This is a genomic window from Serratia sp. CoH_122_TC_1, assembly GCF_058191755.1.
The window spans coordinates 403,701-461,371 of the sequence record NZ_JBXWLA010000001.1; the positions used below are offsets into that span (position 1 = coordinate 403,701).

General features: G+C 55.6%; 47 protein-coding genes (2 of these 47 cut by a window edge). 19 read left to right on the forward strand and 28 right to left on the reverse strand.

What is annotated here, in order from left to right:
- On the forward strand, positions 1–1,080 hold the 3' portion of the coding sequence (locus AC2FC2_RS01830; RefSeq protein WP_209632313.1) for an amidohydrolase. The gene continues 792 nt to the left of window position 1, outside the view; only the last 1,080 of its 1,872 coding nucleotides appear in the window; its start codon lies off the left edge, out of view; it ends in the stop codon at positions 1,078–1,080.
- A gap of 104 nt (positions 1,081–1,184) precedes the next feature.
- On the opposite strand, the gene AC2FC2_RS01835 is transcribed toward AC2FC2_RS01830, so the two are convergent.
- The 3 genes from AC2FC2_RS01835 to AC2FC2_RS01845 form a co-directional block, all read right to left on the reverse strand.
- Positions 1,185–2,315, reverse strand: coding sequence for a Gfo/Idh/MocA family protein (locus AC2FC2_RS01835; protein WP_404760069.1), 1,131 nt, complete (start codon positions 2,313–2,315; stop codon positions 1,185–1,187).
- Between the two features lie 224 nt (positions 2,316–2,539).
- Positions 2,540–3,163 (reverse strand): glutathione S-transferase family protein, encoded by a 624-nt coding sequence (locus AC2FC2_RS01840; protein WP_209632311.1) that lies wholly within the window; start codon positions 3,161–3,163, stop codon positions 2,540–2,542.
- Positions 3,164–3,352 carry a DUF1127 domain-containing protein gene (locus AC2FC2_RS01845; RefSeq protein ID WP_490658619.1) on the reverse strand — a complete coding sequence of 63 codons (189 nt, stop codon included), beginning with the start codon at positions 3,350–3,352 and terminating at the stop codon, positions 3,164–3,166.
- Positions 3,353–3,526: 174 nt separating this feature from the next.
- Here AC2FC2_RS01845 and AC2FC2_RS01850 point away from each other — a divergent pair, with 174 nt between their 5' ends.
- The 3 genes from AC2FC2_RS01850 (at position 3,527) to AC2FC2_RS01860 (ending at position 6,750) form a co-directional block, all read left to right on the forward strand.
- On the forward strand, positions 3,527–4,981 hold the full coding sequence (locus AC2FC2_RS01850; RefSeq protein ID WP_209632309.1) for an aminotransferase-like domain-containing protein: 1,455 nt from the start codon (positions 3,527–3,529) through the stop codon (positions 4,979–4,981).
- 80 nt (positions 4,982–5,061) lie between these two features.
- A complete protein-coding gene (locus AC2FC2_RS01855) occupies positions 5,062–6,087 on the forward strand; it encodes an AraC family transcriptional regulator (protein WP_490658620.1) in 1,026 nt (341 codons plus the stop codon).
- Positions 6,088–6,249: 162 nt separating this feature from the next.
- Entirely contained in the window at positions 6,250–6,750 is a 501-nt protein-coding gene (locus AC2FC2_RS01860) for a 2-thiouracil desulfurase family protein (RefSeq protein ID WP_209632307.1), read from the forward strand.
- On the opposite strand, the gene AC2FC2_RS01865 is transcribed toward AC2FC2_RS01860, so the two are convergent.
- Positions 6,747–7,175, reverse strand: a complete 429-nt coding sequence (locus tag AC2FC2_RS01865) for an NUDIX hydrolase (protein ID WP_490658621.1) — start codon at positions 7,173–7,175, stop codon at positions 6,747–6,749. The genes AC2FC2_RS01860 and AC2FC2_RS01865 overlap by 4 nt on opposite strands.
- 264 nt (positions 7,176–7,439) lie before the next feature.
- Between AC2FC2_RS01865 and AC2FC2_RS01870 the strand changes: the two genes are divergently transcribed.
- The 4 genes from AC2FC2_RS01870 (at position 7,440) to sseA (ending at position 14,815) form a co-directional block, all read left to right on the forward strand.
- Positions 7,440–8,660, forward strand: coding sequence for an SrfA family protein (locus AC2FC2_RS01870; RefSeq protein ID WP_404760073.1), 1,221 nt, complete (start codon positions 7,440–7,442; stop codon positions 8,658–8,660).
- Positions 8,660–11,605 carry a virulence factor SrfB gene (locus AC2FC2_RS01875; RefSeq protein WP_490658669.1) on the forward strand — a complete coding sequence of 982 codons (2,946 nt, stop codon included), beginning with the start codon at positions 8,660–8,662 and terminating at the stop codon, positions 11,603–11,605. The genes AC2FC2_RS01870 and AC2FC2_RS01875 overlap by 1 nt, the downstream gene beginning before the upstream one ends.
- Positions 11,602–13,824, forward strand: a complete 2,223-nt coding sequence (locus tag AC2FC2_RS01880) for a virulence factor SrfC family protein (protein WP_209632304.1) — start codon at positions 11,602–11,604, stop codon at positions 13,822–13,824. The genes AC2FC2_RS01875 and AC2FC2_RS01880 overlap by 4 nt, the downstream gene beginning before the upstream one ends.
- A 145-nt stretch (positions 13,825–13,969) precedes the next feature.
- On the forward strand, positions 13,970–14,815 hold the full coding sequence (gene sseA / locus AC2FC2_RS01885) for a 3-mercaptopyruvate sulfurtransferase (protein WP_265556307.1): 846 nt from the start codon (positions 13,970–13,972) through the stop codon (positions 14,813–14,815).
- Here the strand turns inward: sseA and AC2FC2_RS01890 are convergent.
- Positions 14,812–15,681 carry a LysR substrate-binding domain-containing protein gene (locus tag AC2FC2_RS01890; protein WP_490308602.1) on the reverse strand — a complete coding sequence of 290 codons (870 nt, stop codon included), beginning with the start codon at positions 15,679–15,681 and terminating at the stop codon, positions 14,812–14,814. The two genes, sseA and AC2FC2_RS01890, sit on opposite strands and share 4 nt — an antisense overlap.
- A gap of 230 nt (positions 15,682–15,911) precedes the next feature.
- On the opposite strand from AC2FC2_RS01890, the gene AC2FC2_RS01895 reads away from it, so the two are divergent.
- Both AC2FC2_RS01895 and AC2FC2_RS01900 read left to right on the forward strand, forming a co-directional pair.
- Positions 15,912–17,129 (forward strand): FAD-dependent oxidoreductase, encoded by a 1,218-nt coding sequence (locus AC2FC2_RS01895; protein WP_265556306.1) that lies wholly within the window; start codon positions 15,912–15,914, stop codon positions 17,127–17,129.
- A 216-nt stretch (positions 17,130–17,345) separates the two neighbouring features.
- On the forward strand, positions 17,346–17,858 hold the full coding sequence (locus AC2FC2_RS01900; RefSeq protein ID WP_265556305.1) for a GNAT family N-acetyltransferase: 513 nt from the start codon (positions 17,346–17,348) through the stop codon (positions 17,856–17,858).
- A 3-nt stretch (positions 17,859–17,861) separates the two neighbouring features.
- Here the strand turns inward: AC2FC2_RS01900 and acpA are convergent, their stop codons facing one another.
- Both acpA and AC2FC2_RS01910 read right to left on the reverse strand, forming a co-directional pair.
- Entirely contained in the window at positions 17,862–19,574 is a 1,713-nt protein-coding gene (acpA, locus tag AC2FC2_RS01905; protein WP_404760076.1) for an acid phosphatase, read from the reverse strand.
- A gap of 158 nt (positions 19,575–19,732) precedes the next feature.
- On the reverse strand, positions 19,733–20,245 hold the full coding sequence (locus tag AC2FC2_RS01910) for a DUF2165 family protein (protein ID WP_490658622.1): 513 nt from the start codon (positions 20,243–20,245) through the stop codon (positions 19,733–19,735).
- Between the two features lie 131 nt (positions 20,246–20,376).
- Here AC2FC2_RS01910 and AC2FC2_RS01915 point away from each other — a divergent pair, with 131 nt between their 5' ends.
- Positions 20,377–20,640, forward strand: coding sequence for a type II toxin-antitoxin system ParD family antitoxin (locus tag AC2FC2_RS01915; protein ID WP_490658623.1), 264 nt, complete (start codon positions 20,377–20,379; stop codon positions 20,638–20,640).
- A gap of 269 nt (positions 20,641–20,909) precedes the next feature.
- Here the strand turns inward: AC2FC2_RS01915 and urtE are convergent, their stop codons facing one another.
- From urtE to atzF, 8 genes are all read right to left on the reverse strand, one after another.
- On the reverse strand, positions 20,910–21,608 hold the full coding sequence (urtE, locus tag AC2FC2_RS01920) for an urea ABC transporter ATP-binding subunit UrtE (RefSeq protein ID WP_265556301.1): 699 nt from the start codon (positions 21,606–21,608) through the stop codon (positions 20,910–20,912).
- 8 nt (positions 21,609–21,616) lie between these two features.
- Complete coding sequence (gene urtD / locus AC2FC2_RS01925; RefSeq protein WP_265556300.1) at positions 21,617–22,423, reverse strand: urea ABC transporter ATP-binding protein UrtD; 807 nt, start codon at positions 22,421–22,423, stop codon at positions 21,617–21,619.
- Entirely contained in the window at positions 22,420–23,496 is a 1,077-nt protein-coding gene (urtC, locus tag AC2FC2_RS01930) for an urea ABC transporter permease subunit UrtC (protein ID WP_209632295.1), read from the reverse strand. Before urtC ends, urtD begins: the two co-directional genes overlap by 4 nt.
- Positions 23,496–25,076 (reverse strand): urea ABC transporter permease subunit UrtB, encoded by a 1,581-nt coding sequence (urtB, locus tag AC2FC2_RS01935; protein WP_209632294.1) that lies wholly within the window; start codon positions 25,074–25,076, stop codon positions 23,496–23,498. The genes urtC and urtB overlap by 1 nt, the downstream gene beginning before the upstream one ends.
- A 63-nt stretch (positions 25,077–25,139) precedes the next feature.
- A complete protein-coding gene (gene urtA, locus AC2FC2_RS01940) occupies positions 25,140–26,408 on the reverse strand; it encodes an urea ABC transporter substrate-binding protein (RefSeq protein ID WP_209632293.1) in 1,269 nt (422 codons plus the stop codon).
- A 105-nt stretch (positions 26,409–26,513) separates the two neighbouring features.
- Positions 26,514–27,209: a GntR family transcriptional regulator gene (locus AC2FC2_RS01945; RefSeq protein WP_490658624.1), complete on the reverse strand. Its 696-nt coding sequence runs from the start codon at positions 27,207–27,209 to the stop codon at positions 26,514–26,516.
- 53 nt (positions 27,210–27,262) lie between these two features.
- Entirely contained in the window at positions 27,263–30,886 is a 3,624-nt protein-coding gene (gene uca, locus AC2FC2_RS01950; RefSeq protein ID WP_490658625.1) for an urea carboxylase, read from the reverse strand.
- Between the two features lie 87 nt (positions 30,887–30,973).
- Complete coding sequence (atzF, locus tag AC2FC2_RS01955) at positions 30,974–32,842, reverse strand: allophanate hydrolase (RefSeq protein WP_490658626.1); 1,869 nt, start codon at positions 32,840–32,842, stop codon at positions 30,974–30,976.
- Positions 32,843–33,175: 333 nt separating this feature from the next.
- Between atzF and AC2FC2_RS01960 the strand changes: the two genes are divergently transcribed.
- On the forward strand, positions 33,176–33,373 hold the full coding sequence (locus AC2FC2_RS01960) for a hypothetical protein (protein ID WP_209632289.1): 198 nt from the start codon (positions 33,176–33,178) through the stop codon (positions 33,371–33,373).
- Positions 33,374–33,414: 41 nt separating this feature from the next.
- Here AC2FC2_RS01960 and AC2FC2_RS01965 read toward each other — a convergent pair whose 3' ends face one another.
- Both AC2FC2_RS01965 and AC2FC2_RS01970 read right to left on the reverse strand, forming a co-directional pair.
- Positions 33,415–35,982 (reverse strand): putative mucin/carbohydrate-binding domain-containing protein, encoded by a 2,568-nt coding sequence (locus AC2FC2_RS01965; RefSeq protein ID WP_490658627.1) that lies wholly within the window; start codon positions 35,980–35,982, stop codon positions 33,415–33,417.
- Between the two features lie 241 nt (positions 35,983–36,223).
- Positions 36,224–38,110, reverse strand: a complete 1,887-nt coding sequence (locus AC2FC2_RS01970; RefSeq protein WP_490658628.1) for a sigma-54-dependent Fis family transcriptional regulator — start codon at positions 38,108–38,110, stop codon at positions 36,224–36,226.
- Between the two features lie 273 nt (positions 38,111–38,383).
- On the opposite strand from AC2FC2_RS01970, the gene ssuD reads away from it, so the two are divergent.
- From ssuD to AC2FC2_RS01990, 4 genes are all read left to right on the forward strand, one after another.
- On the forward strand, positions 38,384–39,544 hold the full coding sequence (ssuD, locus tag AC2FC2_RS01975; protein WP_490658629.1) for an FMNH2-dependent alkanesulfonate monooxygenase: 1,161 nt from the start codon (positions 38,384–38,386) through the stop codon (positions 39,542–39,544).
- 16 nt (positions 39,545–39,560) lie between these two features.
- Positions 39,561–40,652, forward strand: coding sequence for a dimethylsulfone monooxygenase SfnG (gene sfnG, locus AC2FC2_RS01980; protein WP_209632285.1), 1,092 nt, complete (start codon positions 39,561–39,563; stop codon positions 40,650–40,652).
- Positions 40,645–42,045 carry an FAD/NAD(P)-binding protein gene (locus AC2FC2_RS01985; RefSeq protein WP_490658630.1) on the forward strand — a complete coding sequence of 467 codons (1,401 nt, stop codon included), beginning with the start codon at positions 40,645–40,647 and terminating at the stop codon, positions 42,043–42,045. The genes sfnG and AC2FC2_RS01985 overlap by 8 nt, the downstream gene beginning before the upstream one ends.
- Before the next feature lie 352 nt (positions 42,046–42,397).
- Complete coding sequence (locus tag AC2FC2_RS01990; protein ID WP_404760088.1) at positions 42,398–44,044, forward strand: methyl-accepting chemotaxis protein; 1,647 nt, start codon at positions 42,398–42,400, stop codon at positions 44,042–44,044.
- 122 nt (positions 44,045–44,166) lie between these two features.
- Here AC2FC2_RS01990 and AC2FC2_RS01995 read toward each other — a convergent pair whose 3' ends face one another.
- From AC2FC2_RS01995 to AC2FC2_RS02020, 6 genes are all read right to left on the reverse strand, one after another.
- The gene (locus AC2FC2_RS01995; protein WP_209632282.1) at positions 44,167–44,631 is read right to left on the reverse strand and encodes a YehS family protein; all 465 of its coding nucleotides are present in this window, start codon (positions 44,629–44,631) and stop codon (positions 44,167–44,169) included.
- 236 nt (positions 44,632–44,867) lie between these two features.
- A complete protein-coding gene (phnE, locus tag AC2FC2_RS02000) occupies positions 44,868–45,767 on the reverse strand; it encodes a phosphonate ABC transporter, permease protein PhnE (protein ID WP_209632281.1) in 900 nt (299 codons plus the stop codon).
- Positions 45,764–46,627 carry a phosphonate ABC transporter, permease protein PhnE gene (gene phnE / locus AC2FC2_RS02005; protein WP_209634123.1) on the reverse strand — a complete coding sequence of 288 codons (864 nt, stop codon included), beginning with the start codon at positions 46,625–46,627 and terminating at the stop codon, positions 45,764–45,766. The genes phnE (AC2FC2_RS02000) and phnE (AC2FC2_RS02005) overlap by 4 nt, the downstream gene beginning before the upstream one ends.
- Before the next feature lie 184 nt (positions 46,628–46,811).
- Complete coding sequence (phnD, locus tag AC2FC2_RS02010) at positions 46,812–47,744, reverse strand: phosphonate ABC transporter substrate-binding protein (protein WP_490658631.1); 933 nt, start codon at positions 47,742–47,744, stop codon at positions 46,812–46,814.
- A gap of 47 nt (positions 47,745–47,791) precedes the next feature.
- Positions 47,792–48,625 carry a phosphonate ABC transporter ATP-binding protein gene (gene phnC, locus AC2FC2_RS02015; RefSeq protein WP_209632279.1) on the reverse strand — a complete coding sequence of 278 codons (834 nt, stop codon included), beginning with the start codon at positions 48,623–48,625 and terminating at the stop codon, positions 47,792–47,794.
- 122 nt (positions 48,626–48,747) lie between these two features.
- Positions 48,748–49,770 (reverse strand): zinc-binding alcohol dehydrogenase family protein, encoded by a 1,023-nt coding sequence (locus AC2FC2_RS02020; RefSeq protein WP_490658632.1) that lies wholly within the window; start codon positions 49,768–49,770, stop codon positions 48,748–48,750.
- A 139-nt stretch (positions 49,771–49,909) separates the two neighbouring features.
- Between AC2FC2_RS02020 and AC2FC2_RS02025 the strand changes: the two genes are divergently transcribed.
- Positions 49,910–50,815, forward strand: a complete 906-nt coding sequence (locus tag AC2FC2_RS02025; protein WP_404760090.1) for a GntR family transcriptional regulator — start codon at positions 49,910–49,912, stop codon at positions 50,813–50,815.
- A 225-nt stretch (positions 50,816–51,040) separates the two neighbouring features.
- On the forward strand, positions 51,041–52,399 hold the full coding sequence (locus tag AC2FC2_RS02030) for an MFS transporter (RefSeq protein WP_404760091.1): 1,359 nt from the start codon (positions 51,041–51,043) through the stop codon (positions 52,397–52,399).
- A gap of 34 nt (positions 52,400–52,433) precedes the next feature.
- Here AC2FC2_RS02030 and trpS read toward each other — a convergent pair whose 3' ends face one another.
- The 5 genes from trpS to AC2FC2_RS02055 form a co-directional block, all read right to left on the reverse strand.
- Positions 52,434–53,441, reverse strand: a complete 1,008-nt coding sequence (trpS, locus tag AC2FC2_RS02035) for a tryptophan--tRNA ligase (protein ID WP_209632275.1) — start codon at positions 53,439–53,441, stop codon at positions 52,434–52,436.
- Between the two features lie 220 nt (positions 53,442–53,661).
- Entirely contained in the window at positions 53,662–54,189 is a 528-nt protein-coding gene (locus AC2FC2_RS02040) for a cysteine hydrolase family protein (RefSeq protein WP_490658633.1), read from the reverse strand.
- A gap of 27 nt (positions 54,190–54,216) precedes the next feature.
- Complete coding sequence (locus AC2FC2_RS02045; RefSeq protein ID WP_404760094.1) at positions 54,217–55,320, reverse strand: suppressor of fused domain protein; 1,104 nt, start codon at positions 55,318–55,320, stop codon at positions 54,217–54,219.
- Positions 55,321–55,485: 165 nt separating this feature from the next.
- A complete protein-coding gene (locus AC2FC2_RS02050) occupies positions 55,486–56,358 on the reverse strand; it encodes an oxygenase MpaB family protein (protein WP_490658634.1) in 873 nt (290 codons plus the stop codon).
- 57 nt (positions 56,359–56,415) lie between these two features.
- Entirely contained in the window at positions 56,416–57,396 is a 981-nt protein-coding gene (locus tag AC2FC2_RS02055) for a quinone oxidoreductase family protein (RefSeq protein ID WP_490658635.1), read from the reverse strand.
- A 120-nt stretch (positions 57,397–57,516) separates the two neighbouring features.
- Between AC2FC2_RS02055 and AC2FC2_RS02060 the strand changes: the two genes are divergently transcribed.
- Positions 57,517–57,671: the 5' end (the start) of a LysR family transcriptional regulator gene (locus AC2FC2_RS02060; RefSeq protein WP_209632270.1), read on the forward strand. 736 nt of this gene lie beyond the right edge of the window; only the first 155 of its 891 coding nucleotides appear in the window; its start codon is at positions 57,517–57,519; its stop codon lies beyond the right edge, outside the window.

Genomic DNA, 57,671 nt, shown 5'->3' on the forward strand with positions numbered 1-57,671 from the left:
TTCACCCAACGGCCAAAACAGGAGCTGGAAGACTTTGAGCTGTGGACCGACATGCTGAAACCGGGCCAGGGCACTGACTTTTACCGCCATAACGGTGCCGGGGAGATGCTGGTGTTTTCCGCTGCCGACTTCGAAGACTTCTTGCAGCCGCGCCCCGATCTGCCGGAAGGCACCGAAGATGAACTGGAGCGCGTAGTGCGGCACCTGGCGGAACACCGCTGGCCGTTCCGCCTGCACGCCACTTATGACGAGTCCATCAGCCGCATGCTGGATGTGTTCGAAAAAGTGAACCGCGATATTCCGTTCAACGGTCTGCACTGGTTCTTCGACCACGCGGAAACCATCTCCGAACGCAACATTGAGCGGGTCAAAGCGCTGGGTGGCGGCATCGCCGTGCAGCATCGCATGGCGTTCCAGGGGGAATATTTTGCCGAACGTTACGGCAAAGAGGCGACCAAACAGACGCCCCCCGTAGCGAAAATGCTGGCAGCCGAGCTGCCAGTAGGGCTGGGCACCGACGCCACCCGCGTAGCCAGCTATAACCCGTGGACCGCACTGTACTGGTTGGTATCTGGCCGTACTGTCGGCGGTATGGCGATGTACGACGACAACGCACGACTGGATCGCGAGACGGCACTGATGCTGTGGACTCAAGGCAGCGCCTGGTTCTCGACTGAACAGGGTAAAAAAGGCCAGATTAAGGTGGGTCAATTGGCGGACTTGGCCGTGCTGTCACAAGACTATTTCAGCGTGCCGGAAGAGCTGATCAAAGGGATTGAATCGGTCATGACCGTGGTAGACGGCAAAGTGGTTTATGCCGCCGGGAGCTTCTCGCCGTTAGCGCCACCGGCAATACCGGTATTGCCGGACTGGTCACCGGTAACGCAGGTGCCAGGGCATTATCGTTCTGCGCCACCGTCCGCTGCAAGCCGAGTCGGCGTGTTGAGCCAGGCGCACCAATGCTGTGGCCCATGCGGTGTGCACGCACATCAGCATGACGTGGCTCGCCGTTCCAGCATTCCAATTTCAGACGAGAATGCCTTCTGGGGGGCGCTTGGCTGCTCATGCTTTGCTTTCTAAGCCAATAAGCTATCAACTTAATAGCTTATTAAGTTGATAGCAAATTAACTGAGTAACCTCATAAACTCTGACGCTCTCAACCTGTGAGCGTCAGAGCCTGGCAATCAGTCGCGGTTAATGTCCAGCCAACGGCGCTGTTCCGCAGAAGCGGCTATCGCATCTAAAACGCAGGAGACTTTCCAGCCCTCTTCAAAGTCTGGCCACATAGGATCACCCGCAGCAATGCCATTAACCAAATCGCGGATCTCTACCGTTTTTTGATCGTTAAACCCAATGCCGTGTCCGGCACTAATACAGAAGGCGGCATAATCCGGGTGCTTGGGCCCGACCAGCAATGTTTTAAACCCCTGGCGTTCTGCTGGTTCATCGTGACGATACAGCTTTAATTCCGCCATGCGTTCCTGAGTGTAACTCAGCGTCCCCTGGGTGCCGGTAACCACATAGGTCAGCCCCATCTTACGCCCGCAGGCTATACGTGAGGTTTCGATCGTGCCCATGGCACCACTGGCAAAACGCACCAACGCACTGGCCTGATCCTCATTTTCTACCGCATGCATCAGAGAAGGGTCTTTCGCATCCGGACGCTGCCTGATAATGGTTTGCATATCACCGGAAACCGCCACAATGTCGCCCACCAGATAATGCGCCATATTGACGATATGTGCGGCCAAATCCCCCAACGCCCCTAACCCGGCAGTGGCCTTGCGGCAATGCCAGTCGATCGGCGTACGCGGATCGGCCAGATAATCTTCGTTGTGGGTGCCATAAAAATGCACCACTTCACCGATTTCACCGCTGGCGATAATTTCCCGTGCCAGTTGGCTGGTCGGGTTCTTCATGTAGTTAAAGCCCACTAACGTTTTTACGCCTTTGGCGCGGGCAGCCTGCACCATTTCGGCGGCATCATCGGCATCCAGTGCCAGCGGCTTTTCAGAATAGACGTGCTTGCCATGGCGGATGGCCTCCAGCGCCATCTCTTTGTGCAGGAAGTTAGGGGCGCAAATATCCACCACATCAATCGACGGATCAGCCACCAGTTGCCGCCAGTCGCCGGTCGAACGCGAGAAACCAAACTCCGCAGCGCGCTGCTGCGCCAGCGCCGGCGTGACCTCAGCCAGCATTTCCAGCACCAATTCGCCTTTCAGTGGAAATACCGTCGCAGCCTGCGCATAAGCAATAGCGTGACAGCGGCCAATGTAGCCGGTGCCAATTAACCCAACGCGTACCTGTTTCATCGCCCTCTCCCATGATCCATAGCCATAATATGACGGCGCACACAATGAAATACACCATCTGATAATCGTTTATATGGAATATAAATTTCAATCACAAGCGAGAGGTAAAATAAAAATGATAATCGTGATGTCGTTCATAAAACGCTGCAGACTGGGATGAAACAACGAAAAGCCGGGTGAGCATAAACTCACCCGGCCGATTGAAATGAACTTTTCATTCCGAATCAGGGCAGCCCGTTGGCCCCGTGCAGCAGAAAACCAGGCCGCTGCTGCAAACGTTGAAAATAGCGATTCAACGCCGGGTAGCTCGGCCGTGAAAACGGCGTCATTAACCACCGGTTCAAAGAGAGCCCCAGCACAATGTCCGCCAGGGTGAAAACGTCTCCGGCGGCATAAAGGCGGCCACGTGACAGGTGCTGATCCAGCAGGCCCATCAGCCGGTTCCATTCCCGTTCGGCGGCGGCAAGGCTACCCGCATCCTGATACCCGGGATCTTGGCGCACCCGTGACATAAACACATAACGCCATGCATTGTTGAGATCCGTCGCCTGCCAATCCATCCACATTTCGACAGCCGCACGCGCACCAGGAGCCTCTGGCAGCAAATCCTGACGCCCTTCGCGCCCCACCAGATAACGGCAAACCGTGTTGGACTCCCATAACACCTGTTCACCGTCGATCAGCACGGGCACCAGCCCATTAGGGTTTAGTGCGAGAAATTCCGGTTCCTGAGTGGAGCGAAAACCACTTCCCCACTCTTCCCGGGTTAAAGGTAACGCCAGTTCATGGCAGGTCCACAGCACCTTGCGAACGTTAATCGATGAGGCCTTACCGAGCAGTTTCAGCACTTAACGCCGCCAGAAAGGCTTGCTGCCTTCTCGCCATGCCGCAGCACGTGTCAGGCCGATGTCCGCCAGCTGCACGTCGTCCAACAGCAATAGCGCCTGACGTGTGCGATAGCGTTGCAGATACAGACGCCAGCGGGAAAAAGGGGGCTGGGAGTGGGCTGGCATACTGTCAACAGACAAGCTCGTCATCATATTCTCCTTCGTGTTTGCTCTGGAGTCATGATGCTGGGCATGGAGAAAACAATACAGATTCAAGTCCGCGGTATTTTTTCCATACAAAAGCTGTCTCTGTCTGTCTGAATGGTCTAATTTAACGTCATCTGTACCGGTTTTTTCTCATCCATTCTTATTTTAGGCATCTGTATGACACGCTACGCCACACTGGCTGCGATCCTTAGCCAACGCATTGAACAGGGTCTTTATCCGGCGGGCGACCGCTTGCCCTCTGTCCGCACGCTGAGCCAGGAACACGGCGTCAGCATCAGTACAGTGCAACAGGCCTACCGCCTGTTGGAAGAGAGCCAACTGGTGGAGGCGCGGCCCAAGTCGGGCTATTTTGTACGCCGGCGCCGCACATTAGCTGAATTGCCCGCCGTCACTCGCCCGGTGCAACGCCCCGTGGATATTTCGCAATGGGAGCAGGTGCTGGAAATGATCCGTCACAAGCCCCGCGAAGATTTGATACAACTCGGACGCGGCATGCCGGATATCAGTGAGCCGACACTGAAGCCGCTGATGAAAGCCTTGGGGCACATGGGCCGCCACGGCGATTTGCGCAGCCTGCTCTACGACAGCATTCAGGGTGTGCTGGAGCTGCGCGAACAAATTGCCCGCCTGCTACTGGATTCCGGCTGTCAGATCAGCCCCGATCAATTGGTCATCACCACCGGTTGCCATGAGGCCCTTTCCACCGGTTTACGCGCCGTGTGTCAGCCAGGTGAGATTGTGGCGGTGGATTCCCCCTGCTTCCATGGCACCATGCAAACGCTGAAAGGGTTAGGCATGAAGGCGCTGGAAATCCCTACCGACCCCCTCACCGGCATCAGTCTGGAGGCGTTGGAATTGGCGCTGGAACAATGGCCGGTGAAAGCCATTCTATTAACACCGAACTGCAATAACCCGTTGGGCTACATCATGCCTGAGGCACGCAAGCAACGTTTACTGACGTTAGCGCAGCGTTATGACGTGACGATTATTGAAGACGACGTATACGGCGATCTCGCCTATCAGTACCCGCGCCCGCCGTCTCTGAAATCCTTCGATGAAGACGAGCGGGTGCTACTGTGCAGCTCGTTCTCAAAAACCTTGGCTCCGGGTTTGCGCATTGGCTGGATTGCCCCCGGACGCTACCTGGAACGCGTGCTGCACTTGAAATACATCGGCACCGGCTCCACCGCCACTCAGCCCCAGTTGGCGATTGCCGACTTTATCCGTCATGGACACTACTTGCAGCACATGCGGCGTATGCGCGTGCGTTATCAGCAAAACCGCGACGTAATGACCGCGTGGATTATGGCGTATTTCCCCCCCGGTACCCGCGTCAGCCAACCGCGCGGTGGCTTTATGTTGTGGATCGAATTGGATGAAGACTTTGATACCCTGCGCCTGAACCGCTATCTGGAGCAACAGGGCGTGCAGATCGCCGTCGGCAGTATTTTTTCTGCCTCCGGCAAATACCGTAACTGTCTACGTCTCAACTATGCGCCCAAGCTGACGGCAGAAATTGAGCAGGCCGTACAACGGGTAGGGGCCACCATCCAAAAACTGATGCTGGCACCTTCTCCAATGCTTGAAACTGCATTGGCGCGATCGGATTAAACCATGTCGTCATCGGATTATCGCCCGGTGCCACCCTATTCTAAAGTGGCACCATCCAAAACAAAAAGGCATCCGCAACGATGAGTAGCGATCAGATCCCCCTATCCAGCGTGCTATTCGCCCGTCTGGCGGTTCTTGGCGTCGATATCGAAAGGGTGTGCCAACTGGCTCGCCTGCCGGTTGGGCTGCTCAACGCACGACGTGACAAGGTAAAGCTGTCCACCCGACAGTTCTTTGATATTTGGCGCACCCTCGCTCAGTTGGCCGATGACAACACATTCGGCCTGCGCCTCGGCGGCGACGTAGCGCCAGAGCATTATGATATTGCTTCTGCCGCTGCACTGCACTCCGCCACGCTGGGGGAAGCATTACAAAAAATCGCCCGTTACAAGCGACTCCTGTGCCCGGAGGAACTGACGCTGACGGAAGATGGCGACGGTGTGCGTATGCACATCCGCTGGATCATGGCCGAAGGTCACGCACCGGCGCTGTTGATTGACGCCATCTTTGCCTCCATCATCACCCTATGCCGCCGCGGTACCGGCCTGCTGATACGCCCGCGATCCATCGAGCTGACGCGGCGACACAACGCGGCCTCACCGCTGCCGCGTTACTTTGGCTGCCCCATTCACTTCGACGCGCCGCGGGATGTGTTGGTGTTTGATCGTGCACTCATGCAGCAGCCGTTCATCACCTATAACCAGGACATGCTGGCGACATTGCTGCCCGGACTCGAGGCCGAACTGAGCCAGGCACAGCAAGCGCAGGATTTGCCGACACAGGTGATGGCGATACTCGGCCGCAGCATGCGTGGCCAGCGCCCCAGCGTCAACAGTGTGGCGGCGGAGCTCTATGTCAGCGCGCGCACGCTACAGCGCCGCTTGCAACAGCAGGGTTACAGCTACCAACAGCTGCTGGACAAAACCCGCCACCGTACCGCCTGCCAACTGCTGGCGGAGACCAATCTGGAGCCGGGTGAAATCGCCTTTGTGCTGGGGTTTGAAGAATTGAATTCGTTCAGCCGCGCTTTTATGCAGTGGGAAGAGCAAACGCCCAACCGCTGGCGCACTCGACGGGTTGCCGACGCCAAAGAGAACAGGCAATGAGCCTGAACATCGTGGACGCCAGCGGCACGATCGGCCAGCGTCAAAAGCGCAACCGAGAACGTCTTGTTGGCGCTGCCATCGGAGAGAAGATTCTGCTATGTTAAAGCCGCGCGCGTGGGCCGCCAGTGCCGCGCTTTCGCCCCTGTGACAGAGACAAATCGCATGCCGTCAAAGATTTTATTCAGCGCCTGCCTGGCCGGTTTTCACGTTCGCTACAACGGTTCCAATAAACCCTTATTCGACTCCACGCTGCAACGCTGGCAGCGCGAAGGGCGCTTGGTAGTTTGCTGCCCAGAGCTGGCCGCGGGATTTTCGACCCCGCGCCCCTCGGCAGAAATTACGGCGGCTGCCGAAGGTGCCACGGTGCTGGCTCAGCAAGCACGGGTCATGGAAGTCAGCGGCGGGGACGTCACCGACAGCTATCTGCTTGGCGCGCATCTGGCGTTGGAAACGGCGCGGCGACACGGCTGTCGTTTTGCCTTACTCACGGACGGCAGCCCATCCTGCGGCAGTCAGTTTATCTACGACGGCTCTTTCAGCGGGCAAACCAAACCCGGTAGCGGCGTCACCGCCGAGTTGCTACGCCAACATGGCATCGAGGTGTTTTCCGAGCATCAGCTCGACGCATTGATCGCCCGCGTTGAGGCGGTGGAACAGGTTTAACGCCGAAGATGCCGCGCTAATCGCTGCTGCAAATGCGAAATGCCCTGCGGGTGATGGATGAAGGTGTCGATACACATCATCTGCCAACGTTGCCCTTCATCGCCAAAACGAATGGCGGCAATGTCTTCTGGGGTAATTTCGCCCAACATAAACCAGGTCGGAGGGTAGCCAGCCAAAATGCCGTCGTAATACTGCTGGCATTTCACCTGTCGCGCATCAATCTGTAGGCCAAATTCCTCCTGAGTTTCCCGCTGCACGCATTGCAATGGCGTTTCATCGCCTTCACGCCCACCCCCGGGCAAATCCCAACAGCCAGGCCAGGGAATATTCGCATTGTTATCACGTTGGTAAGTGAGCAACTTATCACCGCATAGCAGCGCGATTTTGGCGCCGCCAAAGTCGTGGTTGTCGGTAGTCAGTAACATTATTTCTCCCTCTGTCTGGATAAGCCTCAGCGCGGTCTCCCCCGGGGTCAGTGGTGAATCAAGGCAAAACCACGATCCGTGCCATCATCGTCGACGTGACAGATCCGCAGAAAAAAGGGGCCACCACTGTAAATACCGGCGAACTCGCGCGATAGAGGAAAAAGAAACGTAGTTTTACGCCTGTCCTCAGCCGTTTGACCGCTCACGCCGCGGGTTACCATGCCTGTTTGCACGTTTTAGCAGAACAGGACAAGGTTTTTTGCCGTGGTGAAACCCTTTTTACGCAGTGGCAGTTTAGATGATGTGCTTGCATTGGGCGAGAATGGGCAACCGGTTTATGCCTGCGCATTGCAGTTGCGAGAAACATTGCGCATTCGCCAACAGCAGCAAGCAGCCGATTGCCTGGCAATCCCGCAGCCGAACGAAACGGGCACCCGCATTGACTGGTATTCTCCTTTTCCGGGGAAAGTGACGTCTTGGCTGGCCGCGAGTGATGCCCAACGTACGCAGGCCGTGCGTCTACTGGAACAGAGCCTGGAAGCATTCCGTACCTTGATCGCCCAGACACAGGCCACCGAGCACCCAAGCCACCGTTTGTTTGGCGCATTGCTGACCAAAGCAATGCAAATCCCCGACTCACAGCATGTCTATCTGGTAGAGGGTAAACCGGTGCTGACCTTTTGGGGGTTTATCAAGCCGCACGCGCAGTGTCAGGACGATCCTCTGGCGTGCTTACGCCCGGTTGACGTGACAGAAGAAAAACCGACGCCAATCGCCCCCACACCGCGGCCCACAGTGATACCTCTAACCAAACCTACGCCGGTGCCTGCACCAGAAGTCGTGCCATCGGTGGCCGTCACACCCGCACAGCCACGCCGCCAGTGGCGCCGCTATGGGTGGATTTTACCTGTGCTGATGCTGGTTGCCCTGCTGGCCCATCGGATGACCTCACCGAGCGCCCTACCCGGCCCCATTCCCGTGGCGCAGCAACCGGCATCGCCGGTCCGCGCTGCCGTCCCGGCGTTCAAACTGCAACTCCCATTAGCCCATGCAACGCTGATGCCGCCACCGCCTGCCCCGGTAGCCCTGCCGCCGGCAGACAAGAATTCGTTAGTGCTGCCCGCTGACGCCGTCAAAGCCGGATCGACGCGTTTTCTCAATGGCCAGTGGCGCGCCACCGTGGCATTGAAAGATCCCCTCACAGGCAAACGCCCTAGCCTGCAATACCGTCTGAACGGTGGCAAAGGGACAGCGAGAATTACCTACGGTGATGCCATCACCTGCCGAACACCGGTGGAAGCCGGGCTAATGCAGTCTGGCAATCTGGTAATCAATAGCCGCACCAAAGCGCGCTGCAGCGACGGCAGCCGCTACCAAATACCGGAAATCGTCTGCAAGCAAAACGAAACCGGGCCTGCAGAGTGCACCGGCCGCTACGATGCGGACACGGTCTATCCCATGACGTTAAAGCGCGAGAGTAAATGATGTTGGCACCCCTGGTGGATTACAAACAAGCCATTACGCTGATTCAGGACAGTGGCATCCAATTTATGGATTTTGCCCTGACGCCGGTATTGGATGCCGATTTTCCGGGCAAATTTGTCCGTCAGACGGCAAGCGGCCCGCTTCTGCGCCTGCAATGGGATGCCGACACGGGCAAATACCTGTTACCTGCCCAGCCAGGGCAGGCCCCCGAGGTGGTACGTCCAGAGTTCAGTTTTTCCCTGCAGCAATCGCTGCAACTGCTGAATAACACCTGGCTGCCGCTGCCTTTCTCTCGTTGCACGTCATCCGGTGCATTTCTATCCGGGCCGGATAATTGGGCGCGGATGCAGATCGTCTTGCTGGATGCGCCCGATCAGGACGGCAATCTGCTGCGGGTCGTGTTTGCCTTTGATACCCGACTGGTCCCGGCGGGACAGGAGGCTCTTGGCCCAAGCGAAAGCGATCTCAATACGGGGCTCTGCTTCTCACTGGCCCACCGTAACCATGAGTTAGGCGAGTTTCTCGATCTGACCTGGGTAGACAGTTGGTTGCGCGAGGTCTTTACGCAATGCGCGTCCAGCCTGGAGGCGCGCACCGAAACAGAGATATACGCCGGGCTGAAAACCTTCGAATACCAGGCGCATTATCTCAACGTGTTGAATATGCTGGGCAACCAGCTAACGGTTCCACGGATAAAAATCATCGGGGAAACGCCACAGCAGCCCGCGATTAACGTGGACGTGATTTTAGATGTCGGGAACTCCCACACCTGCGGGGTGCTGGTCGAAGAACATCCACAAGAAAATAACGGTTTGAAGCAGACCAATGAATTGCAATTGCGCTCATTGTCCATGCCGCATTGCGTTTACAGCGCGTTGTTTGAAAGCCGGGTCGAGTTTGCCCAAGCCTCATTTGGCAAACAGCATCTCTCGTTCCAAAGCGGACGCGATGATGCCTTTATCTGGCCTTCGATTACCCGTGTCGGCCACGAAGCCATGCAACTGGCGCAGCAACGGGAAGGTACCGAAGGCACCACCGGAATATCCAGCCCGCGCCGTTATCTGTGGGACGAAGAACGCTATGCGCCCGGCTGGCGTTTTAACGGCAAACAAGAGCCCATGGCCGCCGCAGCGCCATTGACGTCACTGATCAACGACGAAGGTTTGCCGCTGTCCGGGTTGCCCGTAGAGGCACGGCTGCCGGTATTTGCCGCCCATTATAGCCGCAGTGCAGTCATGACCCTGATGCTGACCGAACTGCTGGCGCAGGTGCTGATGCAAATCAACAGCGTCGCTCAGCGGCTTAAAATGCCGAACACCTCTGCACCGCGTCGGTTGCGTAGCATCATCCTGACATTGCCTTCGGCGATGCCCAAACCAGAGCGTGAAATTTTCCGTCGCCGCATGCAGGAAGCCATTGGTCTGGTATGGAAAGCCATGGGTTGGCACCCGTTGGATGCGCCATTCGACGGTGGCAACACCCGTGTCCCCGTGCCTCAGGTGCACATGGAATGGGATGAGGCGACCTGTGGCCAGATGGTTTATCTGTATAACGAAACCCAGGTGAATTTTGCCGGCCGTACTGACGCCTTTTTTGCCGCAATGGCCAGGCCTGACCGGCCAACAGAACCCGGAACACAACCGGGAAAAATGCTGCGTATCGCCTCCATTGATATCGGTGGCGGCACGACCGATTTGGCCATCACCCAATACGCGCTGGATGATGGCGTTGGCAACAACATTAAAATCAATCCGCGTTTGTTGTTCCGCGAAGGATTTAAAATCGCCGGTGACGATATTTTGCTGGATATCATTCAGCTGTTTATTTTGCCTGCTGTACAGCAGGCCGTCGAAAATGCCGGCGTCGTCGCAACACCGGCAATAATGGACAAGCTGTTTGGCAATGAAGGCCGTATAGATGGGTTTTCCACGCTGCGTCAGCAGGCCACGCTACAAATTTTCATGCCTGCCGGGCGTGCATTGCTTAGTGCGTACGAGGATTACGATCCCCTGGATGCCCATGCGGAAATCGCCACCAGTTTGGGTGAGTTGCTGCCACAGATGCCGACGCCACAGGTGCTGGCCTTTATCAACGGTGAGATTCAGCGCGAGTCCTCGGCCACTGACTTCGATATTCTGCACACCCCACTGGTCATTCGTCTGGGAGCCCTGCACGCGGCCTTCCTGTCTGACAGGATCGGCATAAATCACTGCCTGCGCCTGCTTGCCGAAGTTGTGGCGTTATACACCTGCGATGTGTTGCTGCTGACCGGCCGGCCGGCGCGTTTCCCTGGGGTTCAGACATTATTGCGTCACCTGCAGCCGCTACCTGCCAGCCGAATCTTGCCGCTCGAGGGATATCACACACGCAGTTGGTACCCCTTTAATAAGGGTGGGCGTATCGATAACCCAAAATCAACCGCCGCCGTGGGGGCCATGCTGTGCCTGCTTGCGATCGATCTGCGTCTGGAGAGTTTTTATTTTAACGTCGGGGACTTCCAGCCCTATTCCACCATTCGCCATCTGGGCATGCTGGATAGCAATAACATGCTGGCGGACGATAACCTTTACTATCGCGATATCGATCTCGATTGCGCGGACTTTTCGCTGGATCCCGACACGTATTTCCAGCTTCGTGGCCCCCTGCGCCTGGGGTTCCGCCAGTTGGATAACGAACGCTGGCCCGCGTCGCCACTGTATACCCTCACCATCACCGACCCTCAGCTGGCGCGTAAACTGGCGGGCGATGCCGTCATCAGCCTACGCTTGGCGATTACCGGCAGCGATGAACAGGGCGCTGAAGGGGTCAGCATCGCCCAGGCGCATTTAGCCGATGGAACGCCTATTCCCGCTCATCATCTGCAATTAAAACTTAATACCTTGGCTGCCAGCGCCTCTGGCGCAACCCATTATTGGATCGACAGCGGGAGCATTTATCAACGATGAAACCTATCACCTCCGGCGCAGCAGAGCCGATAAACAGCCTGGGTAACAGCATCATTCAGGCGATTGACTGGGTTGCCAGCACGCGGCAGCAATCCACGCGGCTGAGCAGAGAAGCCGATAATCTGACGGTTCGTCTACGCCGCAGTTACAACCGGGCCAGACAACTGGACAGCGCTATGCATCATCGCGTTGCCATCGGCCTTTATGGCCACAACGCCGCAGCCAAAGCCCATTTATTGGCGGCGTTGGCTCCCGGCGCCAGTCCCTTGACCGACGCTGCTACGTTGACGGTGCGTTACAGCGCTTCCGGCACCCAGACGCCCCCTGCTTATCCTGTTGCCATCTCCTTACTTGATGAAGCGCAGTTGATTGCCATGATGATCGGCACCGCCGTGATGGGCGGTTTTCATGCAGACGGGGACACGCGTGCAATGGCCGCGCACCTTGCTGCATTGGAGCGCCACCGCCAGCCTATGGCTATCGACGGTCTGGACAGCAACGCGGTGGTTGCGCTGTGGGACAGCCTGCGTCACCAGGGTGGCAAAGCGCAACAGGCGCTGGAAAGACACTTCTGGCCACAGGCCATCTTGCTGGCGCCCTATCTGAGTGTGGATGAACGTGCCAGGCTGTTTGCGCCGCTTTGGGGTGAGGATCCGGTTCTGACTGCCAACTATCGGCAGTTGGCGCATGCGTTGCACGATCTGGGTCACTGTCAGCGAGTACAGGCATCTCGTCAGGTATTGGATCCAGACAGCGGCATTCTGCATGCCGGTATGATGACAGCCCCCACGGAGGACAAACTTACCGTACTGACGGAGAAGGGTGACACCGTGGGCATTGCACTCAAGAGTCTGGCCTGGTTGGCAGCAGAAGTGACAACAACATTACCGCTGAGGAAAGGCGCCGGGTTGCCAGACGACGTAGAACTGCTTGACCTGCCGACCAGCAGCCGATGCCCTGGTGCTGGGGTGACTGAACGCATGCAGCAGGCAAAGCGTGCCAGCCTGCTGATTCTCGCTGCCGATAGCCTGCACGCCAACCTGCTGCTGGTTACCGATGCCGCCAGCACGCCGCAAGATGCCAGCCGTGCGGGCAACGCGCTGGCCTACTGGGTCAGACAAACCCAGGGTGAAAACACAGAGGTCCGCACCCGCAGAAAGCCGGGCTTAATCTGGGCGATCACAGCCTTCGACTCACGCCAAGAGGGAAAACCACGCCCAGATGATGCCGTTCAACGCTATGTCGGTGAGCCGGGCGAAAGCTGGGCCACATTGCTGGCGGTGGATGAGAGCGACTGCCATCGCATGGTGGCCTATCTGGCCGCACAGGCACGTCCGACATTGAAGCATGACCGCGCCCTGGAACAACGGCAGGAGCTGCAACGCGAACTCACGGAAAGTTTGCTGGGCAACTGGCTGCGCAAGACAGACCCGCAGTTAACGCATCAGCGCGCCCAACACCTACTGCGTGCGCTACAGGCACAAGCCGGGGTTCACGGCGAGTTACTCGAATGGCTGCTGCCGCAGTCCAACACGCTGCGTCAGCTGTACGTGCAACAACAGCATATCTTACCTGCACCCGTGACCTCAGCTTCGCCGTTCGATGAGGAGATCGATCTGTTTGGCGACGGGAATATCCCCCCCGCCGCGCCAACAGAACTTAGCGGTTCCCCCTTTGCCCAACGGGTGTTTGCCGATTGGGTCAACCACCTGCGCACCCTGCCCGATAATCCTCAATTGCGGATATTGCTGGGCGTCGGGAAACAGCATCTGGAGATACTGGTTGATGCATTGATCACCGCCGCTTGTCGGCTGGGGATTGCTGAATCGCTGGAACGCGCGCTGTCTGCCGGGTCCCTACCCGAACAAGGCGAAGATCGGCAGGTGAGCCAGGCGTTAGCAATATTGGGGGATTTCGTCACCTGGTTGGGTTTCCAGCAGCGCGAGGCCGCTTTACGCCCTGTCAGCCGGATTAATCACGGCCAGCCGATCTTTTCCCCACCGCCGCAGCCGGCGGTTAACTGGGGTAGCCAACAGCGGCTAGCCAAGCTGGCGCCCACGCCGGCAAGAAATACGGCATTTTATATTTACGATTGGCTGATCGGCCTCCAGACGCTGCTGGCTGAGAATGGGGTTGCCGAAGCGAAGGGCCCACTCGGCGAGACTTCCCATGCAACGCTGGCCACCATTGTCGCCGCGTTACGCACTGAGGCAGCCTGATAATTTTTACTGATGGATCACATCGTCAAAGCGGCTGGTGTCTATCCCCGCAGCATGCTTGTTGGCTGCGTTTGTGCGCCGCAATGCAACGCCAATGATTTAGGGTATAGTGAAAAACCGTTTTCACCACAGGCGAACAATAACGATGAACTCTCCGTTTCTGGTTACTCCACAATGGCTTGCGCAGCACATCAACGATGAAAATCTGATCGTCGTTGATGTCAGAATGTCTCCTGTCGGTCTGGTGCCGAAAAAAGACATGCTCGCCGAGTTTGAACGCGGCCATATACCGGGCGCGGTGTATTTTGATATTGATAACGTCGCGGACAAACATACCGACTTACCGCATATGCTGCCGACAGCCGATGAATTCGGCGCTGCCGTCGGCAAGTTGGGCATCAACGAACAACAGACCATTGTGTTTTATGACGAGGGCAATCAATTTTCTGCTCCGCGCGGTTGGTGGACTTTCCGCAACTTTGGCGCACAACAGGTTTATGTGCTGGACGAAGGCTTAAACGGTTGGATAGCGCAAGGCCAGCCACTGGAAACCGGCGCTGCACAGCGTTCGCCGCACACGTTCAACGCCCGTTTTAATGCCGATGCGGTCGTCAATATGCAGCAGGTGGAGCAAGCGCTGAACACGGAAGTGCAAATCCTTGATGCACGCGCCGCCCCCCGTTTTTACGCCGAAGCGCCAGAACCCCGCCCAGGCCTGCACCGCGGTCATATTCCCGGCAGCATCAACATTCCTTACGGGGAACTGCTGGAAAATGGCCGTTTCAAATCGCTGGAAGCCCTCAACAAGACCTTCACCGACAAAGGGGTGAATATCAATGGCCCAATCATCACCAGCTGCGGTTCCGGCGTCACTGCGGCGGTGCTGGCTTTCGGCTTGTTATCGCTCAATGCACCGCAGGTGAAGCTGTATGACGGCGCCTGGAGTGAATGGGGCGCACTGAGCGGCAAACAGCCGATCGAACAGGACTAATTCTGGATCCGATCGGCCACGATCTGCGCCAAGCGCTGGATTGCCCCCGAGGGGTGATCTTCCGCACGGTGCAGTACCACACCTAGCGCGTTTAATGACGGTAACGTACCGGCTGGCAAACGGGATAAACCCGACGGCAGCCCGGCATCGGTGCGTACCGTCACCCCCAATCCTGCGCTGACTGCCGCCCAGATACCGTTCAGGCTACGGCTGGTAAAGACAATACGCCACGCAATGCCGGCGCGATCCAAGGCCTGCGTCGCCGCGCTGCGCAGCAGGCAAGGGGCATCAAACATCACCAACGGCAATGGCTCGTCTCCCTGACGCCAGGATGCCAGTTCGAAATGGGGCGACGTTATCCAATGCATCTGCCGCTGCCCCAGCATCTGATGGTACGGCGTGCTGATCCCCCCGTCCCAGGCCAGCGACAAATCTAACTGCCCTTTCAGCACCCAGTCGATCAGCTCGGCATTGCGGGCAATGCGCGCTTCGATACGCACTCGTGGATGCGCCCGGGCAAAACTGCCCAAAACCTGGGGCAAAAAGGTTTCGCCGAAGTCCTCCTGCAGCCCCAGGCGTACCGTCCCCTGCAGGTCCAGCCCGCGTACCGCAGCGGCGGCTTCATCGTTAAGCTCCAGCAATCGGCGGGCGTAGCCCAGTAATGTTTCACCGGCTTCCGTCATTACCATACCGCGCCCGGCCTTTGTCAGGATCGGCGTGCCGATCTGCTGCTCCAGCTTTTTCAGATGTGCGCTGACCGCAGAGGTTGAACGCCCCAGCCGCTCCGCCGCCTTAGCGAAACTGCCCAGCTCAATGCCCGTGACGTAACTGCGCAGATCGTCGAGATCGAAGGTGACTCGTCCCATCATGACCATCCCGTTTTTCAGAACCATGAATCAAAGTAATGCCGATTTCACTGATAAAGATGGCGTGGGATACTCGCCCGGTCAACCGCTTTGAGGAGAATCGTGATACTTGCCATGCCCTTTGACCACACTGTGCCACGGGTTGACAGCCAGATTTGATATTGATAATCATTATCAATGATAAGTTTTCAATGAGGGCCTGCCCGATGCCGCCCTTGAGGTCAGCCACTATGTCATCATCACTGATTACACCTTATGTCACTCGCTGCTGTATCGTTGGCGGCGGCCCCGCTGGGCTGATGCTTGGCTATCTGTTGGCACGGGCGGGGATAAACGTGATGGTGCTGGAAAAGCACCCCGACTTCTTGCGTGATTTTCGCGGTGACACCATTCACCCCTCAACGTTAGAAATCATGCACCAGCTCGGCCTGCTGGAAGAACTGCTGGCACTGCCTCACCAACGTGCAGAAACATTGCACGCCGAAATCGCCGGGCGCGATATTCGACTTGCCGACTTCACGCGCCTGCCGACGCGCTGCAAATTTATCGCCTTTATGCCGCAATGGGAGTTTCTCAACTTTCTGGCCGAAAAGGCCGCCGCGTTTCCGACGTTCACGCTGATCACATCGGCTCAGGTACACCAACTGTTGTACGACCGTGGCCAGGTCTGCGGCGTACTGGCAGAGACGCCGGATGGCCCGATCCGTGTGCGTTGCCAGTTAGTGGTAGGTACCGACGGGCGCAATTCAGTGGTGCGCGAACAGGCGGCTCTCAGCAGCCGTTCTTTTGGCTCGCCGCGCGACGTCTTGTGGATGAAGCTTGATAAAAAACCCGGTGACCCCGCCTGGTCGATGGGCCATACCGGGCCAAAACAAAACTTCATCATGATCGACCGAGGCGACTACTGGCAGTGCGGTTATTCAATCGACAAAGGCAGTTTTGAGACGATCCAGCAGGACGGACTGGACAAGTTTTTGCTGCATATCGCCGAAGTTGCCCCTTTCCAGGACCTTCGTTTGCAAGAGATCCTCAGTTGGGATCAGGTGAAACTCTTGAGCATCCGTATTGATCGGCTGGATCGGTGGGCCAAACCGGGCGTACTGTGTATTGGTGACGCCGCACATGCCATGTCCCCCATTGGCGGTGTCGGGGTGAATTTGGCGATTCAGGATGCGGTCGCTACCGCCAACGCCATTATTCCTCCGCTACGCAATCAGAACTTGCAGTTAAAACACCTGCTGCGTGTGCAACGCCGCCGCAATTTCCCCACCAAAGCCACACAGTTCCTGCAAATTAAAATGAGCCAGCGCAGACCCCAAAAACGCCGCGCGCAGGGTGGGAAAAACCTGATGATGCGCGTCGGTAACAGCCGCTGGTTGCCGCGGTTATTTGGGCGGATTATTGGTCTGGGGTTCAGGCGGGAAACACCGAAACATCTTGCTGAGTGATTGTCTTCCCATCGGGCGTGCTGCGGTTGGACATGGCGTCTGACGCTCGCAACGCCCGCTTAACCTTGAATAATTTTTGTTGTGTTTGACCTTTCACGTCATACTCGCTGCGGGATAAAAATATCTCCCGTGTTTTACGTTGGCAAAATATTCATCAGGAGCAGTCCGTTCCCTTCAGGGCAGCAACCGTTACTCATTTCCCCAAAAGAGGTCTACATGTTCAGCATCCGCCAGGCGTTGAGCGGTGATTTAGCACAGGTTCGCGACGTGGGTATCCGCACTTATCAGGCCCACTTTGGCGAACTTTGGCACCACAAAGAGGAGTTAGACGCTTTTCTGGCGCAAGATTTTGCGGTTGAAGCCCTCGAAAAAACGCTACAGGATCCGGATGTGTGCTGGCTGCTGGGGTATGAAGGCGAAAAACTGGTGGGCTATGCGCGGTTGAATTTCGACAGCCTGCTGACCCCTACCCAAGCCCTTGGCGCAGAGCTACAGAAGATCTATTTCTTGCCGGAATATGCCGGGCGGGGTTATGGCCAGCGTTTTTTTGAACAGGTTCAGCAACGGGCGCGAGAACGTAAGCAAGAAACGTTCTGGCTGGAAGTGCTAAAGCGCAATACCAGCGCCCAGCGTTTTTACCAACGCCAGGGGCTGAGCATTTGCGGCGAGACCTGTTACACCAGCGCCCAAGGTTCCATTGGCATCTGGTATATGTCGAAAGCGCTGTAACGACTAGCCAGGAAACGCCAGCGCGCCGGTCAGATCCCCCAAGGGTTTTTGGCTCCGCGCTGCCATCGCCTTATCGCGTTCGGTCAGCCCATCGAGCGACGGCAAATCGAACACCCGGCTGATTAAACGCAGGATAGAACCGGTATCGTACACCTCATGATCGACATACCCCTTGCGGGAAAACGGTGAGACCACCAATGCCGGGATACGTGATCCAGGCCCCCAGCGATCGCCCTGCGGCGGTGCCACATGATCCCACCAGCCACCATTCTCATCAAAGGTAATCACCACCACGCTGTTGTCCCACTGCGGGCCATTACGCAAGCTGTTGATGATATGGGCAATATGGCGATCGCCCGCTTCCACGTCAGAATAACCGGCGTGCATATTCAGGTTGCCCTGGGGCTTGTAGAACGCCACTGGCGGTAACGTACCCGCTTCCACCGCGGCTAAAAATTTATTGCTGGCAACAGAATCGCCAATACCACCGTCACGCAGGTGCGCTTCGCGAGCCTGCGGGTTAGCTGGCCCCAGGTTTTCAAAATAGTTGAACGGCTGATGGTGATACTGAAAATCCGGTGCGCCAGGGAAATCGCCCTGATCCTTGCGGTTATCCAACGCGTACTGCCAGCCGCCGGCATACCATGCCCAGTCGATCCCTTTTTGGCTCAGCAAGTCGCCAATATGGGGGTGTTTCTGCGGTGGCATGACGTTCGGCATCGTGGCATCCGCCAGCGTCGGGTCTTTCTCGTCTTGAGTCCAGGATGGCCAGTACGGCGGCGCCATGGTATTGACCGCATAACCGTCCGGCGTCAGCAGGCTCTTGCCAAACAGGGGGATACCAAACGAGGCGCTGACCGGTGAATCACTCAGCGGTTTCAGACGCGGGTCCGTCACATCATCACTTTCGAGCTGGGCAATCCCCCCTTTGGCTACCGAGTTTTGCACTTCGGGGTAAAACGGCGGGCGAGCGCAGATCAGATACTGATGATTAAGGAACGAGCCGCCAAACGCGCCCTGGAAAAAGTTATCACACAGGGTAAATTCCTGAGCCAAGGTCCACAGCCGCAGGTTGTATGCACCGTCTCCGTAATAGCCCATGGTTAAGGCGCCAGAATCGGCCCAAGCGACAAACTTGTCGTTTTTGCCCCCGTTGATTTGCATCTGGTTCTGATAAAACACATGCCACAGGTCGCGCGTCACCACACCGTGCGGCAGGTTTTCGCCCTGCGGCCCGATCAGCACAAACGGCTGATTCGGCAATTGCGTTGTAAATACCGCATTTTCGTCGATTTTGTAGTTAACATGCCCAACCTCCTGCGCTTTTGGCACCAATCCTTTCCAAATTGGCGGCAGCGAATCCAACAGGCGACCATCGCGATCACGCTGCTGGTAGTCTTCAGGCTTGAGCGCCGACAACGGTTTTTCTACCCCAGGAAAATTGGCGAACAGATTATTGAAGCTGCGGTTTTCGGCGTAGATCACCACCACATTTTTCACATGTCGTCGCAACAGCGCGTTTTGCGCATTGGTGGGTAGCGTGTTTAACAGCACGTTTTTGTTGCCGTCAGCCGCCGCTCTGGCGAGCGGCGCAATAGAAGCCCCCACCCCTAACGCCGTGGCGCCGGCAAGAAAACGGCGACGCGCCGGGTTGCTCGGTTGCTGCTCCTGCTCTTCTGCCGACGGCGGCAGATCGTTATGCGGTTTATCGCTCATGTGTAACCCCTTAAAAATTAACTTGTTGATTTATTATAAATTTATTTAAGGTTTATTATGCTAGGACAGAATTATGAACGAAATGTGACAACCTGCGGCAGGTTAGCATTTGGCAACACTTTCGCGCATTTCGCCGCAGTTTTAATCACCCCCGCCGGTTAACGCGCATCACGTTGCAGCATCAGCAGCATCAACGCCAACGTATTGGGCACCATATACAGCAAGGCACCCAGTTGCACCGCCAGCGGGCTGTCTTTAGCCTGCCAGGCCATAAACCAGTCGCCGGCGACCACCATAAAGCCGATCCCCCACACCGCAATGGCACACAACGCGCCCAGCATCGCCCAGGCTTTACCCTTGGCGAAAGCGGCATAAGAATGGCCCAGATGTTTCACCATCAACACAATGCCCAAGGTTGCCGCTATCCCGGCCAGGGATTCGAGCAACGTGATAAACACCAACCCGAGCATTCCGGCCCAGGGAGCAGTGACGGCACGCCACATCAGGCCGGGCACCTGGTAGGTATCCTGCATGGTAAGCAACGGCCCCACGGCATGGCGGGCCGTATCGGTGAAACCCGCAGTATTATTCAGCAGGCTGAAGATGCCCCACAGAGCCGGGAACAGTGACAGAAGGATGCAAGACAGGCGTGACACAGTGATTTCGTTCATCATTATCCTTAATTTCTGAGGTTATAAAACCAAGAGTTCCTTGTATTGCCGCAGTTTAGGCTCTCCAGGTTTAACGTGCATATTGTAAGAACTAATCTTGCAATGATTGAGAGAATAACGGAGGGAAAAACATGGGCAGAACATTAACAGTGGACCTGGGCGAAGAGCTGCGTAATTTTGTTGAAGCTCTGGTCGCTAGCGGCGACTACCGTACCCCCAGCAAAGTTATCCGTGAATCGGTACGCACCCTGCGTGAGCGTACCGCCGCCTCAACGCTGGAAGAGCTGCGTCGTTTAATCGCCGAAGGTGAAAACAGCGGGAACGCAGTGGAATGGGATCCTGATGTGTTCATGGAAAGAATACGAGGCAAAGCAAAAGGATGTGCAGAAAAATAACGATCAGGCCAAAAGCATTGGCCGATATGGAAGATATTCATGTGTATGGTTTGACCCGGTACGGGTTAGCCGCCGCCGAAGACGACCTAAGTCATATTCACGATGTATTCGATAACCTGAAATTGGCAGGCGCATAGAATCAATAGCGAGTGACCTCTGCGCTCTACCGACAGGAAAACATGTTATCTATTTCCGGGATAATGCTCAGTCGGTAAGGATTATCAGGGTATTGCATCATTCCCGTGACCCAACCCGAATAACCCCGACGTTCAGATCGCCACCAGCCCGCGTACGCCGTCATGTTCCATCGCGCTGCCTGCGCCACGTTGCACGATGCTGCCGCGTGACATCACCAAATAGCGGTCCGCCAGCTCGGCGGCAAAATCATAAAACTGTTCTACCAACAGGATCGCCATATCGCCCCGCGCCGCCAACTGTTTTATCACCGCGCCGATCTCTTTGATCACCGAAGGCTGGATCCCCTCCGTCGGTTCATCGAGGATCAATAGCTGTGGCCGACAGGCCAACGCGCGGCCAATCGCCAACTGCTGTTGTTGCCCACCAGAGAGATCGCCACCGCGCCGATCTTTCATCTGCAACAACACCGGAAACAGTTCATAGATGTGATCCGGCACCTTGCGCGCCTCAGCGCCAGAAAAACGCGCTAAGCCCATCAACAGATTTTCCTCCACCGTCAGACGGCCAAAGATCTCCCGCCCTTGCGGGACATAGGCGATGCCGGCCTGCACCCGTTGATGCGGCTTCTTGCCGTTGAGGTTCTCGCCCTGCCAGCTTATGCTGCCGTTCTTGGCTGGGATCAAGCCCATCAGGCACTTCAACAGCGTGGTTTTACCCACGCCATTACGCCCGAGTAAGCAGGTGACTTCGCCGACATGAGCGTCAAACGACAGGCCACGCAAAATGTGGCTGCCGCCGTAATATTGATTCAGTTCGTTTACTTGCAACATAGCTGCTCCTAGCGCCCCAAATAGACGTCGATCACTTGCTCGTCGGCCTGTACCTGCGCCAATGAACCTTCCGCCAAGACCCTGCCCTGATGCAACACCGTCACGTGGTCGGCAATGGTTTCGACAAACCCCATGTCGTGTTCCACCACCATCAGCGAATGCTTGCCCGCCAACGTGCGGAACAGTTCGGCGGTATACTCGGTTTCCGCATCGGTCATGCCCGCCGCCGGCTCGTCGAGCAGCAGCAGATGCGGCTCCTGTACCAACAACATGCCGATCTCGAGAAACTGCTTTTGCCCGTGGGACAAGAGCCCGGCGAGACGGTGCCGCTCGTGGCCCAGCCGCAGGGTTTTCAGCATGTCGTCGATACGATCGCGCTGTTCGCTGCTCAGTCTGGCACGCAGACAGGCCCATACCGACTTTTGGGTTTTCTGCGCAATTTCCAGATTTTCAAACACCGTCAGCGCCTCAAACACCGTGGGTTTTTGGAACTTGCGACCGATGCCTGCCTGAGCGATCTGCATCGGATCCAGCGCGGTCAGATCGACGGTTTGATCATAAAATACCTTACCGCTGTCCGGGCGGGTCTTGCCGGTGATCACGTCCATCAGCGTAGTTTTCCCCGCACCGTTAGGCCCGATCACGCAACGCAATTCCCCCACGCCAATCTGCAACGACAGGTCGCTCAGCGCACGAAAACCATCAAAGCTGACGTTGATCTTGTCGAGCAGCAGCACCGGATCGGTTTGCTGGCGGTATTTATCTGCCGGTAGCGCTTGGGTAAAGAGTTCGTCAGTCATTTGCAGTGAATTCATTGTGACTTACCTCTGCGCAGTAACCCGATAACCCCTTTGGGCAGGAACAATGTGACGACGATAAACATCAGGCCAAGGAAGAACTGCCAATACTCGGGAATCGCCATGGTGAACCAGCTCTTGGCGCCGTTGACAATACCGGCCCCCAGCAAGGGTCCCACCAAGGTACCGCGCCCGCCGAGCGCCACCCAGATGGCGGCTTCGATTGAGTTGGTCGGCGACATTTCGCCCGGATTGATAATCCCCACCTGCGGTACGTACAATGCCCCGGCCAACCCGCACAACACCGCCGACAGCGTCCAGACAAACAGCTTGAAGCCCTTTGGATCGTAACCACAAAACGTCAGGCGGTTTTCCGCATCGCGCACCGCCGTCAATACCCGGCCAAACTTACTGCGCGCCAGGGCAAAGCCGATCGCCAGACTGGCCACCAGCAGCACCACCGTCGTCAGAAACAGCGCCACCCGCGTGCCGGTCGCCGTGATCGGAAAGCCCAATAACGTAGTAAACCCGGTAAAGCCGTTGTTGCCGCCAAAGCCGGTTTCGTTACGGAAAAACAGCAACATACCGGCGTAGGTCAACGCCTGGGTCATGATGGAGAAATACACCCCTTTGATTTTTGAACGAAAAGCGAAGTAACCAAAAACGAAGGCGAGTACTCCAGGCACCAGCACGACCAGGCACAATGCCCAGGCGAAATACTGCGTACCGCTCCAAAACCACGGCAGCTCATTCCATGATAAGAACGCCATAAACCCCGGCAGGCCATCGCCCGCAGCCTGGCGCATCAGGTACATGCCCATGGCATAACCGCCGAGGGCAAAAAACAGCCCATGCCCTAGCGACAGTAGCCCGGCATAACCCCAGACCAGATCAAGCGCCACGGCCACCACGGCATAGCACAGAATTTTGCCCACCAGGGTCAGGGTATAGGTGGACATTGCCAGCGGATTATCCGCCGGCAGTAGCGCAAGAAACGGCATGATTAACAGCGCCAGTAATACCAGCCCGCCGATGCCCAGCGCCAGCCGGGGTGCCTTTTGCACGCCGGTTACAGTCAATGGTTGGCTCATCAGTCGATCACCCTGCCTTTGAAGGCGAATAGCCCTTGAGGACGTTTTTGAATAAACAGAATAATCAGCACCAGGATCAGGATCTTACCCAGCACAGCGCCAATCTCCGGTTCAAGAATTTTGTTGACGATACCGAGACCAAAGGCCGCCACCACGGTACCCGCCAGTTGGCCGACGCCACCGAGCACCACCACCAGGAACGAGTCGATGATGTAACCCTGCCCCAGCTCGGGCCCGACATTGCCCAGCTGCGACAGTGCGACGCCCCCCAACCCGGCGATACCGGAACCCAAACCGAATGCCAGCATATCGACACGACCGGTGGGCACGCCGCAGCAAGCCGCCATCGCGCGATTTTGCGTCACGGCGCGCACGTTCATGCCAAGGCGAGTTTTATTCAGTAATAGCCAGGTGAGTACCAACACCAGTACCACGAACAGGATCACGGCAATGCGATTCCAGGGCAGCACCAGGTTCGGCAACAGCTGAATGCCCCCCGACAGCCAGGCCGGGTTGGCAACCTCTACGTTCTGTGCGCCAAACAACACCCGCACCCCTTGGATCAACACCAGACTGATCCCCCAGGTCGCCAGCAGGGTTTCCAACGGCCGACCATAAAGATGGCGGATCACCGTGCGTTCCAGCACCATACCTATGCCGGCGGTGATAGCGAACGCCACCGGCAAGGCCACCAGCGGATACAGCGCCAGCCACTGCGGTGCGAACTGTTGAAACGCCCCCTGTACCAGATAAGCCGAGTAAGCGCCGAGCATCAGCATTTCTCCGTGCGCCATGTTGATCACCCCCAGCAAGCCATAGGTGATCGCCAATCCGAGCGCCGCCAGCAACAGGATCGACCCCAGTGACAGCCCGGTAAACGCCTGGCCGATCAGATCGCCTAACATCAGCCGATGTTTCACGCTGCTCAGGCTTTTCAGCGCTTCGGCACGCACGGCGGCATCCGGCTCATGGGTGGCGTCAGTCATTACCTGTAACCGCGTCTGGGTTTCCGGATCGCCCGAACTGCCGAGCAACCGAACCGCATTAAGGCGCACCCCGGCATCGCTATCGGCAAGTTGCAGATTAGCCAACGCAATGCTTAACGCCTCGTGCACCCGGCTGTCTTTCTCCTGTGCCAGTCTCTGGCTCAGCAACGGCAGCTGATCGTTTTGCGCTTCACGCTGCAAGGCCTGGGCCGCCTGCAAACGCAGCGCAGGATCCTCACTGACCAACCGGTGGGCCGACAGCGCGTTGGCGATCAGAATGCGCAGGCGGTTATTCAGCCACACTTTCTTTGGCACACCGGTCGGGGCCGCGGAGCCGTCCAACGGCTGATAACGATCGCCCTGCTGAGCAAAGGCATGTTTAGCCTCGTCGACCACCACGTTTTCCTGCTTCAGCGCCTGCAGTAACGGCAAGCGCGAAGCGTCCGGCGCGATCGCCCAGGCCTGCAATAATTTGGCCTGCTGCGTGCGGCTGGCCGCAACAAAATCATCGGCTGGGCCCGCCTGCGCGAACATGGGCAGGCAGCACAGCAATAACCACAGATGCCTGAGTGGGTTTGAAGATAAAGGTTTCATCAGATGTCTCGTCGCAATGGGGCATCGCTCAGTCAGCCCCCCGCCATCACGGGGGGCCAGGCATTACTTACCGCCTTTTACGGGGTAATCCGGTTTTTTGTCATTGCCGGGAATGTACGGGCTCCACGGCTGGGCACGTACCGGAGCATCGGTCTGCCATACCACGTTGAACTGACCGTTGCCTTCGATCTCACCGATCATCACCGGCTTGTGCAGATGGTGGTTGGTGGCATCCATGGTCAGGGTAAAGCCCGACGGCGCGGCAAAAGTCTGTCCGGCCATGGCGGCTCGCACCTTGTCAACGTCAGTCGTGCCGGCCTTCTCAACCGCCTGTGCCCACATATGGATGCCGACATAGGTGGCTTCCATCGGATCGTTGGTCACCGCGGTCGCGTAGTTCGGCAGATTGTGTGCCTTGGCATAGGCACGCCATTCGCTGACGAATTGCTTGTTGGTCGGGTTATCCACTGATTCAAAGTAGTTCCAGGCTGCCAGGTTGCCGACCAGCGGTTTGGTGTCGATACCGCGCAGCTCTTCCTCCCCGACCGAGAATGCAATCACCGGCACATCGGTGGCCTTAATCCCCTGATTAGCCAATTCTTTGTAGAACGGGACGTTGGAGTCCCCGTTGATGGTGGAGATCACCGCCGTTTTGCCACCGGCAGAGAATTTCTTGATGTTGGCGACAATGGTTTGGTAGTCGCTATAGCCGAACGGCGTATAAACCTCTTCGATATCTTTATCTTGAATGCCTTTCGAATGCAGGAAGGCACGCAGGATCTTATTGGTGGTACGCGGATACACATAGTCGGTACCCAACAAGAAGAAGCGTTTGGCTGAGCCGCCATCTTCGCTCAGCAGGTATTCCACCGCAGGAATCGCCTGCTGGTTAGGCGCCGCACCGGTGTAGAACACGTTGGGCGACATCTCTTCCCCTTCGTACTGCACCGGGTAGAACAGCAGGCCATTGAGCTCTTCGAATACCGGCAGAACGGATTTGCGCGACACCGAGGTCCAACAACCAAACACCGCCGCCACCTTATCCTGGCTCAGCAACTGACGTGCCTTTTCGGCAAACAACGGCCAATTGGAGGCCGGATCAACCACCACCGCTTCCAGTTTTTTACCCAAAACGCCGCCTTTGGCATTGATGTCATCAATGGTCATCAGTGCCACGTCCTTGAGCGGCGTTTCAGAAATGGCCATGGTGCCGGACAGCGAACTGAGGATACCGACCTTAATGGTGTCGGCGGCTTGTGCGCTCCAGGCCATTCCCATTCCGACCATGGTGGCAGACAGCGCAAACGCTTTTATAAAGTGACGACGTTTCATATTCAAACTCCCGGTGAATGTTAGAAAACCAACCTTCTTTAAGAAAAACGCCCCTCTTGATGTCGAGTTGCAGCATGACCCGCCGCAGCACGAAAGACTGAGGGGTTATTGCTGAAGCCTTGCCTGATGCAGCATGTGCAGCGTTATTTTTCGTACCTCAGCCTTGCTGACGGCGATATGATCAGTGAGCAGCATTTGCGCCTCCCCGGTATGGTGTTGCAGGATCGCCCGTAAAATGGCGGCATGTTCGTTGTAGGTCGCTTCAACCCGGCTTGTCTGGGTGAAGTCCAGCCGGCGGATAATGCGGATCTTCTCGGTCAGGTCGCGATGAATACGCGCCATTTCGCCATTGCCCGCCGCGTCCACCAGCGCCATATGAAATTGCTCGTCGTGCAACGAAACCGTCTTGCCGTCTTCCAGCCGCGGCTCGTCGATCCAGAAGCGGGTGAGCCCCTCCAGTTGCAGCGGCATTGTCCCCGCAGGTCTCGCGCACAGGCGTTTGACCGCCTCACACTCCAGCACAATGCGCAGGTCATACAGCTCTTCGAAGTAAGCAAAATCGAACGGCCGCACCTGCCAACCACTGCGGAAATGCACCTCGACATACCCCTCACGCTCCAGCCAAAACAGGGCCTGCCGCACCGGCGTACGGCTGACGTCCATCCGTTGTGCAACCTCGTTTTCGCTAAAGCGGTCCCCCGGCAGCAGGTGGAAATCGAAAATATCGTCCTTGAGCTGGAGATAGATGCGCTCCGCCAACCCTTCTGGTCGCGCCTTACTGCGGCTATTAATGATTTGCATCGCATTCCTCTCTGCGGACGCAGCGTGCCACGCCCCGCAATCAATAAAGATGGCTAGCTGGCATGCTCCAACCACAGCAGTGCATCACCCGGCCCCACCGGCCGTCCCTGCCGGCAACTGATGCGCTTAATGACGCCGGCACGCGGCGCAGTGACCGCCAGCTCCATCTTCATTGCCTCAACCACAATCAGCGGCTGGCCGGCTTCCACGGTTTGGCCCGGCTCCACCAGAATTTTCCACACGTTGCCGTTCAGATCGGCGCTTACCAGATACCCATCGACCTCTTCTTCATCGTCCTGTGGCGGCAGCAGCTGTGCCTCGGCTTCCCCTTCTTCAGCCTGCCACCGCGTCACCTCGTGGTTAAACGCCTGCTGCTGGCGCTGTTGGAAGGCGCTGATATCCGCGGCGTTATCCGCCAGGAAACGGCGATACTCGGCAAAATCAAACACGCTGTCTTCGATGCGGATCTGTGCGCGCCCTTCACGGAAAGCCTCGCGTTGTTCATCCAGTTGCTGTTCGCTGACCGGGTAAAAGCGCACCTGGTCGAAGAAGTGCAGCAGCCAGGGTTCACCAGGGTTGAACTGAGGGTTTTTGAGGAATTTGTTCCAGATCGGCAGCGTGCGGCCAACCAGTTGATAGCCGCCCGGTGAGTCCATGCCATAGATGCACATGTACATGCCGCCAATGCCGACCGTGCCCTCGGCGGTATGGGTACGCGCGGGGTTGTACTTGGAACTGAGCAAGCGGTGGCGCGGGTCGATCGGGACCGCGCACGGCGCACCGAGGTAAACGTCACCCAGCCCGAGGATCAGGTAGCTGGCGTCAAAAATGATGTCGCGCACCTGTTCACGGGTGCCAAGCCCATTAATGCGCTGAATGAAATCGACGTTGTTGGGTAGCCAGGGCGCGGATGAACGCACCGTCTGCTGATAGCGCTCCACCGCCCCCAGCGTGGCAGAATCTTCAAACGCCATCGGCAGATAAACCGTGCGCGTCGGTACCTTCAACTGGCTGATATCACCCAGTGTCTCTTCACGCGCCAACAAGCGCTGGAGTAAATCGGCTTGGCCAAGGGTGCGGCTGTCGTAACGAATTTGCAGCGATCGTACGCCGGGTGACAGTTCCTCGACGCCGGGGATCGCGTCCTGCTTAAGCGACTGCATCAGCAGATGAATGCGCAGCCTCAGTGCCAGATCGAGCACGTTGTCACCGTACTCCAGCAAAATGTAGCCATCCCCGGCTTGACGATAAACCACTGCGGGACGGCTGTCGGTGGACGGTAACGCCGCCAGAATCGTGGCGGACGCGGTGATACCCGGCGTCAGATCCGGCGGTGCCAGAGTAATGGCCTTCACTGCGGCCAACGCTTCGATACTGCCGAGCTGTGCCTGCTCCAGTGATTGCGCCTGTTTGAAACCGATCGGATGAAAACGGATGCGGTCGCCCGGCTTCACCTGACCGACCTTCCACAACTCAGCCTTGGCAATAGTTACCGGACAGACAAATCCCCCGAGGCTGGGCCCGTCACGGGTCAGGATCACCGGAAAATCGCCGGTGAAGTTAATCGCGCCAATAGCGTATTCGCAGTCGTGTACGTTGGACGGGTGTAACCCGGCTTCGCCGCCGTCTTGTCGTGCCCAGCCGGGTTTCGGCCCGGACAGGCGCACGCCCAGTCGGTTGGAGTTGTAATGCACCTGCCATTCGGCAGCAAAGAAGTTGTCGATAGATTCTGGGGTAAAGAAGTCCGGTGCGCCGTGAGGACCATACAGCACGCCAATGTTCCACACGTTGCCGTACTGCGGGATCAGGCTGTCATCCATTGCCTGCGGTGCGGCGATCGGTGCCGGAGTGGTAGAGGCCGCCAGCGCCGGCTGAGATACCGTCAGCATGTCTGCCACACGCAAGGTGCGCCCGGCGTGCCCACCAAACTGCCCCAGTGCGAATGTCGAACGGCTCCCTAAATACACCGGCACGTCAAAGCCGTTGCGCACCGCCAGATAACTGCGGCATCCGTGCTGAGCACGACCAAGCCGTAACACTTGCCCCGCCCTAACAGTTATCGGCTGCCAATAGGGCAAGGCTTCACCGTCCAAATCTGCTGGGCAGTCGGCACCGGTCAAGGCAATGGTGGCGTCACAATGGAAGCGTAGGGTTGGGCCCTGCAGGGTAAACTCCAACCCGGCAGCACTGGGGTGGTTGCCAACGATGCGGTTCGCCAACCGGAAGGCAAAATCGTCCATCGGCCCCGATGGCGGTACGCCGATATCCCAATAACCGAGGCGTCCTGGGTAATCCTGCACGCTGCTGTAGGTGCCCGGTTGCAACACTTCAATACTGCTGGGCTGGAAGCGGAAGCTGTCCAGCATTCGGGTCCACACGCTGCCGGTTTGGAATTCGGCCGTCGCGATCACCTGCCGCAGGTAATCCAAATTGGTGGCAATGCCGTGCAACCGAGTGGCATCCAGCGCTACCCGCATTTTCTCCAGCGCCTGTTGGCGATCGTCCCCATGAACAATCAACTTGGCGATCATCGGATCGTAAAAGGCTGACACCTCACTGCCGGTAGCCACCCAGCCGTCAACCCGCACAGACGCCGGGAAATACACATCGGTCAAAACCCCTGGGCTAGGCTGGAAGTTCTTCAGCGGATCTTCCGCATAAATACGGACCTCAATAGACGCGCCCTGCGGTGGTCGTTGCAGCGCCGCCCAATCCAGCGCGTCACCCGCTGCCACCTGCAACATGCACTCAATCAGATCCAGCCCGGTCACCATCTCGGTGACGGGATGCTCCACCTGCAAACGGGTGTTCACCTCAAGGAAATAAAACTCGTCGCGCGCACCGTCGTAGATAAACTCTACGGTGCCTGCGCTGCGGTAATTGACCGAGGCCCCCAGTGCCACCGCCGCCTGATGTAACGCCTGACGGGTCGCCGCCGGCAGGTTCGGTGCGGGGGTTTCCTCCACCACCTTCTGGTTGCGTCGCTGCAAAGAACAGTCGCGCTCGCCGAGTGCCACCACCCAGCCCTGGCCGTCGCCAAAGATCTGTACTTCGACATGGCGTGCCTGATCGACAAAGCGTTCGATAAACGCCCCAGAGTCACGGAAGAATTGCTCGCCCAGCCGCTTCACACTGTCGTAGGCTTCACGCAACGCAGTTTCATCATCGCAGCGCGTCAAACCGATACCGCCCCCTCCCGCGGTGCTTTTCAGCATCACCGGATAGCCAATATCTCTGGCGGCGTTAATCGCCTCTTCAATACTGCCCAACAAACCGGTACCTGGCGTCATCGGCACCTGTGCCACCGCCGCCAATTCACGCGCCCGGTGTTTCAAGCCAAACTCGCGAATTTGCGCCGCAGTTGGGCCAATGAACGCGATGCCCGCCGCTTCGCAAGCCTCGGCAAACTCCGCGCTTTCAGACAGAAAGCCGTAGCCGGGGTAGATCGCCTGCGCGCCAGTTTCTCTCGCCGCCGTCAGGATCTTGTCGATGCACAGGTAACTGTCACTCGCCTTTTCGCCGCCGAGTGGCACCGCCAGATCGGCTTCTGTTACGTGCGGCGCATTGCGATCGGCGTCGGAGTATACCGCTACGCTGATGACCCCCAAACGCTTCAGGGTGCGGATCGCGCGGCAGGCAATTTCACCGCGGTTGGCGATTAATACGGTAGTAAACATGATGTATTCCTCATAGGACCAAAGAGCGATACCCAATAGCTTTCAGGCTGTGGCCAGACGCAAACAGGGACATCCCCAGACGCTCACTCAGGGAAGTGACTGGGGTGTGTCTGCGCAGCCAACAACGCCACGGTTTGAAAGATGAAGGGTATAGTTGCGCCAACCGCCGAATTCAGTGATGTCCATGGCGCCCTGCAGCGCCCAGGGTTCGCAGATAAAGCCTTTCACCCGACGTCCGTCCGCCAGCAGTAGCGTGCCAATGCCCAGCGGTGCGGGGATCTCCGCCACGAACTCGCCAAAGCGTGCCAACGGGATATCCCACAGCTCGACGCGGATGGCCGCCCCCTGCTCAGCCTTAACCAACCCCGGTTTGGGCGGCTGAGTATTGGCCAGCGCGTAGAGGCGGTAGCAAGGTGCGGTGGTGGTGTGCTCTACGAAGGTCGCCGATCGCTGCGTGAGCTGGAAATTCAGGGGCATATCGCTAAGGTGCGCACCGACCACCGCCACACGCACATGCTGGCTCGATGACGCCAAAGGTTGAGAAGGAGGCAACAAGCGATCTGTCGCACCAAGCGGCAGATCCTGTGCCTGCTGCCAGCGCAGGCCGAACGCTGCCAGCGCCCGGTCGTGCCAGGCAGGCGCGACCAGTGTGATTCCCGCAGGCAAACCGTCATCACGCATCGGTGCTGGCAGTGCCAGTGCGCTCAGATCGGCCAGGTTGGTGAAATTGGTGTAGGTCCCGAATTGCGAATTGAACAATACCGGTTCTTGTTCCATTTCCGCTAAGGTGCGGATGGTCGGTGAAGTCGGCACCACTAGCGCGTCGAAGGCGGCAAGCCGTTGCCCGATCTGCCGTGCCAATTCAGCACGGAGATACTCCGCTTTGTAAGCATCACAGGCGCTGTACTTCAGGCCGTTATTGACGATACCGCGAACCACCGGATTGATGGCCTGCGGGTTAGCGCTCAGCATGGCTTCGACCGCGACGGTACGTTCCGCCACCCAGGGGCCGTAATACAGCTGCTCTGCCAGGACACGAAACGGCGTAAAATCGAGCCTTTCCAGCGTTACACCGCAGCGTTGCAACTGCACCAACGCCCGTTGAAATGCCTGCTCGGCTTGTACATCGCCGAAAAACTCAAGCTGGGCAGGCACCGCAAAACGGGGGGCAGCGGGAAGATCCGCCGGGGCGGTCTGGGGATGAGTGCGAGAGTAAGCATCGGCAGGGTCATAACCCCCCGCCAGTTCAGCCACCAGCGCGGCGTCCGCCACTGTCAGGGCAAATACCGAGACGGTGTCATTCAACCGACACGCGGGGACGACGCCACGGTTCGACAACCATCCCTTGGTGGGTTTTAGGCCAACAATATTGTTGAACCCTGCCGGCACACGCCCGGAACCCGCCGTGTCGGTACCCAGTGAGAACGGCAGCAAACCGCGAGCCACCACCGAGGCCGACCCGGAACTGGAGCCACCGCTGACATAGCGGCTATCGAAACTGTTAACCACCGCGCCATGCGGTGAGCGGGTGCCTACCAGGCCTGTAGCAAACTGATCAAGATTGGTTTTGCCGATAACAATGGCACCCGCTGCGCACAGATTGGCGACGACGGTAGCGTCAGCTGCCGCCTGATAAGCGAACTCCGGGCAGGCTGCGGTCGTCGGCCAGCCGCCAACGTCGATATTGTCTTTGACAGCAAACGGCACACCAAACAGCGGCAGGCGGCTGATATCGCCGACAACGGCTTCAAGCTGCTGCGCCAATCGTTGGCATTGCGCCTCGCGTTGTGCCGCATCGGCAAGATACAGCCAGGCGTTATCCTCTTTCGGCAGGCCCGCAACCAATGCGGCCAACGTGGCTCGCACGCAAGCCATCCGCTCGCCAGCCGAGTGGGTGTGATAATGATGCTGCCATTCAGTAAGGGTGAAACCGCGCAGGTTAACAGACTGGGTCATTGGCTGAATTCCATCTAGTACACAAGATGGGATTCACCAGAGCAACTGGCGTGCCAATTTTTAATTGACTGATTCCAATAAGTTATAATTGAAACTTATGGCTAAAGATTAAAAAACCTGCACCAACGACGCACAACGGGCGAGCAAAAAAGGTGCAGCAATGCTTCTATTTTAGTGTTTGTTGTGTCGCAACCTGAGCGCGTTGTGACTCGGTTACCTGACAAGCTTGATTACATCATTTTCGACCAGATTTACCTCCGCCGCTGAAAGCTTTACACAGCCCCTGCTTATTATCGGTACCGCCATTAGGCTACCCATTCACAGGAGCTACAGATGACTATACGTAACCTCTTTCTCGCCATTCCCCTGCTGGTACTGTTTTCAACCTTTAGCTATAGCGCCGTCAAACTGAATGCGGCAGCGGATAATGGCCAAAAAACAGGCTCGGTTTCATTGTCACATCACGCCGTTTCTCCCGATCATGCCAAAAGCCAACGGGATACCCTTTGCCAAACGGCACCGGGCAAATAGCCCGGCACCTTTCTCATCGGCGTCTGAACCTCATGGGCAGGTTAATCCGCGATCCGCGCCAGTCCCACCGGGGTAATGCAATAGGTCTGTTGCTTGCCCGCAGCCCCCAACCGCACCTGTTGCATCTCATTGGTGATCACTAACCGGTTGTTCGGTTCTTCATGATGCAAGTGGATCACCTCACCGCCATAACCTGAGATCGGCAGTACGACCGAACTGGCTTGCCGTGCTTCACTGCCAATCACTTCATAGTGAAACAGGGTATTACCGTCTGCGTCGTCATAACGCATGGCGGCATACACCTCTGGGAAGTAGTGGTGCGCAATGCCGCCTTCAATGTTCACCGTTACGGTTTTTTTCACCAGATCAACCGTGGCGGTCAGGAACTGCCAATCGCTAATGCCTTTGCAAGCCAGGGTAAAGAGATTGCCCACATCACTGTCCGGGCGGGTATTGCTGGCAGAAATGCAGTCTTTATAGGTTTCCAATAGCTGTTCACGTTGGGGGCTGCCAAACGTGTTGATCGCCAGATAGATATCGTCTTTAAACACAGAGAACGGGGCATAATAGGCCTGACGGTAACTGCGCAAACGCTGCACCGCGCTCTCAAGACGCACCAATAACGCCTGTTCTGGATCACCCATCAAGGCGTCATTTTTCAGCCCGCTTTTGGTGATAAGTAAAACGTTAGTTTTGTTTTTGCTATCAATAATGTTTGGATACGCCGGGCTTACCCGCACTCGCCCCGGTTCCTCATGATAAATTTCAATTTTGTCACCTGCGGTGAACGGCAATTCATCATGGCTCAACGTCGCTTTGGTGCCAGGAATATCCTTGCTGAAAACCACCGTATTTTGCTGATTACGCACGATAACTTTGGCGTAGGTCATATCAGGGAAATAGGAATGTGGCGTGGTGCTGGTCACGTCAATCACCACCTTGCCCTTACCGTGATCGGTGACCACGGTGGCGAAAACGGCATCCCCCAATCCCAACAGGTTGATGCCCTGCGAAACAATCGGCGAAGAGACTTTTTTAACAAAGTTAATCTCCACCGCATTGTCCCCCTGTTTCAGCACCAGATAGCCGGGAGTCGGCTGATACTTATGGTCTTTTCCGGTGGGCAAACGCAGGGTATATACGCCAATGGGTAACTCGCTCAACACCATTGTTGGGCTGTTGATCCGCGTTTTATAAGCGTAACGCGCCCCTTCCATCAGGATCAGGTCTTCGCCATAAATCTGTGCAAAATCGTCAATATTGAAATGCAGCGTCGCTTTACCTTTCAGACCGGTAGCTTTCAACTGGCTTGAGTCAACCAACTGCAATGTGGAACTCAGCTTCAACTGCAATTTCACGGCCTCAAGATCTTGTGCACCGACCAATTGGCACAGCGGATAAACCGCTTTCGCGTGGCTAAAGGTGTTTCGATTGTACTGCGTCTCGGTCACATAGCCGCCGACCCATTGAATAAATGGCGTAACGTCCACCTTGTCGCCAGCCACGGCGAAATTTTCCGACAGCATATCCAGCAGAGCATGTTCGCCAGGGACAAAGCCCGTCGTATTGCAATCCTTGCGATACTGTTGATTAAAATGCGTGAACGCGTTGCGCCCGGCCTTCTCAACCATCAATACGATAAAATACAGTTTAGAACGCAGATCCCACTGATTGAGCGGTTTAGCCTGAATGACATAGTCGGTAATTTGTTTTTCAACAGAAAGGATATTGCCGTAATTATACAGCCAGCCTTCTTGGTATTTACGGTCACCCAACATCACACTTTGAAAACAGGCGGCATAAATATTGTTCCACACTTCACCGGTGGAAAAAGACTTATCGCCCATAAAGTGCCCCTGGTAGCCGTGGGCAATTTCATGCAGGCTCCCCCAGTTATTATCTTTCGCCGTCAACCAGAAGCTGCTGACTGACGGGGTACTTTCTGCCGTCCAACTGTCCCCATAATACGCCGCACCTGCTCCATTTTTATCAGCCTTGATAAAATATCTGTTTTTTATATTACGACTCGAATCTTCCTCAGCCTCAAAAGAAATGCCTGCCAGCGCATTATAAAATGTGAAGATACGTTCGTAATAGGCGATCAGGCCATCAATATTTTTTGCTTCTCCCAACGACTTCAAATCATTTTTACTGACTTTAGGGACCAAGAGCGTGGCATATTCGGAATCAACGAGCGAAAATTCGGCATCCTGCGCATCCCAACGCGCAAAAAATGCCGCTTCATTTTCACCTTTGCGGTAGACCGGTAAGGCTTTGGCCGTCTCTGGGGAGTCAAACTCCACGGCAGGCGCGCCCGCGACATAAGGCGTATCAATAAAAGGCACCGAGACGGCATTGACACGTGCCTCAACCCACTCGCTACCCACGTTGAATTCGGCCTCCGTTTTATTATCATCATTTAACAAACGCAGCTTTAGCTTCGCGGTAAATGCAGTATTAGTCTGGCGTACGCGCAACACCTGCCCCGCAGGGAGAATAATCCCCAGATGCTGACGATCGTGACCAATCCCTTTACTCATTCCCGCTGCATCTAGCCATTCCGGTCTTGGCAACGTATAAAGTGATTTTGATTGCGTGATAGTTGGCATTTTTTAATTCCTCACAATGGTTTTTCATATAACTGACCATGAGAAATTAACCGGGAATTATCGTAAGAACGAACAGCGAGGCATGGCTGAGCCACCACACAACAAAAACAGACGTATTGTTGATAATATATTCCTGCGCTTCATTATGAATGAATAACATTAACCGCAATAAAACCAGAGAGAGACAGTGTAAAACTGAACGTCATTTTTCGTCTTTTCTTCTGATAAGCATGACCACATATCATTGCCAGACGGCCTCGCGAACGTTAATTGCCCGTGGCAGCAACCCCAAAGCATAAAAACGGTCGGCGATGGCCTGCTGCTGGCGAATAATATTCAAATCCATCCGACGGGTTTGATGGCTACGACGGGCCAAAGCATGGGTGAGCGAAGACGTCGCCAACCCCAATTCAGCTGATAACAGTGCCGCCGCCTCGTCACGGTGGGCGTCAATATAGTGGCCGGTGTGTTCCAACGCGGCCATCAGCCCGTGCAGTAGATCGGCAGAGTGCCTGACAAAATCACGGTGCGCGAGATAAAACTGATGGTTGCTCACCCGCCCAACGCCATTGGCGATAACCCTAAGTTGGCCACCTTGCTCGGCATCACTCAACAAGGGATCCCACATCATCCAGGCATCCACAGCATGATGATCGCTGGGGGTTAGCGGGTATTTAGGCGGTGCGTAGACCACCCGCACGTCTTCCAGCGTCAACCCTGCCTCATCAAGCAGTTGCAGCAAAAGATAATGGACGTTGGAGCCTTTGTTGACCGCAATCCGCTTCCCGCGCAGATCGGCCAGAGTCTGGATCGGGCTATCGTGAGCCACCAGCAATGCCACGCTTTGTGGCGCTGCGGGTTCCCAGGCAACATATAACAACGGGTTGTTGCCGGCCTGCGCAAATAACGGCGGAACCTCACCGGTGGTGCCAAAGTCGATGTCGCGGTTAGCCAGGGCATGCAGCAACTGAGGGCCGGCAGGAAACTCACTCCACAACACACTCACTCCACTGTCAGCAAACTGGGCCTCCAACGACTGGCGTGCTTTGAGGATCCCCAGGTTTCCAAATTTCTGATAGCCAATGCGCAGCTCGCGTTCATTGCTACCGGCACGCGGGCTGGGGCTTGGTCGCCCGCCTTTTGCACTACGCCTGGCCTTAATCAGACCAAGATGCCCTAAATGGGTACGCAACGTATTACGACTTATCCCCAACAGCGTCGCCGCTTGCAACTGATTGCCCTGGCTCAGTTCAAAAGCATTCCGCACCAGGGAATCCAGCACCTTCTGATAGAGAGAGCTGTCATTGCCCTCAAGCTGCTGGCGAAGAAACACATCCAGTGAATCATCACCATAAATCTGTGAACCGACGTTTTCAGCACTCAGCCTTAGCTGCTGTGGCGTAATCAGTGGCTCTTTGCTTAGCAGGACCGCATTGTGCAGGGTGTTTTCCAGCTCGCGGATATTCCCTGGCCATGAATAGTTCATTAAGGTTGCCAGTGCCTCTTCACTGAGCCGCAATTGAAGCCGCCCCAGCCGCCGTGCGTATAGCGTCAGGAAATGCTCAGCCAACAGTGGAATATCCCCGCGCCGCTGGCGTAATGGCGGCAGAGCAACCGCAGCCACATTCAGCCGATAATAGAGATCTTCACGAAAGCGGCGTTCGCGGATGGCGTTAGTCAGATCCACATGCGTGGCGGCCACGACCCGGACATTGACCTTTACCGGTCGGCGAGAGCCGACACGGGTCACCTCCCGTTCTTGCAAAACACGCAGCAGTTTTACCTGCAACGGCAGACTCAATTCACCGATTTCATCCAGCAGCAGCGTGCCGCCTTCCGCCGCCTCAAACCACCCTTGATGGCGGTCAACGGCCCCTGTAAAAGCCCCTTTCTCATGGCCAAACAGTTCCGACTCGGCAAGGCTCTCGGTCAGGGCCCCACAGTTCACCGCCAGAAAGGGGCCATCACGTCTTGAGCTGTGATGATGAAGATAACGCGCCACCCCCTCTTTGCCCGTGCCGGTTTCGCCAACGATAAGCACTGTGGCATCTGTCGGAGCCAATCGATCCAAAACATTTTGGAAGGCGATAGAAGCAGGATCGATTAACCGCGGGCCGGAGGCTTGCATGCTGGTGACCTTTAAGGAAGTTGAATGGAAACCATACCCTCAGACGCCAGGGATAACGAGGGGTGAAATGCCCGCTTTGCTGCAAATGCAGCAGCAAAGCGCCAACCACTGCTGCATTTGCAGCATAATTCCGGCCCAATGAAAAAATTAACAATCTGATAAATAACACAAAAATAGGAATCTGTTTTTGGCATGCTTCCTGCTTATCTGTTTATAACCAAGATTAAACATTCTATGAAATAAATTAAGATATCGTTATATAGGAAATGGATAATGCGCGAAGAGCTGGCGAACAACATCAACGTATTCTGGTTTTTACCCACCCACGGTGACGGCCGCTATCTGGGAACAACAGAAGGCGGAAGAGCAGTAGATTTACCTTATTTACAGCAGGTTGCGCTGGCCGCCGACAGTCTGGGCTATTACGGCGTGCTGATCCCCACCGGCAAAAGCTGCGAGGATGCCTGGCTGGTCGCTTCCGCACTCGCCCCTCTCACCAAACGCCTACGCTATCTGGTCGCCGTGCGCCCTGGGTTGCAACCCCCGAGCCTGGCCGCACGCATGGCCGCCACGCTGGATCGCCTTTCAGAAGGCCGTCTGTTGATCAATGTGGTCACCGGTGGCGATCCCGTGGAGAACAAAGGCGATGGCATCTTCCTAAGCCACGCCGAACGTTATCAGGTTACCCGTGAGTTTTTGTCGGTTTACTCCCGCCTGCTAAAGGGAGAAAAAGTCGATTTCCAGGGGGAGCATCTGCGGGTAGAAGGTGCTGAGGTGTTGTTCCCGCCGGTGCAAGAAAACGGGCCGCCGCTGTTTTTTGGCGGTTCTTCTGAAGACGCACTGGAAGTCGCGGCGAACCAGATTGATACCTACCTGACCTGGGGAGAGCCGGTTGAGCAAGTGGCAGAGAAAATTGCCGTGGTCCGTCAACGGGCACAAGCGCGGGGCCGTACGCTGGAGTATGGCATTCGTCTGCACGTCATTGTACGGGAAACCGAAGAGGAAGCCTGGGCAGCAGCCGACAAACTGATTGCCCATTTGGATGATGACACCATCGCAGCCGCGCAGAAAATCTTCTCACGCATGGATTCTACCGGGCAGGCCCGAATGAGTGCTCTGCACGGCGGTTCGAAAGAGAGTTTACGTATCGCGCCCAATTTGTGGGCTGGTGTAGGACTGGTAAGGGGCGGCGCTGGTACAGCACTGGTCGGTAATCCACAACAGGTTGCAGAGCGCATCCGTGAATATCAGGCATTGGGCATCACCCATTTTATTTTCTCGGGCTACCCGCATCTGGAAGAAGCGCATCGATTTGCCGAACTGGTGATGCCGCTATTACCCCTGGCAGGCAACAGCGCGAAACGTCAGCGCAGGGTCAACACCGGGCCATTTGGCGAGACCATCGGTGGCGATCGTCGTCCGGTGAAACAGTGAAACTGAGGAGCAAACTATGAGTAATGAGCCAATTAAGTTCGCCTACTGGGTACCTAACGTGTCAGGCGGGCTGGTGATCAGCCAGATCCCTCAGCGCACCCACTGGGATGCCGCCTATAACCGTAAGCTTGCACAAATTGCCGAGCACGCCGGGTTTGACTATGCCCTGACGCAGATCCGTTTTACCGCCGGTTATGGCGCCGATAACCAACATGAGTCGGTGACGTTTTCCCAAGATTTGCTGGCCGCGACCGAGAAGCTCAAGGTGATTGCCGCGCTGCTGCCAGGGCCGTGGAATCCGACGCTGGCGGCCAAGCAGATCGCGACCATCAGCCACCTGTCCAACGCGCGTATTGCGATTAATGTTGTGAGTGGATGGTTCCGCGGCGAATTCAAAGCCATTGGTGAACCCTGGCTGGATCATGAAGAACGCTATCTGCGTTCTGAGGAGTTTATCCGTTGCCTGCAGGGCATCTGGCAGGAAGAGAGCTTCACCTTTGCCGGCGACTTTTACCGCTTTCGCGACTATTCATTGAAACCGAAACCGCTTGACCCACAACCGGAAATTTTCCAGGGTGGTAGCTCAAGAGCCGCGCGCGATATGGCGGCACGGGTCTCTGACTGGTATTTTACCAATGGCAATACGCCAGAGGCTATCCGCCTGCAGGTCGAGGATATTCAGCTCAAGGCCGCAGAAAACCACCACAAGGTGAGGATCGGCGTGAATGGGTTTGTTATTGCCCGCCAAACTGAGCAGGAAGCACACAGCGTACTGCGCGACATCCTGGATCATGCCAATCCCGAAGCGGTGAAAGGCTTTCAATCCGAGGTTAAAAATGCCGGTAGCGCCTCGCCAGAGGGAGAAGGTAACTGGGCTAAATCAACGCTGGAGGATCTGGTGCAGTATAACGATGGATTCAAAACCAACCTGATTGGCACACCACAGCAAATAGCAGAACGGATCATCGAACTGAAACAGTCGGGTGTAGATCTGATGCTACTGGGGTTTTTGCACTTCCAGGAAGAGGTGGCGTTCTTTGGCCGTGAAGTGATCCCGCTGGTGCGTGAGTTGGAGCGCCAACAGCATCCGGTGCCCAGTCATGGCTGATCGACACATCGTTATCATCGGTGGCGGTTTTAGCGGTACCGCGCTGGCGATCCATCTGGTGCGCCAGGGGACGGCCGGGCTAAAGGTGGTGATTATTGAGCCTCGCGCCCAGTTGGCACAGGGGGTTGCTTACGGCACCCGCGATCCGGCACACCGCATCAACGTCCCCGCCGCGCGCATGCAGCTTTCCGCCGAGGAAGAAGTCGATTTCGATCGCTGGTTCCGTGCTTCTGAGGCCTTCACGCAGGATGTAAAGGCGCTCAGACCGGACGGCAGCGTCTATCCGCAACGGGGGCAGTTTGGCCGTTACATCGCCGAAAAACTGGCCAGCGCGCTAACCCGCTCTGCGGTAGAGATCGTCCACGTCCAGGAGTACGCGGTGGCATTGCGTCATGGTGTCGTGCTGACGGCTTCCGGGAATACCTATCCTGCGGATGACGTGGTGCTGGCCATCAGCCACCCACCACCTGCCGTACCGAAACAGCTTCAACAGGCGCTGAAAGATCATCCAGGATTGATCGCCAATCCGTGGTTGACGGAAGCCCTGGCGGAGGTGAAAAACAATGACCGGGTCGCGATCATCGGCACCGGTTTGACCATGTCCGATGTGGTTGCCTCGCTGCATCGGCTGGGGCATCGTGGACCGATTCTGGCTTTCTCACGCCGCGGTCAGCTCCCCCGTCCAAACCTGAGCGGTGACTATGCCGCTCGCCAACTTGATTACCGGCGTCCGCAAGCAGCGACGGCCCGTGGGTGGTTGCGACGAGTCCGGCAGGAAGTCATGCTGGCCAATGCAGACCATCAGCCCTGGCAATTGGTGCTGGATGACATTCGCCTTAACGGTCAGCAGATTTGGCAGCAGTGGTCACTGCAAGAGCAATGGCGTTTTCTGCGCCATCTGCGCCCATGGTGGGACGTGCATCGTTATCGCATCGCGCCACAGGTCAGCGATGTGCTGACAGGCATGCAGCAAAAAGGGCAACTCGAGGTGCTGGCCGCCAACCTAAAACACGTCTCCGTGGATAACGCTGCCCTTGCTCTGACCCTAAAAGCGCGTGGCCATGCAACAACACAAACGCGCGTGGTGGATAAGCTGATTGTCACAACCGGCCCGGCGCACGGCGCGCTGTTGCAAAGTGATGCTTTGCTAAAGCAGCTCACCACTGAAGGGGTCATCCAGCCCGATCCGCTGGCATTAGGCATTTGGGTCGATGCCTGCTCCCGGCCTATTAACCGCCAGCATCAGAGCAACGATCGTCTTTACGTCGTCGGCCCCGCCGCCCGTGGCCGTTTCGGTGAGCTGATGGGGTTACCCCAAGTGGCACAACATGCACAAGCGCTGGCGCAGCAGTTGCTGGGGGTGTCTACAGCGCCCCCCACCGCCCCTGACTAGCCTGTTATAAGGGGAAAATGTCTGACGCTTTCTCCGAATGACCCGTACAGAAATAGAAACAGGATTAATAACGGTGAAGGATCAAGGGACACGCGCTTTCGCCGCATTTCAGTGCCGTTTTCTGCGTGATATCACTGCCACTTGCACATATTTTTTTGGATAATAGGTCTCACGCCAAGAGGTGTTATATTTATGTTTCAATTAAAAACGGAAAGTTAAAAACATTGCCAGAATCAGAATCTGATTAATCGTTAAAGTTTTATCTCAGCCTGCCGAAAACAAACAGCACTTTCCGCGGCAAAAGAACGCTATTTGCTGCACTGACATTCAATTGAAATTTTCAGGTTGTGCTATGTTTGAACGATTAAAAATCTCCCACGGATTAATGGGAATTTTAACCCTATTCTGTATTATTCAGATATTTTCCGGCGTGTGGAGCATTCTGGATGCTTCAGGTACAAATAATCGCCTTACGCAAATATCTTCTGGCTTTAATCAAATTATGGCAATGGATAATGTCTACGCATCCGTTACCGAGATCCGCGAAGAAGTGCTTAAAGACGCACTGATGCTCAGTATGCAACCGCAAAACAGCAATGCAAAAAAATCCCTTGGCCAACTGCGTCAACGTCTTACAGACGTTGATAAACTGATGGAGCAGTTTTATCAACTCTCCCTTTCTGACCAGAGCGATCGCGAACGGACCAAAAACGTAAAGACACTGTATGACAAAGCGCGCGACGATCTGCTTCAATTAATTATCAGTCTGGAAGACGGTGATCTCATCCGTTTCCAGTCCGTTATGCACAATAGCTCGGCGACGCACTTTATGTCCGCACTTGACGATACGTCTGCCTACGTGGCCAACGATATTATTACGCCGGCAGCTGCGGCGGCACAGGCCAGCTATCGCCAAATGGTGCCTTTATCGCTTACGTTTATTTTAATTTTTATTCTGTTGACCGGGGCTGTATTGGTCTGGATCAGAAAATATGTACTGAACAAAATTAATCAGATTATCGATTACCAGGCCGAAATTGCACGGGGTAATTTGGCAATTAAAATCAATGCCAGTGGAAATAACGAAATTGGCACTCTGATGCAGGGTCTTGTCAATATGCGTAACGAGCTAGCAAATACGGTCAGCGCCGTCCGTGCAGGAACGCAAAACATTTATACCGGTGTGCAAGAAATTGCCGCCGGTAACAACGATCTTTCAAGCCGTACTGAAGAACAGGCAAGTTCACTGGAAGAAACGGCAGCCAGCATGGAACAACTCTCTGCTACGGTGAAGAACAACGCAGAGAGTGCCGGCGCTGCCACCTCGCTAGTGAAACGCGCTTCGCAAAGTGCGGTCAATGGCGGCGAGATCACCCGTAAAATGGTCGTCACCATGAGCGATATCGCCGACAGCTCACGCAAAATTGGCGATATCACCAGCGTCATCGACGGCATCGCCTTCCAAACCAATATTTTGGCACTCAATGCGGCAGTCGAAGCGGCTCGGGCGGGTGAACAAGGCCGCGGTTTTGCCGTTGTTGCCGGCGAAGTTCGTAACCTTGCACAACGCAGTGCCCAGGCTGCCAAAGAGATTAAAACACTGATTGACACCTCCGTGCTACGCGTCGATCAAGGCAACGATCTGGTGGAGAACGTCAGTGGCGCCATGACGGAAATTGTTACTGCCATTGGTCAGGTGACAGAAACCATGCAGGAAATCTCAAATGCGTCTGAGGAGCAGAGCCGTGGAATCGCGCAAATTGCGCAGGCAGTTAACGAAATGGATAAGGTGACTCAACAGAACGCCGCGCTGGTTGAACAATCGGCATCCGCTGCCAGCGCACTGGAAGATCAAGCCAATCAATTAAACCAAACCGTGTCTCTTTTCAAACTCTCTACGCCGACCCCTTCAGTGACTCGCATTCAGCCACAGGCGATTGTCGCACCTAAGGTAAAAGCGATTGCTGAGGATAATGATGAAAATTGGAGCAGCTTTTAAGGCACTAAAGCGCATTTAAGTGTCTGTTTAAAACCACAACGCCAACAGATTGTTGGCGTTGGAATGCGGGCGCGATAGGCAACGCCCCTGCCTTGCCTGGGGATCGGAAAGCCAGGGCAGGATTATACGCTGCGAAGGCGTTGCGCTAAGCCTTTAAGGAAGTAACGCAGCATCTGATCGCCGCACGGGCGGAAGTTTTTGGTGCCTTCTTTACGGAACAGCGCGCTCAGTTCCGGCTTGGAGATGCGGAAATCAACGGCGGTAAAGATCTCGTGCATGTCGGTATCTTTCAACTCAAACGCCACGCGCAGCTTTTTCAACACCAAATTGTTGGTAATCGGCAGTTCAACCTCCGGCGCAGGGAATTTGTCATCTTTACCGCGCTTGAAGTACACCAGACCGTTCAGGAAATGCGCCATGACGTCGTCCGGGCAGTTTTCAAAACCGGGCTCACCTTCCTTGATGACGTAAGCACCCATCGCCGAGACAGCAACGTCGAAATTATCCAATTTGATAATCTCAACCATTTTCGCGTCGTTAATACTCAGCATGTAGCGCACGCTGCGCAGCACGTCATTGTTGATCATAGAATTGCCTTTAGCTTGTAAACCGGAAGAACTGCGCGCAGTGTGAAATGAAAATACACCTATACCCAAAATAATTGGAGTTGCATCGCGGCGGCAAGTTTGTAAGTCCCCAGGAGCATAGATAACTATGTGACTGGGGCGCAAAAATGCAGCCAACAAAGAGGCAGCTTCAAGTATGACGGGTAGGGCCGCACAGTTGAATATGTGCGGCAGTATAGGGATCAGAGCGGGGTTTCTCAATCGATTTGGCTTTTTTGCTGATACAGCGGAATATCTTCGCCAATGATGTATTTATTACGCAGAATCGAGGACACTTTATCCATAATCATCACCACGACCACCAGGATCAAGGTGATGAACATCACGACATCCCAGTTCCACAAGCGCATGTTCTCCGCATACACCAGACCAATACCCCCTGCCCCAACGAACCCCAGTACCGCTGCGGAGCGGGTATTGGATTCAATCTGATACAGGCTGAGCGCCAGGAAAGTGGGGAACGACTGGGTAAAGATACCGTAACGGTGTTTCTGCAGACCGTTGGCACCGACTGCCGTCAGGCCCCGGCTTGGGGATTTCTCCACAGCTTCATGGCCTTCAGCATACAGCTTGCCGAGTAACCCAACGTCCTGCATCACGATCGCGAGCACCCCGGCCAACGGCCCCATGCCGACGGCGCGTACAAAAATCAGCCCCCAAATTGCCATGTCGATACCGCGCAGAATATCCAGCAGACGACGTACCACCACGGAGAGCGGCCGCAGCAATGGCGTCGACATCACGTTACGCGCAGCAAAGAACGACAGCGGCAAGGCTATCAATGACGCGGTAATCGTCCCGGCGAACACAATGCCGATAGTGATGAAGATTTGCTGGAAATAGTACATAAACGGCCAATTAACAAAATCATGCCAAACGAACATACGCATAAAGTAGCGGCCGAGCTGTTGGCAACCGTTAATAAACTGCGGCCAGGAGATCCCAAAAAACTGGAAGAAAAATAGATAATACAAAACGATAGCTGCAGCGATGATACCAACAGTACGCAGGTAACGGCGTTGCTGTGAGAAAATCTCTGGGTGTTCTTGTTTGAGTGTCTGCAGCTTTTCAGCCGAGATGCTTGGTGCTGACATCATTTTTTCCCCTCCACGACCCGTTTGCGTAGCTCACCGGAGGCGTAATCCAGCAACGAAACCACCACGATAATCAGCAACAGCGTCATACTGACCTGGTCATAGCGATCGAGTTTGATATTGGTCATCAGTTCCTGACCGATGCCGCCCGCCCCCACGAGTCCAAGAATGGTCGACTGACGGAAGTTAACCTCCAGCCGCATAAAACTGTAAGACAGGAATACCGGCTTCACCTGTGGCCACATGCCGAAACGCATGCGTTGCAGCGGCGTCGCGCCGCAGGCTGCCAGACCGCGTACGGGTTTGTTGGATGCCGTTTCAATCGACTCATAAAACAGTTTGGTCAGGCTACCGATAGTATGCAGCGCCAAAGCCAAAAAGCCCGGAATGGCACCGATGCCGAAGGCCATGACAAACATAACCGCCCAGGCTAATTCTGGCATGGTGCGCAAAAATGCCACCAGCGTACGGATCGCCATGCGCAACGTTGCTGGGCTATGGGTGTTATTGGCCGCCAGAAATGCCAATACGCCGGCCACCAGTACGGAAAGGATGGTCGCCGCCAGTGCCAATTGCAACGTTTCCCAAATCAGCGGCAATTGGATGTTCAGTCGATAGCCCCAGTAGGCAAATGACCCTTCGGTATGGCTATCGGCAAACAGCGACGACCAATGCAATGTTGGAATAGTTTCTGCCAGGTAATCAAAGAAATGAGGGATAGACACCCAGACGGTGTGCAAATTGAACTCGGCGATATTGCCGGCACCCAGATAGAGCACCACCAGACCGAGCGACCAGATCAACGTCTCGCGTTTTTGTTTACTGCGGACTTGCTGGTAATAGTGCGCAAAATCTTTATTCAAAATATACCCTTCATCTTTCAAATCGCAGGGGTGTTGACTGCCTTCACTCACCCCAGTCACTTGGTGAGGCCAAGCTCCTGAGGCCTCACTCAGTTGCCGCCTACCTGCGATGTGAAATCTATTGGGTATTGGCTTCCGACGTGAGTTATTCAACGGGGTTCAGACAGGCCGAACCCCGGCAGTATTAACGGTCGCCTTTAGTCAGCTCACGCTTCATATCGATGATGTTCTGGTATTCCGCCAGCGTGGTGTCGCCGATGTGCTGTTTGCCGCCCATCGCTTTGATAAAGCACTGGTGGTCGTCTTTATCCAGCTTCTTGATCGCAGTGACAACTTTGGCTTTGAATTCAGCCGGCAGCGCGTTGCTGACCAGGATCGGGCCATTGGGGATCAACGGCGACTGCCAGATAATCCGGATCTGTTTCATCAGGTCTGGATGATCCATACGGATCATGCGAGTGAATGCACCGCTGGTGTAACCGGTGTTGTAGTCGCCGATCATCGACGCCCAGGTCACTGCGCCTTCGAACTGACCATTCAACACACCGAGAACGTCTTGCTCATGGCCGCCAGAGAAGGTGACGCTAGAGAACGTGTTGTTGTATTTGTTGTCGACCGTGCCGCCGAACAGTTTCTTGAATTCCTGGTTTGGGATCAGGAAGCCGGACGTGGAATCCGGATCGGCGAACCCCACCGCCTTACCTTTCAGGTCTTCCAGTTTTTTATACGAGCTGCCCGCTTTAACGATCACAACCGAGTGGTAACCGCGTGACTGATCAACGTCATCAACCGCGATGCCGACAATGTCCACCGCTTTCGGATCTTTGATATACACCGACGCAAATGACGACGGTGACATGCTCAGCACCAGGTCAATCTTGCCGCCCAGCAGGCCCTGAATCACACCGGAATAGTCAGAAGAGTTGCGCAGCTTGGTATCCACGTTCAGTTCCTTATCCAGGAACTGCTTCACGCATTGGTTATCACCGATCTGCTGAGTGGCGTTTTGCCCGCCGAGAATCCCCAGGTTCAGTACTTTAGGGGCGTCCGCTGCCGTCGCATTAAAGACCATCATCGCGCCGGCCATCAGGGTGGTCAGACTCAATACTTTTTTCATTACGATGCCTTGTGTGTGTAAAGGTAAAGGTAAAAGTGAATAAATACTCAATGGATCTGATTGGCGTCCTCGCCATACAACTGGTGCAGTATCCGTTCGTTCAATTGCGAAGGGTGCCCGTCAAACACGATCTTGCCCTGGGCAATGCCGATCACCCGGGTGCAATATTCTTTCACCAGCTCGACCGAATGCAGGTTCACCATGACCGCAATGTCGTTTTCACTGACTTTTTGCAGCGCATCCATAATGCGACGGGTGTTTTTCGGATCGAGTGACGCCACCGGCTCATCGGCCAGCAGAATTTTGGGGTTTTGCATCAGCGCACGACAGATAGCCACGCGCTGCATCTGGCCACCTGACAGGTTCTCGGCACGCTGTAATGCATGCGGCAGCATATTGAGCCATTGCAACAGTTCGATAGCGCGTGCACGGTCGGCGTCATCAAACACTTTAAAGAAGGATTTCAGGGTAGAGGTGTGGCTCAGACGGCCCAACAACACGTTGGTCATTACATCCAACCGCGGTACCAGGCAGAAGTCCTGGAAGATCATGCCGCAACGGGCGCGCCACTGACGCATCTGACGGGCGGAAAGCTGAGCGATATCCTGCGCGATGCCGTCGTCTTCAAAGTGCAGCATCTCACCACAGCTCGAAGGGATCGTCCCGTTCAGGGTATGAAGCAACGTGGATTTACCGGCGCCGGAACGCCCGATCACCGCTACAAACTCACCCGCGTGCAGGTCGAAGTTGATATCGTCCAGCACCTGTTGCTGAGATTTATACGCTTTACCTAAGCCTTTTACCGATAACACCTTGCGAGAGGGGATCGGTTGTTGTCCTGGAAAGTCAGTCGGTGCAAGTTTTAACAGTGCCTGAGCCATATGATTTCTCTGGTTTCAGTGGCTAATCATTATGGGCACCTATTAACGAATAACTTTGTGACAACGGGATGATGGTTTTATGGCTAGGAAATGACGCATAACGCCATTTCCCGGTTGGACGATTAAAAGTGAATGACCCCCTTAATGAGCTGAGGGTTGTTGATCACCTGCGCTTCGTAAGCCTGTGCCAGGCCGTCAAAATCAAAGTGATGGGACAACATCATTTCAGCGGTGATCTTCCCTGCCGCCATCAGGCAGCCGACTTTGACGAAATCCTCTTCGGTCGCATTGCGGCTGCCCATCAGGGTGGCTTCCTTTTTATGGAACTCAGGATCTGGGAACTGCAGGTCCCCTTTGAACAACCCGACAAAGATGATGCTGCCACCGTGGCGAATAAGGTTAACGGCATTATTCATTGCCTGTTGGCTCCCGGTCGCATCAATCACTTTTGCCGCCAGCATACCGCCGAACTGCGCGCGCAATGCCGTTTCAAACCGATCATCCAGCGGGTTCAATGTGGGCAGTTGCAATGCTTGTTCGACATGCTGGCGCCGTTCATCGCGGGTATCGGCGACCACCACCCGTGCACCGTCGGCTTTGGCAATCGCCGCCACCCCCAACCCGATAGGCCCGGCCCCCACCACCAGCAGATGATCACCCGGCGCCACAGTGGCACGACGCACCGCGTGCGCACTGATAGCAAACGGCTCGATAAGCGCTGCCGCCTCTGGCGCTACGTCATCCACCGCCAGCAGATTATTTACCGGCACGCTGAGGTATTCGCTGAAACCGCCATCCTGATGCACCCCAATCACCGAAATATTCTCGCAGCAGTTGGTTTTGCCGCTCAGGCAAGCACCGCAATGATGACACGAAAGATACGGTATTACCGCGACACGCTGCCCCAGCCGCCAACCTGTGGTTTTATTCCCCAAGCTAACAATTTCACCGCATATTTCGTGGCCCAAAACCCGCGGATAGCTAAAGAAAGGCTGATGACCGGACCAGGCATGAATATCCGTTCCACAAATACCGACGGTAATCATTTTTATCACCGCCTCCGTATCCGCAGGTACGGGTGTCTGGCGTTGTTGATAAATTAATTTTTTGGGCTGTTCACACACTAATACCTTCATTGTTTTCATGGCGTCCCCTTAGATCGTTGGGAACGTTATTAAACAAAATGACCCTGCGATATTAAGCCGGAAAGAAAATCTGTGAGGCAGTACAAAATAAACCGCTTTAAATTGGTTTTAAATAGATAAAAAACATCCGAGACTCACCATGAGCAGAACCCAAAACCTGCGCCACAATGTCGTTAACCAGATGATCGACGGTATCAATAATGGTCACCTGCGCTCTCCGCTTCCTTCTCAGGCAGCCCTGGCCGAAATGTACAACATCAGCCGCACCACGGTGCGCCATACGCTAACGCATTTTTTCCAGCGCGGCGTACTGGAAAAGGTGGGCGATGACTACGTCATTTTGCGCCAACCTGCAGCAGAGGACGGTTTCGACTGCCAAAGAGCCTCCCTGGACGAACAAGGCCAAAGGTTCGAAAAAGCGTTTTATCAGATGATCAATCAGAAACAACTCCGTGCCGGAGATACCTTCACCGAACTCCAGCTATCGCGTGCAGTCAACGTGAGTCCTGTGGTAGTGCGGGAATTTTTGCTGCATTTTAGTCGGTATAATCTGATCGACAGCGTCAAGCGCGGGCAATGGAGCATGAAGAAGTTTGACCAGCGCTATGCCGAGCAACTTTTTGAACTACGGCAGATGCTGGAAACGCACGCTCTGTCCCACTTTATCAACCTTCCGGCACAGGATGCTCGCTGGTTGCAGGCGAAAGAGCTGCTGAGCCGCCACCGCCAGCTGCGGGAAAACATCAGCGACAACTACCGCCTGTTCTCCCAATTGGATCGCGATTTTCACGGCTTGATTCTCTCAGCCGCTAATAATCCGTTCTTCAATCAATCTTTGGAGATCATTTCGGTGATTTTCCACTTCCATTATCAATGGGATGAAACCGATCTTAAACAACGCAATATCGTGGCAATTGAAGAACATATGACCATTCTCAGTGCACTTATATGCCGCAATGATCAAGAGGCGATCAACGGCCTGCATCGCCATCTGGATACGGCCAAGCAGTCGATGATCCGTTCAATCAATCAAACGTTACCATGACAAACCGTGATGTTTTTTATTAATAAAAAGCATCACTACGCCATTTAGAACCGATAAAGAACAGCAAAGTAGTAACTGCAGCACGGAACCGTGACAAAACAGCCCACCAAAATATTTCGCCCTCTAGGCTTACTGCCGACCACCTGCTAATGCCTTCATTAAAATACTGTCCAGGGGAACACCCGGAATAATAAATATTATTAATGCGAAATTCTGGAGGACTGAATGGAAAGAAGTAATACGATAACTACCGGAAAGGAACAGCCCGAAACCTATTCCGACCACATAATTCCGATGCCACCTGAAGGAATGCTGGTTCGCTCAGCAAAAATAAAAAAAATTCAAACCACGGCCATGATCCTGTTATTTATGGCCGCAATAATAAACTTTCTTGACCGCAGTTCTCTCTCAGTGGCGAACTCCACCATCCGGGAAGAAATGGGCCTGAGCGGGACCGAAATTGGTTTACTGCTATCGGCATTTTCCTTGGCCTACGGTATCGCCCAGTTGCCCTGCGGCCTCTTACTGGACCGAAAAGGCCCGCGTATCATGCTGGGCATTGGCATGTTTGTCTGGTCGGTGTTCCAAACGCTGTCCGGCATGATCCATAACTTCACGCAGTTTATCTGGGTGCGTATCGGGTTGGGGATAGGTGAAGCGCCGATGAACCCCTGTGGGGTGAAAGTGATCAATGACTGGTTCAACATCAAAGATCGCGGTATGCCCATGGGGATTTTCAATGCCGCCTCAACCATTGGGCTGGCGGTGAGCCCGCCGATCCTGACAGCCATGATGTTGGCCTTCGGCTGGCGCGGCATGTTTATCACTATCGGCGTGCTGGGGATCGCACTGTCGATAGGCTGGTACATGTTGTACCGCAACCGACAGGACGTCAGTCTGAGCGCTCAAGAACAGGCCTATCTGAACGCCGGCAGCGTCAGAACACGGCCTGAGCCGATGAACTTCCGCGAATGGCGGGCGCTATTCAGGAACCGCACCATGTGGGGCATGATGATTGGCTTTAGCGGCATCAACTATACCGCTTGGCTATACCTGGCCTGGCTGCCGGGCTATCTGCAAACCACCTATCATCTGGATCTAAAAAGCACCGGGTTGATGAGTGCCATCCCTTTTCTGTTTGGTGCCGCCGGTATGTTGTCGAATGGTTTCGTCACCGATTTTCTGGTGCGCCGCGGCATGGCTCCGCTTAAAAGCCGTAAAATATGCATCGTCGCAGGCATGCTGCTTTCCGCTTCCTTTACCGCCGTCGTTGCTCAAGCCACCACGACCTACAGTGCGGTGTTATTAATCGGCATGGCGCTGTTCTGTATCCACTTTGCCGGTACCTCCTGCTGGGGCCTGATCCACGTCGCGGTCACTTCACGTATGACCGCCTCAGTGGGTAGCATTCAAAACTTCGCCAGCTTTATCTTTGCCTCGTTCGCGCCGGTCGTCACCGGCTGGATCCTGGATACCACTCACTCTTTCAGTCTGGCGCTCACGCTGTGTTCCTGCTTCACCGTCATCGGTGCACTGTCTTATATCTTCGTGGTTAAACACCCGATTGTTGAGGAGGCCGCCTGACCCATCCCCCCTCTTATTGTCGAGGGGGGAGTGTTCAATTCAGCGTAAAGAAATCCAGCCCCAACGCGGCCTTCACCTGTCCCAGCGTTTGTCGACTGGCCTGGTCGGCACGTTGGGTGCCCTGTTGCAGAATGCGCAGCAACTCCCCCTTGTCGGCCATATATTCTGCGCGTCGGGTGCGGATCGGCTCCAGCAGGCTTTGCAGACAATCTTCCAACAGGCGTTTGATTTTCATGTCCCCCAACCCACCACGGCGGTAATGCGCTTTCAGCTCTGCCACCAACGCCGTATCTTCACAGAAAGCATCCAGGTAGGTGAACACCATATTGCCTTCAACCCGGCCAGGATCCTTGACGTTCAGGTGGCCTGGATCGGTAAACATGCTCATTACTGCCTTATGCACCTGGTCGGCATCGGCACCCAGGGTGATGGTATTGCCACGCGATTTTGACATCTTGCCCTGCCCGTCCAAGCCCGGCAGGCGGCTCACATTACTCAGCAAAGGCTGGCATTCCGTCAATACCGCTCGGCCGACAATACGATTGAAACGCCGCACAATTTCGTTGGTCTGCTCCAGCATAGGCAGTTGATCTTCGCCGACGGGAACATGGGTGGCGCCAAAAGCCGTGATATCTGCCGCCTGACTGACCGGATAAACCAGAAAGCCCGCGGGCAGGCTACGGGAAAAGTCTTTTTCGATAATTTCACTTTTTACTGTCGGGTTGCGTTCCAGCCGCGCCACGCTGACCAGATTGAGGTAATACATCGTTAATTCGGCCAGCGCCGGCAGTGCAGATTGCAGGCAAATCGTGGTTTTGTGCGGGTCGATACCGACAGCCAGGTAATCAGCCACCAGATTAAGCACGTTGGTGCTGATTTTTTGCGGATCGCTGCCGTTATCGGTCAGCCCCTGTAAATCGGCTACCAATACCGTTTGCTGATGCTGATGTTGCAGCTCAACGCGTTGGCGCAGCGATCCGACGTAGTGGCCTAAATGTAGAGATCCGGTTGGGCGGTCGCCGGTCAGAATGGTGTAGCTCATTGCATTGCTCCTGAAAGTAAAGACACCACCGGATCAACGCAATAAAAATGCCGCCAGAACCGGCGGCATTTAAAAGAGGTGTGAATACCCGTGCCGCCTTTAGAAGAGGCGCCACCAGGACTGGCTGCAAATAGAGTGCATCGGTATATTCATGTTTTTACGGTACGCCCCGGTATAAATGTTGTCAATAACCGAAGCATGCCAGGGAGCTTAAAAGCAGTCAGAAACGAATTTCTGCCGTCGGCAGCGCATCGATCAGTACGCCGAAACTTTTGATGCCAGACAGGGTGGCATTGTGATGATCGCGAATCTGCTGGCCGGTGGCATGCGCTTTGTCATGGCTGGTATGCGCATCGGCCGCCAGGGTAACGGGATACCCCAATCCTGCCGCGCGGCGGGTGGTGGTATCTACGCAAAACTCGGTGGAATAACCGCAGATAACCAGATGCGACACGCCATTGGCAACCAACAGTGGGCCAAGCCCGGTGCGCAGGAATGAGTCCGGCGTGGTTTTTGCCACCCGATGGTCGGCGTCGTTCACCTGCAAGCGTGAGTCAACCTGCCAGGCTTCACTGCCATGAGCCAATTCATCGCCTGCGGTCTGATGCTGAATGAAAATAACCGGGACGCCAGCCTGGCGGGCACTGGCGCTTAAGGTGTTAATACGATCGATCGTGGCCTCGGCATCTGCCGGCGGCGGCGTAAACAGCCCTTTCTGCACATCAATAATCAACAGCGCTGACTTCATGATAACCCCCGTGAATAGAATCGGAAGTTAGCATACCGGTTGGCGCGGGCGGAAGATATGGTCAACCCCCTGCTCACGCAGCTTATTCACCAACTCATGGCCCCCATTCGGCGTGGCATGCGCCAACAAACGCTCCGCCTCAAAGACCGGGCTGGCCCAGAAAATATTGACCGGGTCACCATACTGCTTAGGCAAACTCAGATGCTCGCTGTACGGATAAAACGACGAAGACAGCACGTAGCCCTCATAACCCTGCGGCGCGACGTCAGACTCCAGAGTATGCCCTTCACCAAACCAGGTAATTTTCGCCCAAGGCGCATGAGCAAACCCGGCCAATGCGCTGGCCATCTGTACCGCATTCTCTTCGTTCATGTATTGACCATCGATGGCGATGCCCATTTCCATACGGCGATAGCGGGACGCGTCGTCATTAAACAGGATTTCCACCCACGGCATCGGCCGGATGCTGACGCCCATGGTGAGAAAATAGTAGATACCCTCACGTTCATGCTGAGTAATGGCCATCGGCGGCCATTTGCCCTGATCGATGGCATAGTATTTCACCGAAGGGCCAAAATGCTGCTCGTAACGCGCCTGATAATCGCTCTGCATTTTTGGCCACGGATTGCCTTCTTCACGCTGCCAGCTACGCCAGAACTGACGGGTATTTTCCGCCAGCGCATACTGAGTATTGGTCGACGCGGAGCCAAGTGGATAAGCCAACGGGCTCTCTTTGATACAGCTGGCGGAATAACACACCGAATGGTCGATATACAGACTCCAGCCGGGGATCACCGCCAACAATTGACCGTAATACCACAGCGCCGCACCGTCATCACTCTCTGTCCAGACCACCATCAATCCTTCTGGATTCAATGGCGCTTCGCCTTCCAGATTACGGCAAAACTCGGCCGCCAGCATCGGAGGCTGGCCCAGCGCCAGCGCTGCGCTGTCTTCTTGCTGCGGGGCCGCCGCCAGGTTACGCAACCAGCAGGCGCGTACCTGAAAACGTTCGCTTTCTTGTTCTGAGGGATAAATATAAAAATAGGCAGCCCGATGATCTTGCTGAACCACCGCCACCAGCGTCTGGTTCTCATTACTGACTTCAGCAAGTACGTGTGACTCGTTCATATAACCTCAAATAGGGTCGAGGTGCAGAATAATTGCTGCACGCTAAATAAAATGGAAATTGGCTTATGCCCAGTGTAAAGCGCATTAACGGTCGGATCACCCGTAAAAGTCTCAAAAGTGGTCCTAAGCCTGGGATTCTTGATGACAATTATAGGGTGTGATGGCTCAGACAGACCGGCCAATTCGGCGTAAGGCTCGCTGATAGGACCCGTTGCGCATTGAGGAGCGCAGCACTTTACCAACGCCAGCGGTACCGACGCGCACCAACCGCTGGCGCAATACACCGGGTTCAAAACCAAACTGCCGTTGCGCCCAATCCGGCAATAGATCGATGCCTGCCTGCATCACCAGGGCACCAAAAGGCCGTGCCAGCGTGCTCGGTGCCGGGGCGGCCAGCAGAATGCGCGCCACTTCCCGCGTGCGTTCATCGCACACCAACTGAGGCCGCATCCGTTGTAGGTAGTCCTCCACCGCCGCACAGGTGGTTGGAATATCGCGTGCACCCAAGGCAGCGGCTACGCGCGCCGTTTCACCGTAATAACGGTCTTGCTGATCGCGAGGAAGATGAGGGTTGCGGTAGCGCAAATGGCTGGCCAAAAAGCAGCTGCTTTCCACCACGTGTACCCACGTGAGCAAGTCAGGATCGCTGGCGGCATAGGGCCTGCCATCGCTGCTAATTCCGTTGACCTTCAGATGAATCGCTTTCACTTTGGCGATCAGCCGTTCGGCCTCTGCGGTAGGGCCAAAGGTGGTGACGGAGACAAACTGGCTGGTGCGGCGCAAACGTCCAAGCATATCGTCACGGAAGTTGGAATGATCCCACACCCCGGCCAGCGCCAAGGGGTGCAGCATCTGCAACAATAAGGCGCTGACGCCGCCGCACAGCATTGAGGTGAAATCACTGTGCACCCGCCAGATGACCGACTGTGGCCCAAACAGGCCCGGATCGCCCGGCGGATTCTCAAAATCGATACCGCCGAGTGCCAGCCCGGTCAGACTGATTACCTGCTTTTCTATTGCTGCGCGTATGACTTCCATTCCGCTGACCCCGCTTACGTTTCGGCGGTCAGTGTAGCACGTCGTGGGGAGGCGCTTTTAACTCTGCGGGTCGCGATCGTTGAGCAAGACAATTTTGCCGGCAAAGCTACGGTCCTCCAGCCGGCGATGAGCCGCAGCCCCGTCGCTCAGTGGGAAGGTTTCGATATGCGGCACAGCAAATTCGCCGTTCTGCCAACTGCTGAACAAGCGCTCGGCACGTTCACGCCGCGCTTCGCCACTGTTGAGATATGTCCAAAGATCGCCACCGACCACGCCTTTGGAGTCCATCATCAAGCTGTAAGCCGAAATTGCCGGTGCCTCGCCGCCCGCCATGCCAAAAGTCACCACTCGGCCACCGGGGCGCAGTGCGTCAATGCTCTGTTGCAACGTGATACCCACCGAATCAAAACCGTACTCCACGCCGCCGTCGGTCAATGCGGCAATTTGTGCAACCCAGTCTTGCTGATAGGTGAAGGCCGCTGCTGCGCCGTTATTCATCGCAATCTGTTGCTTATGTGCTGAAGACACCAGGGCGTAAACCTGCGCGCCGCGTGCAACCAGCATGCGCGTCAGGATCTGCCCAACGCCCCCCGCCGCTGCATGCACCAGCGCGCGATCGCCTGCCTTAACCTGCACGCTGTCATTTATCAGATACTGCGCCGTGAGTCCCTGCAACAAAATAGACGCGGCTTCTACGTCGCTTAGCGCCTGCGGCAGCCGTAATGCATGTTCTACCGGCACATTGATGCGCGTAGCATGGCAGAAAGGCACATCGGCAAAACCGATTCGCTCGCCGATCTGCCAACCTTCGACACCCTCACCCACGGCAATAATGGTGCCCACACCTTCGTAACCGCCAATATGTGGCGGATTGCCGTGCAGCACGTAATTGCCCTTGCGACGGTAGATGTCAGCAAAATTCAACCCGGCAGCCCCCATTCGCACCTGGACAGCACCCGCCGGTACCGCAGGCGTCGGCAGTTCAAGGTATTCGAGCACGTCTGGCCCGCCAAATTGTTCAAACGCTAATGCATGCATGTTGCTGCTCCGGGAAATTTCCGCCAATAACGCACTGACGGTCGATAGAATGATTATCGCAAAGCGCTATAATCAAGCACAGTGGCCCACAGCGCATTCAGAAAACACCCGAGGTTTATAATGGACCGGTTAACCAGCATGGCGGTGTTTGTTCGCGTCGTGGAAAAAGGCAGTTTTGTCGCCGCCGCCGAGGAGATGGCTATCTCCCCAACCATGGTAGGCAAACATATCCGCCACCTGGAACAACGGCTGAATGCACCGCTGCTCAACCGTAC

What these genes read in the sequence shown, in the direction of transcription:
- AC2FC2_RS01850 (WP_209632309.1), top strand. Translation starts at nt 3,527, where the DNA reads ATGACACGCTACGCCACACTGGCTGCGATCCTTAGCCAACGCATTGAA.
- urtC (WP_209632295.1), bottom strand. Translation starts at nt 23,496, where the DNA reads ATGAGCCAACCATTGACTGTAACCGGCGTGCAAAAGGCACCCCGGCTG.
- trpS (WP_209632275.1), bottom strand. Translation starts at nt 53,441, where the DNA reads ATGAGCTACACCATTCTGACCGGCGACCGCCCAACCGGATCTCTACAT.
- AC2FC2_RS01915 (WP_490658623.1), top strand. Translation starts at nt 20,377, where the DNA reads ATGGGCAGAACATTAACAGTGGACCTGGGCGAAGAGCTGCGTAATTTT.
- AC2FC2_RS01985 (WP_490658630.1), top strand. Translation starts at nt 40,645, where the DNA reads ATGGCTGATCGACACATCGTTATCATCGGTGGCGGTTTTAGCGGTACC.
- AC2FC2_RS01960 (WP_209632289.1), top strand. Translation starts at nt 33,176, where the DNA reads ATGACTATACGTAACCTCTTTCTCGCCATTCCCCTGCTGGTACTGTTT.
- phnE (WP_209632281.1), bottom strand. Translation starts at nt 45,767, where the DNA reads ATGATGTCAGCACCAAGCATCTCGGCTGAAAAGCTGCAGACACTCAAA.
- urtD (WP_265556300.1), bottom strand. Translation starts at nt 22,423, where the DNA reads ATGAATTCACTGCAAATGACTGACGAACTCTTTACCCAAGCGCTACCG.
- atzF (WP_490658626.1), bottom strand. Translation starts at nt 32,842, where the DNA reads ATGACCCAGTCTGTTAACCTGCGCGGTTTCACCCTTACTGAATGGCAG.
- AC2FC2_RS02020 (WP_490658632.1), bottom strand. Translation starts at nt 49,770, where the DNA reads ATGAAAACAATGAAGGTATTAGTGTGTGAACAGCCCAAAAAATTAATT.
- ssuD (WP_490658629.1), top strand. Translation starts at nt 38,384, where the DNA reads ATGCGCGAAGAGCTGGCGAACAACATCAACGTATTCTGGTTTTTACCC.
- AC2FC2_RS01910 (WP_490658622.1), bottom strand. Translation starts at nt 20,245, where the DNA reads ATGAACGAAATCACTGTGTCACGCCTGTCTTGCATCCTTCTGTCACTG.
- AC2FC2_RS01875 (WP_490658669.1), top strand. Translation starts at nt 8,660, where the DNA reads ATGTTGGCACCCCTGGTGGATTACAAACAAGCCATTACGCTGATTCAG.
- urtB (WP_209632294.1), bottom strand. Translation starts at nt 25,076, where the DNA reads ATGAAACCTTTATCTTCAAACCCACTCAGGCATCTGTGGTTATTGCTG.
- phnD (WP_490658631.1), bottom strand. Translation starts at nt 47,744, where the DNA reads ATGAAAAAAGTATTGAGTCTGACCACCCTGATGGCCGGCGCGATGATG.
- AC2FC2_RS01890 (WP_490308602.1), bottom strand. Translation starts at nt 15,681, where the DNA reads ATGGGACGAGTCACCTTCGATCTCGACGATCTGCGCAGTTACGTCACG.
- AC2FC2_RS01895 (WP_265556306.1), top strand. Translation starts at nt 15,912, where the DNA reads ATGTCATCATCACTGATTACACCTTATGTCACTCGCTGCTGTATCGTT.
- sfnG (WP_209632285.1), top strand. Translation starts at nt 39,561, where the DNA reads ATGAGTAATGAGCCAATTAAGTTCGCCTACTGGGTACCTAACGTGTCA.
- AC2FC2_RS02055 (WP_490658635.1), bottom strand. Translation starts at nt 57,396, where the DNA reads ATGCATGCATTAGCGTTTGAACAATTTGGCGGGCCAGACGTGCTCGAA.
- phnC (WP_209632279.1), bottom strand. Translation starts at nt 48,625, where the DNA reads ATGGCTCAGGCACTGTTAAAACTTGCACCGACTGACTTTCCAGGACAA.
- AC2FC2_RS01855 (WP_490658620.1), top strand. Translation starts at nt 5,062, where the DNA reads ATGAGTAGCGATCAGATCCCCCTATCCAGCGTGCTATTCGCCCGTCTG.
- AC2FC2_RS01970 (WP_490658628.1), bottom strand. Translation starts at nt 38,110, where the DNA reads ATGCAAGCCTCCGGCCCGCGGTTAATCGATCCTGCTTCTATCGCCTTC.
- acpA (WP_404760076.1), bottom strand. Translation starts at nt 19,574, where the DNA reads ATGAGCGATAAACCGCATAACGATCTGCCGCCGTCGGCAGAAGAGCAG.
- AC2FC2_RS02030 (WP_404760091.1), top strand. Translation starts at nt 51,041, where the DNA reads ATGGAAAGAAGTAATACGATAACTACCGGAAAGGAACAGCCCGAAACC.
- AC2FC2_RS01845 (WP_490658619.1), bottom strand. Translation starts at nt 3,352, where the DNA reads ATGACGAGCTTGTCTGTTGACAGTATGCCAGCCCACTCCCAGCCCCCT.
- urtE (WP_265556301.1), bottom strand. Translation starts at nt 21,608, where the DNA reads ATGTTGCAAGTAAACGAACTGAATCAATATTACGGCGGCAGCCACATT.
- AC2FC2_RS01880 (WP_209632304.1), top strand. Translation starts at nt 11,602, where the DNA reads ATGAAACCTATCACCTCCGGCGCAGCAGAGCCGATAAACAGCCTGGGT.
- AC2FC2_RS02050 (WP_490658634.1), bottom strand. Translation starts at nt 56,358, where the DNA reads ATGGAAGTCATACGCGCAGCAATAGAAAAGCAGGTAATCAGTCTGACC.
- AC2FC2_RS02040 (WP_490658633.1), bottom strand. Translation starts at nt 54,189, where the DNA reads ATGAAGTCAGCGCTGTTGATTATTGATGTGCAGAAAGGGCTGTTTACG.
- sseA (WP_265556307.1), top strand. Translation starts at nt 13,970, where the DNA reads ATGAACTCTCCGTTTCTGGTTACTCCACAATGGCTTGCGCAGCACATC.
- AC2FC2_RS02045 (WP_404760094.1), bottom strand. Translation starts at nt 55,320, where the DNA reads ATGAACGAGTCACACGTACTTGCTGAAGTCAGTAATGAGAACCAGACG.
- urtA (WP_209632293.1), bottom strand. Translation starts at nt 26,408, where the DNA reads ATGAAACGTCGTCACTTTATAAAAGCGTTTGCGCTGTCTGCCACCATG.
- AC2FC2_RS01965 (WP_490658627.1), bottom strand. Translation starts at nt 35,982, where the DNA reads ATGCCAACTATCACGCAATCAAAATCACTTTATACGTTGCCAAGACCG.
- uca (WP_490658625.1), bottom strand. Translation starts at nt 30,886, where the DNA reads ATGTTTACTACCGTATTAATCGCCAACCGCGGTGAAATTGCCTGCCGC.
- AC2FC2_RS01995 (WP_209632282.1), bottom strand. Translation starts at nt 44,631, where the DNA reads ATGATCAACAATGACGTGCTGCGCAGCGTGCGCTACATGCTGAGTATT.
- AC2FC2_RS01900 (WP_265556305.1), top strand. Translation starts at nt 17,346, where the DNA reads ATGTTCAGCATCCGCCAGGCGTTGAGCGGTGATTTAGCACAGGTTCGC.
- AC2FC2_RS02025 (WP_404760090.1), top strand. Translation starts at nt 49,910, where the DNA reads ATGAGCAGAACCCAAAACCTGCGCCACAATGTCGTTAACCAGATGATC.
- AC2FC2_RS01835 (WP_404760069.1), bottom strand. Translation starts at nt 2,315, where the DNA reads ATGAAACAGGTACGCGTTGGGTTAATTGGCACCGGCTACATTGGCCGC.
- AC2FC2_RS01990 (WP_404760088.1), top strand. Translation starts at nt 42,398, where the DNA reads ATGTTTGAACGATTAAAAATCTCCCACGGATTAATGGGAATTTTAACC.
- AC2FC2_RS01865 (WP_490658621.1), bottom strand. Translation starts at nt 7,175, where the DNA reads ATGTTACTGACTACCGACAACCACGACTTTGGCGGCGCCAAAATCGCG.
- AC2FC2_RS01945 (WP_490658624.1), bottom strand. Translation starts at nt 27,209, where the DNA reads ATGCAAATCATTAATAGCCGCAGTAAGGCGCGACCAGAAGGGTTGGCG.
- AC2FC2_RS01860 (WP_209632307.1), top strand. Translation starts at nt 6,250, where the DNA reads ATGCCGTCAAAGATTTTATTCAGCGCCTGCCTGGCCGGTTTTCACGTT.